Source organism: Candidatus Baltobacteraceae bacterium (assembly GCA_035502855.1).
Taxonomy (GTDB): domain Bacteria; phylum Vulcanimicrobiota; class Vulcanimicrobiia; order Vulcanimicrobiales; family Vulcanimicrobiaceae; genus Aquilonibacter.
On sequence record DATJTX010000027.1, the window covers coordinates 57,518 to 105,351 of the forward strand.

Below are 47,834 nucleotides of genomic sequence, written 5' to 3' on the forward strand. Positions count from 1 at the left end.
GCAAAGGGCGTCGCTGTTGCCGTTACCGCGGCAAAAAGGACGGCACCGGAAAATGCGTACATAATAATAACACCCGGATTCGAGAGGAGGCGAGGCGGGTGCGACCGCGCGTCGCCCCGCCTTCGCGCTAGACTAGAGCGGCATGGGGCCGGTGCATGGAAAGTCTTCGCATATCGAGACTTCGTAGCAGACCACGACGACGCCGATTGGTGTTATGAGTGGAATGCAATAGTCCTCAGTGTCGCATATTTCGATGGTACATGTGATTTCGCCAACAGCCCTGGAGAGGTTAACTGGAGATGCTGGCCTGGCCTGAGTACCCGCACTGGCCGGCACCGCACCAAACGTCAGCAACGTTAGCGCCGCGCCGATGGAAGTCAATCTCCTGATCACCTGAGGCTCCCTTCTCTTTGACTAAAAAAAGCAAGGACCCAAGTTAAGTAGACCAAAAAACCCCGTGGCCAGTCAATTACCCTTCGGTCGAGGCGGCCCAGGTCCGGCCCTCCGGCGGGGGGCTTCACGGGCTAACGCACTGCGATTGATACTCTTGCAGACTCCGCGGCGGCCCCGCCGTGCTTTCGAGCGCCTCCGCGAGGGCCCGAGCCGTATCCAAACTGGTCAAACACGCAATACTCGCTTCTACCGCGGCGCGCCGAATCTTGTAGTTGTCGGAGAGTTCCCGCGGACCTTTGGCATCGTTGATCACCAGGTCGACCCCGCGTTGCCCGATCAGATCGAGCACGTGCGGCGAACCGTCGGAAATCTTGTTGATCGCTTCGCATTCGATGCCGGCGGCTTCCAGCACGGTGCGCGTTCCGGGCGTCGCGACCAGCGTGTGACCCAATTCGGAATAGCGCCGCATGACCGGAATCGATTCGTCCTTCTCTTCGTCGGCGATCGAGACCAGGATACGACCGCCCGAGCCCGGTAACCGAACGCCCGCGGCGATGAAGCCCTTGCGCAAAGCACCCGCAAAGGTGTCGTCGATACCGAGCACCTCGCCGGTCGATTTCATCTCCGGACCGAGTACCGTCTCGACGCCGCGCATCTTCGAGAACGAGAAGACCGGTACTTTCACGACCGTGAACGGCGTGCGCGGGTGCAGACCCGTCCCGTACTCCATGTCGCGCAACCGTTCGCCCAGTGCTATTCGTGTTGCGGCGGCGACGATGTTCACGCCGGTGGCCTTTTGAATGATCGGAACGGTACGGCTTGCGCGCGGATTGGCCTCGATGATGAAGAGTCCGCCTTCGTGCACGACGAATTGGATGTTGATCAAGCCGCGAATGTTGAGCTCGCGTGCGATCGCCGCCGTGACGTCGACGATCCGCTGCTCCATCGCCGCGTCGATCGTCTGCGTGGGATAGACGCTGATCGAGTCGCCGGAGTGGATGCCGGCGCGCTCGATATGTTCGAAGATCCCGGGAATGAGGATATCCTCGCCGTCGAAGACGGCATCGACCTCGACTTCGAGTCCGCGCAGGTACTTATCGACCAAGAGGGGCGCGCCGGGCAGAATCGGCGGTGCCGACTCGGCGTACGAGGCGAGCTGGCCTTCATTATAAATGATCTCCATCGCGCGGCCGCCGAGCACGAAACTCGGGCGCACCAGGACCGGAAAACCCAGCGCGCGCGCGAAGACGCGAGCCTCGCGGAAGCTGGTGGCCGCTTTCCCCTCCGGCCGGGCAACGCTCAGCCGCGCGAGCGCCGCGTCGAACTGCGCGCGGTCTTCGGCCATATCCAGACTCGCGCGATCGCTGCCGATGATCCGTACGTTGCGGCGCGAGAGTTCGCGCGCGAGATTGATCGCCGTCTGGCCGCCGAAGGCGAGCATCACGCCGCTGGCGTTGGTGGCGCGGTACGCCGCTTCGACTTCGTCCGCCCCCGGCGGCTCGAAGACGAGCGCGTCGGACACGTCGAAGTCGGTCGAGACGGTTTCGGGATTGTTGTTCACGATGACCGCGGATTTTTCGGCGGCGCGCAGCGCCCACGCCGCGTGTACGCAACTGTAGTCGAACTCGATCCCTTGCCCGATGCGAATTGGTCCGCTGCCGACCACGACGACGGCTTCGTGCGGCGTCGCGCGCATCTCGTCCATTTCGCCGCTGGAAAGATAGTAGTAAGGCGATTTCGCCGGAAACTCCGCCGCTGCCGTGTCGACCATTCGAAAGACGATTCCGCCGCCCTTCGGGCGGTCGCACGTCCTGTGCTCGGAACCTTCAGCCGCCTCGTGCGGCTCACCCTCTTCGTCGACGATGTCGCAGATCTGCCACAGCCAGAAGCGGTCGATCGCGCTGCTCGCGTGGATGCGCTCGACGCACGCGTCGCGGCCGCCGGGTCCGGCGCGGCGCAGCAGCTCGGCGACCGCAAAGAGACGTTCGTCGGTCGGCCGAACGACGATCTCTTCGAGTTCGGTTTCGCTCCATTCCAGATATTCGCCGCCGGTGAGCGATTCGCGCCGGAGGTCGAGACCGCGCACCGCCTTCATGAGAGCCGCACGAAACGTGCGGCCGATCCCCATTGCTTCGCCGGTCGACTTCATCTGCGTGCCGAGCAGCGTGTCGGCCAGCGGAAATTTATCGAACGGCCAGCGTGGAATCTTGACCACGCAGTAGTCCAGCGTCGGCTCGTACGCCGCTTTGGTCACGCCGGTGACCGGGTTGGGGATTTCATCCAGCGTCTGCCCGAGCGCGATGCGCGTCGAGATCTTGGCGATCGGATAGCCGGTGGCTTTGGATGCCAGCGCGGAGCTGCGCGAGACGCGCGGGTTCACCTCGATGATCGCGTACTCGCTGCTGGTCGGGTGCAGCGCGAACTGAATGTTGCAGCCGCCTTGGACGTTGAGCGCGCGGATCACGTTGAGCGAGGCGCTGCGCAGCATTTGATAGTCGAGGTCGGAGAGCGTCTGCGACGGCGCGACGACGATCGAGTCACCGGTATGCACACCGACCGGATCGATGTTCTCCATGTTGCAGACGATGATGCAGTTGTCGGCACCGTCGCGCAGCACTTCGTACTCGATCTCTTTCCAACCCAGGAGCGAGGTTTCGAGCAGCGCTTGGTGGATCAGCGATGCATTGAGGCCGGCGTCGAGCCGCTCGCGCAGTTCTGCTTCGCTGTACACGACGCCGCCGCCGGTTCCGCCGAGCGTGTACGCGGGGCGCACGACGAGCGGATAGCCGGCGAGCGCGGCGAAACCGATGCCTTGCTCCACGTCGGTGATGATGACCGACTCGGGAACGGGTTCACCGATCTCGATCATCTTGGCTTTGAAACGTTCGCGGTCTTCGGCGAGTTTGATCGTTTCGACCGGCGTGCCGAGCAATTCGACGCCAAAGCGTTCGAGTACGCCGGCGTCGTCGAGCTCGACGGCGAGATTCAACCCGGTCTGGCCGCCCAACGTCGGCAAGAGCGCATCGGGCCGTTCGCGTGCGATGATCGCTTCGAGCGACGGGACGGTCAGCGGTTCGAGATAGACGGCGTCGGCGATTTCGGGATCGGTCATGATCGTCGCCGGATTCGAGTTGACGAGGACGACGCGGTGGCCTTCTTCGCGCAGCGCGCGGCACGCCTGAACGCCCGCATAATCAAATTCCGCCGCCTGACCGATTACGATCGGCCCAGACCCAATCACCAGAACGTTGCGGCGGGGCATGCTGGGGAGGGTGGATTAGCGCGACCCCGCCGTTAGTCCTATGGACGGAAGTCGTAGCGAACGTCGATTTGACCGGTGAGCGTTTCCGAGCGGGGTTCTCGGGGCGCTTCAGGGTACCCGAGCGGCGAGACCGTACGCGTGCCGTAACCGCGGGATTTCCTCCGCGTAGTTGCGCAGCAGTTCGCTTTCCGCCGCCCGCACGTCGCCGAACTCAAGATCCATGTCGGTGAGGAGCTCGAAGAAGTTCGATTGGTTCGCGCCTTCGAGGCGCGCGACCAGGCGTCCGTAGCTGTCGGTCAGATACGATTGCTCGTCGTAGATCTCGGCGATACGCAGGCGCTCGGCATCGGGCATCCCGGTCATCGATGGATCGCTCTGTGCGACCTGCCAGGCCGCATCGTGAAGCGAGAGGCGCCCCAGCCCCTTGGGCGCGATTTGCTCGAAAAACGTGTAGAACTGATCGAACGTGAGCGACTCGTCGCGTCCGAAACTCGCCGCAACCTTCGCGTCGATCGCCTTGGCCGCGGCGGTATGGCGCTGTGCCAGCGCGACCAGCGCGCCTTGGTTGAACGAGAGCTCGTGCACGATGCTGGCGACGTTTTCGTGGAGCGCTTCCTGCTGATGCACGTGCTCCTGCCAGCCGTTGACTGCAAGCGCGAGAAGGATCGCGATCACGACCGAGCCCATCTCGATGATGACGTCGCCCGGCTCGATATGGACGTTCCAGCGTCTCACGGCTGGAGCCGCCGGATCGACCAGCCGGAATTGACGCGCGCGTAGCAGAGCCGATCGTGGAGACGGCTGCCTTGCCCTTGCCAAAACTCGACGTAGTCGGGGCGCAGCACATAGCCGCCCCAGGAGTGGGGCCGGGGAACGTCTTCGCCGGCGAAACGTTCGTCGAAGTGCTGCATTCGTTCGCTCAGCGTTTCGCGACGGTCGAGCATGGCGCTTTGTTCCGAGGCCCACGCCGAGAGCTGGTGTCCGCGCGGGCGGGTCGCGAAGTACGCGTCCGATTCGTCCTCGGAAAGTTGCGCGACCGTACCTTCGACCCGCACCTGGCGATGGAGCTGCGCCCAGAAGAACGTTGCCGCCGCGTACGGATTGACCGCGAGCTCCGCTGCCTTACGGCTGAAGTACGACGTATAAAATGAAAGACCGCTTGCATCCAGACCCCGCAGCAGGACCACACGCGCGCTGACCCGCCCCTGCGGGCTTGCGGTCGCGAGCGTCATCGCGTTGGGTTCGCCCAGCGCCGGCACCGCGTAGGCGTCGTCGAGCCAGCGGCGCAGTTGGACGATCGGATCGTCGGAGAGATCGCTCTCGCGAAGCGGCGGGCTCTCATACGGGTCGCGGCTCGTCTCGATGCTCATGGGAACCTCCCTAGTGAAAGACCGGCCAGCAGCGTTGCCGCCAGCACCAGTGCCGCCGCGACGAAGAATCCCGGAGCGGCGGCGATCGAACGGCGTTCGATCGTGGTTACGCGCCCGAGCTGTACCAAGGCGGCATGAAGTTGGGTGGCATTTTCAGCGCGCGCGTACGCTCCGCCGCTGACTTGGGCGTAGGACTCGAGGGCGCCCTCGTCGATGGTCGATTCCTCGCCGCCGATCACGTCGCCGTTCGGTGTGCCGATGCCGATCGTGTAGATCGGCACGTGATGCGCCCCAAAATATTCCGCCATCTCTTGGGGATCGACGCCCGTGTTATTGACCCCGTCGGTGATCAAGATCACCACGCGATGCCCGACCGGCGGAAACTCGCTCGCCGCCAAGCGCAGCGCATCGCCGATCGCCGTCGCACCGTTCGGGGGCGGGATCTGATCGATCGCCGCGAGCGTCGCCTCTTTGTCGGCGCTGAGCGGTGCGATCAATTCGGCGCTCCCCGAGAACGTGATGATCCCGATCCGAACGCCGGGCGGGGCTTCCTCGACGAACGCGCGCGCGGCACCGTCGGCCGCCTGCGCACGGGTCGGCGTGATATCGCTGGACGCCATCGATCCGGAGGTGTCGATGCAGATGAAGACGTTGCCGTCCCGAACCGGCATCGGCAAGGTGAGGTGCGGACCGGCCGCGCCGATCACCAGTGCCGCGAGTGCGACGATCCAGCCGGTCCGCAGCGCGGTGGTGATCCATGCGCGCGGGCGCATTGCCGAGCGCAGAAACGCAACGTTCGAATACCGCAGCGCTTGCGCGTCGACACGCGTTTCGGCGCGGCGGTAGAGCGCGGCGAGCGCGACCGCCGCGATGGCTCCAACGAACAACAGCCACGGCGCGTCAAACCTCATGCGCGTGCACCAAAGGCCGCGCACAGAGACGCCGCCCCGTCGTCTTCGTGCAGGATGCCCGTCCGCCAGCCTGCCCGTTCGAAACGTTGCGCGAGCGCCGCTTCGCGCTCGCGTACGCTGCGCGCGAACGCCGTGCGTTCGCGCCGGCCGACGTAGACGCGAAGCGCTCCGCCTTCGGCACCGGCAAAGCGCACGACTCCGCCGAGCGGCAGACCGTCGTACCACGGATCGCGGGCGATCAAAGCGGTGCAATCGCACCATGCGCCCAGCCGCGCGAGGACGGCGTCATGGCGCGCGTCGAGTTCGAACCAATCGCCGACCGCAAGCAGCGCGGTGCCGCGCCGCAGCGCGGCGCGCGCGGTCTCCAGCGCGCCGAATAACTCGAAGCGCGTCGTTACCGGCGCCTGAGCGGCGCCGACATAATCGGAGCCGACGCGCAACAAGCGGTCGCCGCTGCGTGCGCAGTTGAACCACGCGCGCACCGATTCTTGGGCGGCCTGCGCGAGCGTTCGTGTGCGTCCGACCTCCATCGAGGGTGAGTCGTCGACCAACGCCGCCAACGTCAACCCGACGTCTTCGAGCACCACCCGCGTCTGCAGTTCACCGGCGCGCGCGGTAGCGGCCCAATCGATTCGCCGCACGTCGTCACCGGGTACGTACGCCCGCAGCTCGACGAACTCGTAGCCGTCGCCGCGATACATCGTCGGCGAGCCCCCACCGAAGAGCCGCGGACGGCGTCGTCCGCGCAGCAGTGCGTCGCGCAAGGTAGGGAGCACCAGACTACGGCACCGGGATGCGCGCGATCAGCTCTTCGAGCACGCGCGAGGGACCACCGTCGGCGCCGACGCGGAAGTTGAAACCGACGCGATGCCGCAAGGCGGCGACGGCCACCGCGCGCACGTCATCGGGGACGGTGTAGTCACGTCCGTCCAGCAGCGCTTTTGCGCGGGCGAGATTTGCGATGGCCAACGTCGCGCGCGGGCTCGCGCCGTAATCGATGCTGGCGTGCCGGGCCTCGCGCGTTACCACCACGAGCTCGACGATGTAGCGCTTGAGCGCGTCGTCGACGTGAACGGCGTGCGCCGCGGCGCGCCAGGCGCGTACCGCTTCGAGCGTGGCGACGGGGCCGATCACGGGCGCGCGGTTGATAGCGAACCGCTCGAGAATCGCGAACTCGTCGGTGCGCGAGGGATAGTCGAGATCGATCTTGAGCAGAAAGCGGTCCATCTGTGCGATCGGCAAAGCGTAGGTTCCCTCGGAATCGAGCGGATTCATCGTGGCCATGACGATGAACGGGTCGGGCAGGCGATGTGTTTCCGGTCCGATCGTGACTTGGTTTTCCTGCATCGCTTCGAGCAAGGCGGATTGCACCTTCGCGGGCGCGCGGTTGATCTCGTCGGCGAGCACGACGTTGGCGAAGATCGGACCCCGCACCGTGCTGAATGCCGTCTCGCGCTGATCGAAGATGCGGGTGCCGATGATGTCGCTCGGCAAGAGATCGGGCGTAAACTGAATGCGCTTGAATTCGCCGTGCAGTGCGTCGGCGAGACTGCGGCACGCGAGCGTCTTGGCCAGACCCGGCGGTCCTTCGAGCAGAACGTGGCCGCCGCAGAGCAACGCGAGCAAGAGCCCCTCGATGACGCCCTTTTGTCCGACGATCGTGCGTTCGATCGCGTTTCGTACGATGCCCGGTCCCGTACTCACGTCATGCGCTCCAATTGGGCGATTGCGGCGGCGATCGCGGCGGAAAGGTCGGCGTCGTGCGTGAAGCCCGCACGTTCGAGCGCGCGAAGAAGATCGCGCAGATCGGGCGTCGAGGCGGCGGGGCGGCGAAGCACGTCGTTGAGCGTTTCGGCATCGCTCGCACCAACCATCCGCCGGACGGTCGATCGAGCGCGCATCGCGCCGACACGATTGCGCTGTGCGCGCAACACGCCGAGCGCCTCGCGCAGCATCGCACGCGGATCGGCCGCCACCACCGGCACCGGCCGGGCGAGCGTGATGACCGGTGCGGACGGCGGCACGCGGCGGCGGCGCAGAACGACGAAGGCGAGCAGGGCGGCGGCGACGAGGAGGGCAGGGAGCAGGGCGTTCGAGCCGTGGTAGGACGGAGCGAGCGGAAGCAAACCGGCGACGTGCAGCGTGAGCGAATTCGAGAAGTATCGCTTGGCCTTGCCGTCGCGCGCGTCGATCGCGTCGAACGTAACCGGCGCGACCGTGATCGAGCCCGAATGGTGTGCAACCACGGTGATGACTTCGCGATAGGTCGTGCCGCCGGCGGCGGCGACGACCCCGTGCTCGTCGCCGAGCAGCTCGAGCTCGGCGAGAATGGGGAGATCGAGGTTGTCGAATTCGCTGACCCGCTCGCGAACGTGCGCGGTGATCACCAAGTGGAAGGGCGCTTCGACGTGCGGCGTCAAGGTGTCGGCGGAGAGGGTGAGCGCCGTGACGGTGACCCGCTGAAGGCTCTGCGCACTCGCCGCCGTCGATAATTCGGCCGCGAACAGTACGAGCGCCGCTAGCGAACGGACGAAATCGAGCCGAGCCATTGGGCGAAGAGACGGCGCGCGTCGAACGGTCCCGGCGAGGCTTCGGGATGAAATTGTACCGCCGCAATCGGAAGGCGGCGATGCCGGAATCCCTCGTTCGTCCCGTCATTGAGGTTGGTCATCGTCGCTTCCAAATCATCGGGCAACGAACGGGCGTCGACCGCATAGCCGTGATTGTGCGCAGTGATCAGCACTTCGTGTTCGATCAGATCCTTCACCGGCTGATTTCCGCCTCGATGTCCGTACGGCAATTTGTACGTTTGCGCACCGCACGCGAGCGCGAGCAGTTGATGTCCGAGGCAAATGCCGAAGAGCGGCTTGCGCCCGATCAGCGCGCGCAGCGTTTCGACCGTCCCTTGGAGATCGGTCGGATCGCCCGGACCCGGCGAGATGAAGATTGCATCCGGATCACCTTCGAGCACGTCTTCTTCGGTCGCATCGTAGGGTAGCACGGTGACCTCGCTGCCCAGTGCCGTGAGCTCCCGCAATATCGCGCGTTTGACCCCGCAGTCGATCAGTGCTACACGCGCACCGCCGCGCGTTCCCTCGACGTGAGGTTCGCGCGCGGCAACGCTCGGAACCAAATGCGCGGTCGTTGCGGTGCGTACGAAACGCGCAAGCTCGTCCTCAGCCCGCTCGAGCGCGGCTTCGCCGACGGCAATCGCCGCCCAAATCGTTCCGTGCTCGCGCAGCGCGATAGTGACGGCGCGCGTGTCGGCGCCGACCATCGTCGGAACGCGCTGCTCGTCGAGCCACGCCGGCAGGCTCATCTTGCTCAGGTAATGTGAAGGATGGTAGGCGATCTCTTTGACGATCGCGCCCGAAACGCACGCGCGCGGATATTGCGCGGCACTCCCCGAGACGCCGTAATTTCCGATCAGCGGATAGGTGAAGGTCAGGATCTGCCCCGCGTACGACGGATCGGTCAGCGCCTCTTCGTAGCCGGTCATGCCGGTGTAAAAAACCGCTTCGCCGAGGGCCAATCCCTGATAGTCGAGACCGCTGCCGTCGAAGCGCGAGCCGTCGGCGAGAAAGAGCGACGCGGGGATGCTGGTCATGCTAAAGAACAGGCGGTTAGGCGCAGGGCCCTCGCAAACCTGGAAGTAAGGCACCGGTGGAATGGACTGGCACTTTGGCGCCACCGCGTTTGCGACGGCGATCACGATCATCGACCCGATCGGCATGATCCCGATCACGGCCGCGACGACCGCGCACTTCGAGAGCGGCAAGCGCAACCGCATCGTCGATCAGGCGGTGATCGTTGCGGCGGTCGTGATGTTCGCGATGGGTCTGGTCGGACCATGGCTGCTCGACTATCTCGGGATCACCCTACCTGCATTCGGGATCGCCGGCGGCATTCTGCTCCTCCTGATTGCGATCGACATGCTCTTCGCACGCCCAACCGGCGCACGCGCCACGAGCGAAGAGGAACGCCGCGCGCGCGAAGGCGAAAACCCGGCGGTCTTTCCGCTCGCGATTCCGATGATTGCCGGCCCCGGAACGCTCGCGACCGTCCTCTTGCTGGTGAACCTCACGCACGGAAATCCGGGGCGGATCGCCTTGGTCTTCGTTGCCTACGCTGCGGCGCTCGCAATCGCGTGGTTATGCATGCGCGGGGCGGCACGGTATCTGCATCGCCTCGGAACGACCGGGATTCACGTCATCACCCGCGTGCTGGGCATCATCCTCGCCTCGCTGGCGGTGCAATTCGTGATCAACGGCCTCATCCAGACGCCGCTATTCCGTCACTGATGATGAAAGATGACGGTACCGATCGTCGTGATCCACGTGCCGACGACGAGCGCGTAGGTTCGCCACTGGCCCGTATCGATTTTTCGTTCGATTTCCGCACAGCGTGAATCGATCTGGGCGAAACGCGCGTCGATCTGAGCGAAACGCGAGTCCACTTGCCCGAACCGCGCATCGATCGTGGCGGCGAGGTCGCCGAGGCGCTTGTCGAGCTGTTCGTAGGCGCCCTCGAGGTGCGCCATTCGTATCTCAAGCGGTTGTGCGCTCATTACGGTTATACTATCACGACGGGGCGATGGCCCGACAAGAGGAGAACCCATGGAAGACGAGGATCCCGCAGCGGAGATGATCCACGAACTCGGAATCGATCCGGCGCTCGAAGTCGACTCCGATCAACGCGCGGAACTTCTCCGGCGCTGGCACAAAGAGCCACCCGGTGACGGAAAGCATCACGAGCCGGATATCAGGGGCGACCTCGAGGGCGACGCTTAGCGAACGCAGCTCTCCGCGTCTTGGTAACGCAGTTCGCCCGCGACGATCGTGGCGACGATGCGACGCGGCAAGGTGCGGCCGTCGAATGGGGTGCTCTTTCCTTTCGACGCGAACTGCGTCGAATCGACCGTCCAGGGACGATCGGCAAAGATCGTCACGTCGGCGCGCGCTCCGACCGAAAGCGTACCGCCTTCGACTCCGAGAATTCCGGCCGGATTGGTCGAGACCAGCGCCACGAACCGCTGCATCGGCAGGTCCGGCAGCGCTAGCGCGTAGGCGCCGACCGCGATTTCCAAACCGCTGAAACCGACGGCAGCGGTGCGCAGGTCTCCCGACTTTTCCGTCTGCGTGTGCGGCGCGTGATCGCTGGCCAGCACGTCGATCGTTCCGTCGCGCACGCCTTCGCGCAGTGCCCGCGTTTCCAGTGCGCTTCGCAGCGGCGGATTGACGAGTGCTGCCGCGCCAAGTTCACGCACGCTCTCGTCGCTGAGCAAGAGGTGGTGCGGCGTTGCCTCGCAGGTGGCGGCTGCGCCGCGCGCGCGCGCCCAGCGCACGAAGTCCAGTCCGCGGGCGGTGGAGAGATGCGCGATGTGCCATGCCTTGCGGCTCTCGATCCCGAGCAGCAGATCGCGCGCAACGATTACCTCTTCGGTGATGCCCGGTGCTCCGGCGACACCGAGCGCTCGCGAGACCTCGCCGAGATTCATGACCGCATTGCCCTTGAGGTGCTCGTCCTCCGCGTGCGAGATGAAGACGCCGGGCACGCTCGCCGCCTGCAATGCCGCATCGAGCAGGACGCGCGCGTTCATGACCGTGTGCCCGTCGTCCGAAAAGGCGACGGCGCCGGCGCGCGCCAGCGCCGCGAACTCGACCGGCTCTTCTCCCGCGCGGGCGAGCGTAATCGCCGCGATCGGATAGACACGAGCCCGTGCGTCGCGCGCGACGATCCTCTCGAGTTGCGCAAGCGTAGCCGGCGTGTCGAGAGCCGGATTCGTGTTCGGCATGCAGGCCACGGCGGTGAAGCCGCCGCGCACGGCGGCGAGCGTTCCGGTGGCGATCGTCTCCTTCTCCGGATTGCCGGGTTCGCGCAGGTGAACGTGCATGTCGATAAATCCCGGCGCGACGATGCAACCGCGCGCCTCGATGATCGACTCGTCCGGCCTCGCGCGCAAGTGCTCGCCGATCTCCGTCACCACCGCGCCCTCGCTGCGCAGGTCGCGGAGCGCATCGATGCCCGCTGCGGGATCGACGAGCCGCCCTCCCCGGATCAGCATCTTGCGGACTTTGCCCGGCTACGAGACGCGCTCGCGCGCGCCGTTCACCAGCAAATCCAACACCGCCATGCGGATGTAGACGCCGTGATGCACCTGCCGCGCGTAACGCCAGCCGGTAAACTCGAGCACGGTGTCGTCGAGTTCCATGCCGCGGTTGTAGGGCCCCGGATGCATCACGATCGCGTGCCGCGAGAGATGCTTCAGCCGCGTGCCGTTGAGTTGGTACTTCTCGATGTACTCCCGATCGCCGATCGGCATCTCCGCGAAGCGTTCGCGCTGGATGCGCAAGAGGATCACCGCGTCGGCAGCGCGGAGAGCTGAATCCAGATCGCGCTCGATACGCGCGCCCGCGACCGCGTCCTGCGGTTGCAGAAATGCTTCGGGACCGACCAGCACGGCGCGTGCGCCCAGGCGTGCCAGCCCGTGGATCGTCGAATGCGCGACACGCGAGTGCGCGATGTCTCCGACGATCACGATGTTGCGGCCTTCGAGCGAACCGAACTCGTCGCGTAAGGTGAAGATGTCGAGCAGCGCCTGCGTCGGATGCGCGTGGGCTCCGTCGCCGGCGTTGATCACGTGGCCGTCGAACGCGGCGGCCACGCGCGCCGGAAAGCCGGCTTCGGGATGCCGAACGACGACGACGCCGATTCCCATCGCGGCGAGCGTGAGCATCGTGTCCTCGATCGTCTCGCCCTTGGTCGCCATGCTGATGTCCTTGGGCGAGAGGTTGACGACGTTGGCGCCCAGCCGCAGTTGCGCCAGATTGAACGACGTGAACGTACGCGTGCTCTGCTCGAAGAAGACGTTCACGGTATCGACGCCTTCCAGCAGCCGTCCCGGCGCATGCGCCTCGAACGACCGCGTTTGTTCGAAGATGATTTCGATCTCCTCGGCGGAGAGATCGTCGAGATCGATCAGGCTACGTCGCGTTCGCATGGATCGACACCTCGTCGCCGGGCGAGACTTGCGGCGCCAGCGAGACGCGAACGTGCTCGCGCCGGCTGGTGGGAATCGCGCGCCCGACGTAATCGGCTTGGATCGGCAGTTCGCGCAAGCCGCGGTCGATCATGACGCACAGCCGGATCGCGGAGGGGCGGCCGAGATCCGTCACGGCGTCGAGCGCGGCCCGGATCGTTCGACCGGTATACAGCACGTCGTCTGCGATGACGACCAGCCGCTCGCTGATGTCGACCGGAATCTGCGATTCCGGCATTTCGTGGGTCACGCGATCGTCGCGGTAGAGGTTGATGTTCAAAAACCCGAGCGCGGGTGCGCGTCCGCTGATACGCTCGATCTCGCTGGCCAGCCGCTGCGCCAGGGCCTCGCCGCCGCGCCGCACGCCGATCAGGACCACGCCGCGCTGCGCGTCGCCGGGCTCGAGGATCTGATGCGCGAGGCGCGCGATCACGCGCGCAATCTCATCGCTCTCGAGCAAGATACGCGATTTTTGCGTGGCCGTCGTCATTAGGCAGGCTCTCCCATGGCAGCAAGCGCCGATTCGACGCGCGCGAGTTCGGAGCGGTAGCCGTCGAGCTTTTCCCGCTCCTTCGCAACCACCTCGGGCGCGGCCTTGGCGACGAATTGCGGGTTGGCCAGCTTGCGCTCACCCCGCTCGACCTCGGCGCGCAAGTGCGCCGCGTCTTTCTTATACCGCTCGAGCAGGAGGGCTCGCGGCGCCTCCACCAGCACCGCTGCCACGCCGCCGTGCAATTCCGGATCGACCTCGATCGTCGAGCCCGACAGGACCGGCGTGAGCGCGGTCACGGCCTGCAATGCCGCCTCGCCGAGCTCGAATGGAACGCGCGCGAGCGGTTTCGATCCCAGCGGCAACGCGAGCTCGACTTTGAGCCGGCGAATCCGCTCGGTCACCGCCATCTGCACCTCGAACGCGGCGGCGGCGGCGTGGTCGACCGGAACCTCGAGGCGATCCGGCCAGCTCGCGGTTACGATCGAGGAGCCATCGTGCGGAAGCGCGAGCCAAACTTCCTCGCTGATGAACGGCTCCACCGGATGCAGCACACGCATTGCGTTGTTCCACACGAACGAAAGCACCGCCGCACGCGTCGTTCGATTTCCCTCGACCTTGGTTGCTTCGACATACCAGTCGCAGAACTCGTACCAGACGAAGCGCCAAAGCGCTTCGGCCGCGTTGCCGAAATCAAAGGCTTCGAACCGCTCGCCGACGGTTGCGATCAACTCGTGCAGCCGCGTCAGGATCCATTTGTCGGCGACCGTGAGCTCAGCGGGCTTCGGCAGGGTCATCGCGCCGGGTAATCCTTCGGGCAGCGCGAGCATGTACCGGGTCGCGTTCCAAATCTTGTTGTTGAAATTGCGCGCCTCTTCGCAACGCGATTCCTGGAAGCGAATCTCCTGACCCTCGAGACGCATCTGGCGGAGGATGCCCATCCGGGTCGCATCGGCGCCGTAGCGATCGACCAGGTCCATCGGATCGATCGCGTTGCCCAGCGACTTCGACATCTTGCGTCCCTGCGCATCGAACACGAGCGGCGCAATGAAGACCGTCGGAAAGGGAACCTCGCCCAAGAAATGCATGCCGAGCATCACCATGCGCGCGACCCAGAGAAAGATGATCTCCCAACCGGTGATCAGCACTTGCGAAGGATACCAGCATTGCAGCTCGAGCGTTCGCTCGGGCCAGCCGAGAATCGAGAACGGCCACAGCCCGCTCGAAAACCAGGTGTCGAGCGTGTCCGGATCGCGCGCGAGCGGCGCGCCGCCGAACCGCGTGCGAGCGATCTCACGAGCTTCTTCTTCGGTCTCGGCTACGACGACGTCGCCGCCCGGCGTGTACCAGACCGGCAGTTGATGGCCCCACCACAGCTGGCGCGAGATGTTCCAATCGCGGATGTTCTCGAGCCACTGCTCGTAGGTGCGCCCGTAACGCTCGGGGACAAACCGCAACCGCCCGTCGCGATAGGCGCGCAGCGCGGGCTCGGCGAGCGGCTTCATCGTGACGAACCACTGCAGGGAGAGCAGCGGCTCGATCACCTCGCCCGAGCGCTCGCTGATTGCGACCGCGTGGCGATACGGTTCTTCCTTTATGAGGTTCCCGCTCGCGCGCAGATCCTCGATGATCCGCGCCCGAGCTTCGTACCGATCGAGTCCGGCGTACGGACCGACGGCGATCTCGGCGTCGGAGATACGCGCGTCCTCGTCCATGATCGTCGGCATCGGCAGCCGGTGGCGTAGGCCGATCTCGTAGTCGGTCGCATCGTGGGCCGGCGTGACCTTGACGGCACCGGTGCCGAAGCTTCGATCGACGGCTTCGTCGGCGATCACCGGAATCTCGCGTCCGATCAACGGCAGTACGACGCTCGCGCCGATCAAGTCGCGGTATCGCTCGTCCGACGGATGAACGGCGACCGCGACGTCGCCCAACATCGTCTCGGGCCGCGTGGTCGCGATCTCGAGCGCGTGCGCGCCGTCTTTCGCATCGTAGCGAATGTGCCACAGGTACGAGTCGCGCTCGAGGTGATCGATCTCGGCGTCGGAAACCGTCGTCTGTCCTTTCGGATCCCAATTGATCAGGCGCTTGCCGCGATAGATCAGGCCCTCGCGGTAGAGTGCGACGAAAACTTTGCGAACCGCCGCGGAGAGACGCTCGTCCATGGTGAAGCGTTCGCGCTGCCAATCCGGTCCGAATCCGAGTTTGCGAAACTGCGCGTTGATCGTACCGCCGTATTCGTTCGACCATTCCCAGGCGCGCGCCACGAAACCGTCGCGTCCCAGACGGTCGCGCGAAATACCCGCAGCCGCGAGTTCGCGCACGAGCACGGCCTCGGTCGCGATCGCGGCGTGATCGAGCCCGGGAAGCCAATCGGCGTCCTCGCCGAGCATGCGATGGTAGCGGGTGAGCACGTCCTGCGGCGTATAGGTCGAACCATGACCGAGATGCGCACGTCCGGTAACGTTGGGCGGCGGCATCGGAATGATGAAGGGAGGGCGTGCCGGGTCGGGTTCCTCGTGAAAGAATCCGCTGCGCTCCCAAAAGTCGTAGAGCCGTTCTTCAACGGCTTTTGGATCGTACGTCGGTGGGAGCTCGATCGTTTTTCGGGGTGGAGCCATGCGAGCGCAGGTAGTTCCGCGCTCTCGAAAGATAGCCCTCGGAGCACGCCCGGCCGAGCGCCGCGCAGCAAGGACCGTTGGCCCCGCGATCGGGAGCTACCCGTTCCTGGTCCGCCCGCTTTCCCCGCGTTACGATCGATGCGTGCGAATCGATGCTGCCGGCGCGATTGCGTGGGACGTATCCAATTGGTCGGCCGCGCTCCGCTTCTGGGAACGGGAAGGCGACCTTTCCGGCGCGCCTCTGAATTGCTTGGAGATCGGCGCCCACAACGGCGGCCTCTCGGTCTGGCTCGCGCAGCACGGTCACAACGTCGTCTGCTCCGATCTCGAGAATACGACCGGCAAAGCCCGAAGCCTGGTCGACCGTTACGGCGTCGGTGAGTCGATTCGCTTCGAAGACATCGACGCTACCGCGATTCCGTATACCGGCTGCTTCGACGTCGTCGTCTTCAAGTCGGTGCTCGGCGGTGTCGGGCACGGCGGCGCGATCGAACGGCAGCGGTCGGCGGTACGATCGATGCATCGCGCGCTTCGGCCGGGTGGACGCTTACTCTTCGCCGAGAACTTGACCGGAAGTCCGCTGCATGCCGCGTTGCGCAGCCGCTACGTCGAGTGGGGCGAGCGGTGGCGTTACGTCACCATCGAGGAGATGCGCGCGTTTCTCGAACCCTTTTCGCGGGTGCAGTACGGTGCGGCCGGGTTCTTCGGAGCGCTCGGCCGTTCGGAACGGCAACGGCGCGCGTTTGCGGTCCTCGATCGTCTCTTCATGAACGCGCTCGTGCCGCCGTCGTGGCGTTACATCATGTATGGCGTAGCGACCAAGTAGCGCGCAACGTCTCCACGATCGATTCGCGTTCGGCGCTCTTGTCGAGCACGACGGCCGCGCCCGCTGCAAGAAACGCGTCCTCGCTTCCGCCGCCTCGCGAGTTACTATAGATGACGATGAACGCGTGCGCCGCGAGCGTTCGCGCGAGGCGTACGGCCCGAAGCGGATCGTCGAGATAATCCGAATCGACGAAGAGCAGATCGGGCTGTTCCTCGAGCAGGATCTGCGGGTCGATCTGTTCGCTTACCCGATCGACGAAGAGCCCGGCCTCCGAGAACACGTCGACGAGCGTCGGCACGAAGAGGTCCTGCGGTTCGACGATGTGGACTTTGCCACGTTCGTGCCGCTCCATCGAACCGCTCGGCAGTTCCTGGCCACTAATGTTGGGCGACCACGATGGGCGCGTCATCGCCCAAGAGGCTGGGAAGCTCCTCGCCGTACGGAGCGTAGTCGGCGCGGCGCGGCTCGACCCGGTTCATGACGAAACCGAGCACGTTGCGAGCGCCCATGCGTCCCAGGCGCTTGACCGCGCTGCTTGCGGCGCGCAGATCGCTCGTGCCTTGCGAGACCACGAGCACGGTTCCGGTCGTGTGATGAGCGAGCACGGCGGAATCCAGATTGTTTGCCAGTGCCGCGCCGTCGAACACGAGGATTTTGTAGCGTGTGTAGAGTTCCTCCAAAAGATCGTCGAAGCGCGGGGATTCGAGCAACTTGATCGGATTCGGCGCGGCCGTTCCGCTGGTCATGATCGCAAGACCGGTGCGCTTGTCGATTTGGACGGCCTGGGCGATCGAGCAGGCGCCGACCAACACGTCGGAGAGGCCGCGTTCGTTGGGAAGATGGAGTTTGGCGTGCAGAGAGGGGCGGCGCAGGTCGCCGTCGACCAACAGCACCGAACCGTCGATTTCGTTCAGTGCGAGCGCGACGTTGAGCGCGACGGTGGATTTGCCGTCACCCTGCGCGGGACTCGTGATCGTCAGCGAACGCAGCGGTTGGTCGGTCGAATATTTGATGTTGGTGACCAGCTGCAGGAACGAGTCGAGCGCAAGCGCCTTGACCCACGGAACGATCGGTGCGCCGTTGCGCAGCTGCACGAACGGCACCGAGCCCACCTGCGGAATCGCCAGCTCTTCTTCCACTTCACGCTCGTCGCGAATCGAGTTGTCGAGGTAATCGAGCACCAAGGCCCCGGTGACCCCGAGCACCAGGCCGAGAACGAGCGAGATGAGGAAGTTCAGCATCAGGCTGGGCCGCACGGTGGCGCCCGCCGGGCTCGCCGGTTGGGTGATCGTGACGTCGGAGATGGCGGTTTCCGAGGCGACACGCGCATCGACGTACTTCTGCTGCAGCGCCGAATACACGTCTTGCGCCGATTTGGCGCTGCGCTGGAGATCGGCCAGCTGCGCCGCTTGCGCCGGCAGGGCCGCGAGCGCGGGCTGCGCGTCGTGCAGTTGACGCTGCAGCTCCGCAACCTGCGCGTTGTCGGCCGCCGCCTGTGAACGAGCCTGCTCCGCCTGCTGTTGGAGCTGCTGATAGACGGGATTGGGGACTTGACTCGTGTTGGCAACGACCGTCTGCTGTTCCTTGGCGATCTGTCGCTGCAACTGCGTTTGCTGCGCCTTGAGCGCGATCACCGCCGGATACTTGTTGGTGTACTGCTGCTCGTCTTGCTGGAGCTGGACGTCGACTTGCGTGAGTTGATTCTGCAGGCTGGCAACCACCGGGTTTTGCGCGGTCGTCGTGTTGCCCGTGATGTTGGCCGGAATCGTACGCATCTGCGAATCATCCGACGCGAGCTGCGCCTGAGCTTGCTGCAGATCGGTCTGGGTTTGGTCCAGCTTCGCGTCCAGAGCCGCCATGTTTGTAATCGTAGCCTGCGTCTGCTCGTCGATATTGGCGATGCGATGGGTCGTTTCGAAGGCTGTAAGACGGTTTTGCGCGTCGTTCATCCGCGTCTGGGCGGCCGGGAGCTGCTGACTCAGGTTGGAAAGCGCGGCATTTGCTTGGCTCGATACCAAATCGCGCTCACGCTGCAGAATCGCCTGGCCGAACGCGTTCGCGATGGCGGCCGAGGTAACCGCATCCTTCCAGCTCACCGAAACGGCGAGAATATTCGTGTTTGTGATCGGCGCGACCGTCACGTGCTTCAACAACGTGTCCGGGCTCACGTGTAGATCGAGTTGATCGATAACTCGCTGCACGACCGGCGTTTCGACAAAGAGCTCCGCGTACGTTTCGGAGGTCTGCATTCCACTTGCCAATACGAGCGCATTGAGCACGGGTAAGTTCGTTTGCGTCGATGGATCGTCCGCAGCCGGACCGTTTTCGTTGCCGGCGATCACTTTGATCGTCGTCGTGTAGGATTTGGGCCACACCATCGTTCCGATGACCACGAGCGCGACGAAGCCCACGAAGATTTGCAGAATCGCCGCGCGCCGGCGCACGATCGTGCGCCACAGCGAGGCGAGCTCGCGCTGGCGGTCCGAGACGGTTGGTTCGACGCTGCCCCCGGTCAGAGCCATCGGCGTCGTGGTCGTTAGTCCGTTCATCGCGATCCTTATGGAATGAGGAGGCGGCCGAGAATGTCCAGGATGCCTGCGTTGGTCAAGAGCGATCCCGTCTTTTGGCGCATCTGAGGAACGTAAATTTCGTCGCCCTTCTGCAACGCGATGTCGGCGCTGCCGTCACCGTGCAGGAGTGCCTGGTAGAGGTTGATCGAGAACGTCTGCATCTTGCCGTCGGGTAGTGTACGGAGAACCTTGACGTGATTGAGGTCCGAGTTGGCTTGCGTACTGTCGCCGGCTTGGGCGATTGCCATCGAAACTTTATCGCCTTGCGGAATCTGGATGACACCGGGATGGTCGACCGCGCCGTTGACCGTTACGTCGATGAGGGTCGGACCGGGCACGTACACGACGTCGCCTTCGGCCAGCGATTTGTCCAGGGTGACGTCGCCGTCGTGCAGGAGCCGTTGCAGAGAGACGTGGGTGATGTCGCCCTGTGCGTCGGAAATGCGGGCTTCGGGCAACGCGCCGTTCACCTCGGCAAGGCCGCCGGCAGCGGCGATCGCATCGGTCACGCGCGCATCCGAACGCAACTGATATTTTCCGGGGTTTTTGACGTCGCCGAGGACCAGCACGTTCGGCTGGGCAAGCTGTGTGATGGCGATACTGACGAACGGGTGCCGTACGTATTGCGCGAGTTTGTCGCTCAGATCGGCGGTAGCCGCAGTCACCGTTTTACCGCCGACGCTCACGCGGCCGACCAACGGGTATTCGATCGTGCCGTCCGACATCACGGTGACGTTCTCCGAAAGCGACTGCTGTCCGTAGACTTGGACGTTGAGCTGGTCGCCCGGATGAATGATCTGCGCCGGGAGCGCGGATGCGCCCATCGCGGCGGGCGCTAGGCCCGCCGCGAGCAACAGCGTACGCAGGAAACGGATCACGGCGTAGGCGCTCCCGTGCACTCGCCCTCTCCGGGGCAGGGTGTCGGCAGAGTGGAATCGACCGCGGTACCGTCGGCATGAACCGCTTGCAAGTCGGAGAGGATCGTCGTATTTTTCGTGGCACCGGCCTGCGGATTCCAGGCGGGCACGGTCGGATACAGGCTCGCGCCGGCGCTTTGGCTGCTGGTGATATCGCTCATGAGTTTGGTCTCGTTTGCCGAGAGACCGCTGCCCGCTCGCAGGTGCGCTGCCCAGCCGGCGATCGTGTTGAAGTTCCACAGATCGAAGGACTGATCGCTATTGTTCTGCGATTCGTAGTAGATATACAGAGCCGCAGCCGTCGATGCCGTGTCGGTCGTGTTGGTCGAGAGGCTGTTCGGAGTCGAGGACAGATTGAGATCGGTTGCCGGTGAGTTTCCGAGGAACTCCATCGTCCAGGCCTGCGTGCCGTTCGACGCATAGCCGATGATCATGTAATTGCGGCCCGGTACCGCCGTGTAGGTCGGAGTCGGACTGGAAGGTATGGCGGTTGCGCTCGCGTCGATCGTGTAGTTACCGCCGGCATTGGTCGAAGTCTCGCCGGCTTGCGCGGAGCAACCACACGTATATGCAACGGTCGAATTCGCCATCGCGGATCCGTTCACGCTCATCTGCCCGCTGATCGAAGGAGTCGGTGTCGCTCCGGGCGTCGCTGTCGACCCGGGAGCGGTGGATGAGGGCGCGCTGGGGTTCGCGGTCGGAGGTACTCCCCCGCCGCCGCCCGAGCTTCCCGAACCTCCGCCGCCACCACAGGCGGCGAGAGCTGCTACGAGCGCGAGGAGCGCTCCGATTCGAATGTTCATGCAACTACTAAAGCGTCTCGAACGAGGAAGCGGCAACGGCGAAAAGACTAGCTCGTTGCGGGAAATCAGGGGCAGTCAAGCGAGCCCGAACCTTTGGTACGAGTAGAACATGCACTTGCAACGGCTCGCGTTGCGCCGCGCCGGCGTCGTCCTCATGGTCATCTTTTCCCTCGCCGTCGTCGCGGTGGCGGTTCATCGCGGATTGCGTGAAAAGCCGGCCGCACCGGGCAAGCCCCTTCCCGTTCTTTCGCTCGTCGAGCTCGATGGCGCGCCGGCGAGCTTGCGGCCGCAAGCAGGCGTCGCGCTGTACAACGTCTTTGCAACCTGGTGCACGCCGTGTGCAATGGAAATGCCGACGCTTGCAGCAGCGGCGCCGCGGCTTCGCGCCCACGGCATCGCGCTGATCGGGATCGACCAAGGCGACCCGCCGGCGGCGGTACGTGCATTCATCACTCGCTACGACTTGAGCTATCCCATCTTGATCGACGACGAAAAAACAACGAACGCTTTGCTCGGTGCGCGTATCATCCCGGAGACCGTACTCGTGCGAAACGGCATCGTCGCGCAAACGTACGTCGGTCCGCTGACCCCGCAAGCGCTCGATCGTATGGTGGGAGTGCGCTGATGGCGCAGGCCGATCGCCGGCGCGCGCTCGTAATCGGGGTCGAGCACGACGGGCGCAAGCTTTGCCGCCTCATCAACGAGCGCAGCGGTCGCTGGTATCTTCGGTACCGTGGGTCCTCACGTGTGCAAACGCTGCTGGCGTTGATCGAAAGCCGGAGCGTGGAGGCAGTGATCTCGTTATCCGGTCCCGGGCCGCACGCTGCGCTGGCCGACGTCGCGCGGCGGCGCAACATTCCCGTCATCGTGATTTGGGCCGGCGCGGAGGTCCTCGCCGCGAAGACCGATCCGCATCTGCTCGAGGTGATCAAGAACTACAAATTCATCAACCTCGCCGATAGCCCGTGGCTCGTCGACGAGCTGCGTGCGCTCGGCATCGATGCGAGCTACTTGCCCGTAACCGCGGTCGACGTCCCCGCGACGACCGCTCCGATGCCGGAGCGCTTTAACGTGCTCGCGTATTTGCCCGAACCGCAGCGTCCGTTCTACGGCGAGCGCGCGATCTATCAGATCGCCTCGGAGTTTCCGGACGTGCCGTTCACCGTCACCGGGCGCGGCGCGCCCAACGGAGCCGCCCCGCCGAACGTGCGATTCGCCGGCCACGTAGATGATATCGCCGAACGCATCGACGCATCGAGCGTGCTCCTGCGTATGCGCAAACACGACGGGAAATCGCAGCTTGTGCTCGAGGCGCTCGCTCACGCCCGGCACGTAATTTGGAATCATGACTTCCCCGGCGTCGCACACGCGAGCAACACGGCACACGCGATTCGACTCGTACGCGCACTGCGCAACGCGCACGAAGCCGGCATGCTCGATGCAAACGAAGGCGGTCGTGAATACGTAGCCGAGCGATTCGCGCCCGAGCGGATCGCCGCCGATTTCGAGAACCTGCTCGATCGCGCGGTCCGGGAGCGCCCGCTTCCACACGACGCGAGCCGCCGGGTCGCGATCTCGGGCCTCGAACTCTTTACGGCACAAGTCGTGCGCGAAGTGGAGCGCCGCTCGAATGGATGGCTGGCCGAACCGTTGCGAGTGCGTGGCCGCCTCGAGGTTGCCAGTTCGATGATTTCACTCGCGAACGCCGACGTTTGGTATTCGATCGGAGCGCCGATCGGCGACCGGTGGCTCCACCTTCTTGCCCGTTTGCTCCGCAAGCCCCGTGTCATTCACTGGGTGGGAACCGACATTACGGCACTGCGCAGCAACAAGCGATTGCGACGCTGGTGTACGAGTGCGCACGTGCAAAATCTCGCCGAAGCGCCTTGGACGATCGCGGAACTGCGAGCCCTGGGCATCGAAGCGAAACTTGCGCCGCTGCCTCCGCGCTTGCCCCGGGTCGAGCGCGTCGCGCTGCCGAGCACGTTCACCGTGCTTTTCTATCTGCCCAAGTCGCGAGCTGAATTTTACGGCCGGCGTGAATACGAGCGCCTCATTCGTGCGTTTGCGCCGCGAAACGTCCGCTTTTTCCTTGTCGGCGGGGGCGAATACTACGCGCCGCCCGGTGCAAATATCGTCGCTTTGGGGTGGCAGACCTCGCTCGAGCACATCTACCCCGAAACCACCGTCTTGATCCGGTTTACGCAGCGCGACGGCCTCTCGCTCATGACGCTCGAAGCGCTCGCGTACGGGCGGCATGTCCTCTGGACGCAGGAGTTCCCGTTCGTGACGCGCGTGAACAGGTACGAAGAGATCGAGCGCGCACTCAACCTGCTGCTCGAAGCGCACGAACGCGGAGAATTACGCGCGCAGGACGACGCCGCTCGGTATATTTCGCGTGCCTACTCGGCCGAACAGTGCATCTCCGAGATCGCCGCGGTTTGGGAAACGGCGGCTCGACGCCCCAAGCGCGCAAAACCGCTGGCGAGGCCGGCCTCATGAGCGTGGAGCTTCTCCCGCTCGATGAGTGGAACCGGTTCGACCGCGAGCATCCCGCGCCGACCTTTTTTGCTCGTCCCGGCTGGGCCTATGCGCTGCAAGAAACGATACCGGCTCTGGCCGCCGCCCCGCTGCGAATCCGCCTGGGCGAGAAGACGTTCATCCTGCCGACCGTTCACGCGGCACGGCGCCGGTCGCCGTTTCGCGAGTATATCGGATTCCCGCTCGGCGGCTATACGTGCGTCTTGGATGAGGACGGTGCGCTTGCATCGTCCGCCCAGGCACGCGCGGTCGTGGCGGCGGTCGCTGCGCGCGTCGATCATCTGCGGATCTTTCCCTGGCCGCTTGGGCCGGCATTGCCCACCGCCGGTCCGGTGCAACCGCAGCCCTACGAAGCGGCCGTCATCGATTGTTCCGACGGCTTTGAGTCGGCCAAGGCGCGTATGCGCGGCGTGACGCGGCGCATGGCCGATCAGGCGCTGCGGCGCGGCGTCGAATGCGCGCGCGCCGGCGCGAGCGATTTACACGTGTATTACGCGATGCTCGAAGAAGCGAGCCGGGCATGGCCGTCGGGCAAACCGTCGCTTTCGTATGCATTGCTGGAAAGCGTGCTCAACCACGGCGGTGACGACGCGCAGCTCTGGTTCGCGAGCGTGCATGGCCGCCCCATCGGCGGCGGCATCATTCTTTTCGGCGCGGACGAGTTGTTCTTCTGGACGGCTGCGATGGATCGTGACGCATCCACCTACCGCCCGAGCAATGCGCTCAACGTGGCGCTTCTGCGCGCCGCGTGCGAGCGCCGGGTTCGCTGGTACAACCTCGGTGCGAGCCAAGGACTGCAAGGCGTCGAGCGGTTCAAACACGATCTAGGTGCGGCGTCGATCGCGTACCACGAGGTGCACGTTCGGCGCCCGGCGTTCGCGTGGTATGAGCGAGCGCGTGGACTCTTCATGCGAGGAAACGTATGTTAAACACGATAGAAGCTTCCAACCCGGCACACGAAGCAGTACAGGAGTGGCCGGCCCTTCCCGAGCAGCTCGGACGATTCGGTACGCTGCTGATGGTCGGTGACGCCGCCGCGGCGTTGGCATGTATAGCGCTTTTGGGATTGCTCGGTAACGCGACCTCTGCGTTCCTCGCGCTTGCGTGCACCTTTGCACTTGCCGTTGCAGCCGGTCGCTACCGGCTCAGCTATGCGCTGCATCCGAGAGATGAGTGGTATCAAGCCGGCGCCGTCGCGATCGCCGGCGGCTTGGTCGGACTCGCACTCTCGTTCCTCTTTGGTTTGCACTGGCTCGGAGCGATCGCCGGGCCGCTGGTGTGGATCGTCGCGGCCGGCGCAATCGGCGCAGGGCTCCATCGATTGCGGCGCGGCGAGCGGCGCTTCGATCCGGCCGGCGATCGGCTCCGTCGTCCCTATCCGAAACCGTCGACGGCGATCGAATTGGGCATAATCCGCCTGCTTGACGTGCTCTTTGCCTCGCTCGCGCTGCTCGTCTGCACGCCGCTCCTGGTCGTCATTGCGCTGGCGATTCGATTCGATGACGCCGGGCCCGTGTTCTTCCAACAGCGACGGGTCGGCCGCGACGACGACGACTTCACGATGTTCAAGTTCCGTACGATGCGTACCGGCGCGGGCGATGCGTGGGTGCGTCCCGGTGACGAGCGGATCACGCGACGGGGTGCGCTGCTGCGGCGCTGGAGCCTGGATGAGCTTCCGCAATTATGCAACATCGCACTCGGCGAGATGTCGCTGGTCGGCCCGCGTCCGGAGATGCGGGAATATGCCGACCGCTTTGCGCGGGAAGTGCCGCTATACTCGCTGCGCCACGTCTTACGGCCGGGGCTGACCGGCTGGGCGCAGTTGAATCTGCCACGCAACCTCGAGCCGGCGGACGCGCCTAGGGTGCTCGCGTGCGATCTGTTCTACGTCGAACACGTTTCGGTCTATCTCTATCTGTACTGCGTGATCAAGACGGCGTGCGAGTTCTTCACCCACCGGGCGGTTTAAGAGCGTCGCATGTCGTTGCGCAACCGCCTCTTCGCGGATGGGATCTACGCCTTCGCGACGCGCATCGTCTCGATGCTTCTCGCCGCCGCGCTCGGCGTTCTCACCGCGCGCATGCTCGGGACCCATCAGCGGGGACTCTACGTCACGCCGATGGTCGACGCGGGCATCATGATCGCTGCATTTGCGGGTCTGAGCAGTGCGACTTCGTACTTTCTCCTCAGGCAGAACGCCGGACGCGGCGTAGCCCGCACCGCGCTCCTCGCCGGAGCGATGTTCGTGCTCGCGGCAGCCTGCGGTGCGACGATCCTTGCCTTTCTGAGCCACACGTTGTGGGCCGCGCCCGCAGCAATACTCTCGCTCTCGGGGCCGGCCGCGTTGATGATCGGGACCGGCTACGCAACCGGAACGCACCGCGTGCGCGTCGCCGCCGCAATGGGCTGGGCGAACTCCGGGGTGATTCTCGCGATCATGGTGGTCGCATTTGCCGCGGGCGTTCGCGCCGCACCCGGAGCGATCGCCGCCTGGCTGATCGCGACCAACCTCACCGCAATCGGCGTTTTGACGTGGGTCGCGCTCGACGCACGCGGTCTGCCCGAGGGAAAGGCGTCGCTTGGCACGTTCACGCGCTACGCCGCGCGCGCCGGGATGGTCGGCATCGTAACGCTGCTGAACTATCGCGCCGATGTCTACATCGTCGCAATGCTCGGCACGCCGGAGATGCTCGGAATGTACACGCTCGCGGTCAGCGCGGCCGAGGCGCTTCTAGCGACGACGCAAGTCACCGCTTTGGTTACGGCCCCGCATGTGGGCAGCATGGAGGAACGCCCCGCCGCGCAACTGGCGGCGCGCTCCGTCCGTCACAACGTGTTGATCTCGAGCATCTGCTGCGCCGGACTCGCGGCCATCGCGCCCTTTGCCGTGCATCTTCTGTATGGTCGCAGCTTCATGCCGGTCGTGCCCGCCATGCGCGTGCTGCTGATCGGCGTCTTCGCGCTCTCGCTCGGCGGGCCGATGTCGAGCTATTTCACGATCCGTTTAGGACGGCCGGAGGTACCGCTCACCTTGGCCTCTGCGTCGGCCGCGATCTGCATCGTTTGCAGTTTTCTGCTCATTCCGCGTATCGGTTTGGTGGGAGCCGCACTTGCGTCGACGGCGGCCTACATTGCGGGGCAGACCGCCGCGATCATCTGGTTTGCTTCCGTCGCCCGGATTGACGTGCGCACGATGCTGATTCCTCGCCGCAGCGACCTGGTCGCGTATTGCGAGCTCACGGTGGCGCTCTTGGCGCGCAAGGGCGCGTGGGGACGGTCGGCCGGTTCATGATCCGTTCGCTCGTCCGCCCGCCCCAGATCGCCGGCGCGGGAATCTCGCTGCTCGCAGTCTTTGCGATGCTCGGTATCACGGCGCTTTCCGGAACCAAGACGGGCGTCGCGCTCGCACTCGCGGCGGCGCTCGGCCCGCTCGCCGCGTACGCCGCGATCTGCAGGCCGTTCGTCTTTCCGTACGCGCTCTTCGTCGTGCTCGTTCCCTTCGACAATCTGCTCGCGCTTGATGCGTTCGGAACCCTGACGCGCTTGATAGCGATCGCCAGCGGCGGCGCCATCTTGTTATGGCTGATCCGAACCCGCCGCGCCATCATGCCCGATCGTGCCATCGTCTACTGGGCATTGCTGACGGCTTGGTCCGCGGCGACGGTGACGTGGGCGATCGATCCGTCCGCATCGTACGCGCACCTCTTCACCTTCTGCCAACTGGTCGGGATCTACGCCGTCGTGTCGTTCGTGCCGATCGATTCGCGGATGCTGCGGTTCACGATGGCCGCGGCAATCGTGGGCGGGTGCCTTGCATCGGGGTACGGAACCTACGTCTTCCGCCAGGGGCTCGACATCGCCGGCGGCGATCGCCTCTTCCTTGCCAACGACAACAGCATCATCGATCCGAACCAGTTCGCGGCAGCGCTGATCCTGCCGATCGCACTTTCGATGGTCGGACTGATCCGCGCGCGATCGACCGCTCTGCGCTGCGGATGCGGACTCGCGCTCCTGATCATGGGAGGCGGAATCGCCGTTTCCGGCTCGCGCGGCGGGTTGCTCGGGGTGGCGGTTGCTTTGATTTACGTCATCGTGCGCGATCGTAAGCGCATCCTCGGCGCGTTCATCGGTCTGGCAGCGCTGAGCGCAGCCCTGCTTTTCGATAGCAACGTGATCAACCGGTTTTCCAACGCGGCATCGACGGGCGGAGCCGGCCGGGTCGATATTTGGCGGGTCGGTCTCTCTGCGCTGCGCGATCACTTCTGGTTCGGTGCGGGCATTTCGAATTTTTCCGTTGCCTACGACCAGTCGTTCCTCACCGTCAGCGAGCACTACTACACACGCTGGCACCGGGCACCGCATAATTTGCTCTTGTCCACCAGCGTCGAACTCGGCATCGTAGGGCTCGTCATCTTGCTCGCAGCCTGGTACTTCCAGTTTCGGAGCATGCGCAGCGTCCCGATGTACGGCGAGCTTTCCGGTCCGAGGATCGGCGTCGAAGGTGCGCTCCTGGGGCTGTTCGTGGCCGCCATGTTCCTCGACGTCATGTACACGAAATATATCTGGCTCGCGTTCATGCTCGCCATGATGGTACGCAACGCAGCCGTCGCCCCGGCAAGGACTCAGCCACAACCATGCGCGATCAATTCCTACCCTATTGCCGCCCCGACCTCTCCGACGACGAGCTGAGCGGTAGCCTCACCGCTCTGCGTGAAGGCTGGCTGACGACCGGTCCAAACGTCCGCGCCTTCGAGGCGCAGTTCGCGACGGCGGCCGGCGTTCGTCATGCGATCGCCGTGAACAGCTGTACGGCCGCGCTGCACGTGGCCCTACGGGCTTTCGGCGTGGGATCCGGCGACGACGTCGTGATGCCGTCGCTGACCTTCGTCGCCGGCGCGCAGTGCACGCTCGAGCTCGGTGCGACCCCGGTCTTCGCGGACGTCGATCCCGAGACGTTCAGCGTCACGCCCGAGACGATCGCGCGCGTGCTGACGCCGCGAACGAAAGTCATCATGCCGATGCCGTACGCCGGGCGGCCGCTCGATATCGCGCCGATCGTCGAACTCGCGCATGCCCGCGGGATACGGGTTCTCGAGGACGCCGCGCACGCCGCCGGCATGCTCGATCGGGGCCGGTGGTCGGGTGCCTGCAGCGACGCGGCGGCATACAGCTTCTACGCGACCAAGAATCTCACAACGTGCGAGGGCGGCATGCTCCTGACGAACGACGATGCACTTGCCGAGCGCGCGCGGATTCTCTCCCTTCACGGAATGGACCGCGACGCCTGGAAGCGCTACACGGCCAGCGGATCGTGGCGCTACGACGTTACCGAGCCGGGTTACAAATACAACCTTCCCGACCCGTTGGCAGCCATCGGTATCGGCCAGCTCCGGCGCCTCGCGGAGATGCAAGCGCGCCGCGATGAGTTGGCCGCTCTTTACGCGGACGGTCTGCGTGAGATTCCGGGAATTACGCTGCAGGCTCCGGCGCAAAATCCCGGCGATCGCACGAGCTGGTGCATGTTCGTGGTGATCGTGGACGAGGTGAAGGCGGGGATCACACGCGATGATTTGATCGAAGCCCTGCGCGAGCAAAACATCGGTACGTCGGTTCATTACATCCCGACGCACCTGTTCAAAGCCTATCGTTTCTTACGGACGCGGACCGTGCCGCAAACCGAGCGCGTTTGGAAGCGTCTGCTCTCGCTTCCGCTCTACCCTTCGATGAGCGACGCCGACGCGCAAGACGTCGTCGCCGCCATCAAGGGTGCGATTCTACAGCAGACCCAGCCGAATCGCGTGAACGGCGGCTTGGGTTCGCGCGTAAATGTTCAGCTTTGAGAAGATCCGGCTGATGTGATTTTTGATCGTCTTTTCCGAAAGGGTTAGGCGCACGCTGATCTCTTTGTTCGAGAGTCCTTCGGCGATGAGGCGAATGATCTCCGTCTCGCGCACCGAGAGTTCGTTGAGGTCGGTGCGCCGGGACCCGGTCGAACGGCGCCGGAGCCACCCGCCGGCGACGCGCGGATCGACGTACGTATCGCCGCCGGCGACGATCTTGACCGCACGAATGAATTCGCCGGGCATGATGTCTTTGATCACGTAGGCATCGGCGCCGGCAGCTAGACATCGATGCATCACTTCGGGCGCGGGCCGCATCGTCAAGGCGCAAATGCGCGCGTTCGGGGCGCTCGTCCGCACGCGTTCGATGTCTTCGATAAGTCCGTTTGCAGCACCGTCGAGATCGAGGATTACGACATCGGGTTTGGCGCGCGTTACCGCGCGTTCGTCCACCGTCTGTGCATCGCCGACGACCTCGATATGTTTGTCTTGATGAAACACTTGCGAGAGAGCTTTGGCAAAGAGCACTTGCCCTTCGATCACATAGAGCCGAATCGTATCCGGCGAGGTCCCGGCTAGTTCGTGGGCGATCACGGGTCATATCCTTTCCCGATGGTGATTTGGGACTTTTGGTTCGGTCTCTCGGGGTACTCCCATGGTGTCCCCACAAGTTCACGACGTTATGCGGGACGATCAACCCAATTGGTCCCGGGACAAATGGTACGTTGATCGAGGACGCGTTGAGCATCTGCTTTGTTGGTTGAATAAAGTTTCTTGTCGGTCGGAGAAAGTCCGAGCGTTTACACGCTTGGCTGATCACCGTTCAAGGAACTTCTTTTCTGCTTTAATACAACCGATACAAAAAATTGCCATGAAGAACTTGATGCTCTCCATCACGGTTATTTTCTGCGTCCTGTTGAGCGCTTGTGGGGGCAGCGGAGGTGCAAGCGGTGGATCGAACGCTGCGGGCTCCTCCGTCTTACCTGCCGCGGCCGCGGCAAACGCAACCCCGACGGCGACGGCGACTGCGTCCATGCAAGCGAGTGGTGAAATCGTTTCCCTGTTTTCGGACGGGTTTTCACTGCAGACGGGATCGCCGCACGGCCTCATCGACGTCTACACGACTTCAGCAACGAGCATCACCGGCGGGCAGCCGTTCGTCGGCGAGGAGGTCTCCGTCAGCGGGAGCGGTTCGTGGTCTACCTCGATCGAGGCTGCGAGCGTGACGCAAACCGCGGCTGTCGCGGTGGCGATGCCGTCAGGATTACAACTGACGAGCGGTCCCGTCGTGAACGTCGGGAGCAACGAATTTCAAATCGAAAGCGGCCTACCACACGGGTACGTTTGGATCACGACGAACGCGAACACCGCCTTTTTCGGCGGCGCGCCGGCGACCGGCAAATACGAAACCGTCGGCGTGACCGGTTCCTTCACGACCGGCGTCACTGCGGTGATCGCTTCGCAATCGAGCGCGGCGCCGCCGCCCGTGACCGTTTCGGGCCGAGTGGTCGCCGCAACGGCCTACGGATTTACGCTCGACATGAGTTCGTCATACCCGTCGGTTCCGGTCGCGGTGTTTTCAGGGACGACCACGATTACCGGCGGTACGCTGGAAACCGGAGCAACCGCTTCCGTGACCGGCACCGGCGCGCTGACCGGGTCGATTGCCGCGACCTCGATTACGCTTACCGATCCGACGATCGCTACACCGACCCCGAGTCCGACCCCGAGTCCGACGCCGAGCCCGACACCCACGCCGACACCGACACCCGCACCGACGCCGACTCCAACGCCGGAGCCGACGGGGCCGACGCACGTTCTCACCGCCGATTACCTTGCCGGCGTCGACGGCTCGAACTCGATCGCGTGGTCGAGCGCGGCCCCATATTTGACCTGGGCGCAAGTTCCGCCGTCCGTTGCGAGCGCGGTTGCGGGGACGGGCATCAAGACCCAACTCTACATCGACCCGAACCGCGTACAAACCACCGACCCGCTCTATAGCATGCTGCCGGCGCCGGCATTTGCCGCCGCGTGCAACGGAACCGACGTCAGCGATCAATTCGACGACGTCACACAGTACGTCACCAATCCGAGTTCGAGCGCACTCTACGGTCCGTTTGCGCAGCTCGCGACACGGGAGATCGGCAGCGCGCACTACGACTACCTCTTCGAAGACGACGCGGGGCAACTCAGCGAAGAGATTTACGAAACCTTCTCTCCCTCGCTACCCTGCAACTACAACGACAGCGCGTGGGCGAGCGGCGAAATCGCGCTCGCGAACGCTGCGCCGCGACCGGTACTCTTCAACGGATTGAACGAACTCGACGGGCACGATCCCTCGCTCTCGATCGCACTGCTCGCCTCCTCCAACACGATCGGCGGTAATTTCGAGGGCTGCTACAACACGTCGGACCAAGCCGAGCACGGCAGTTGGCTCTGGCTCGCCGAAGAGAACACCGAACTCGAGGTCAACGCCCAAAACAAGATGTTCTCGTGCATGGCACAGTACGGCGGCGACGCTTCGCAGAATACCGCCGCGCGAATCTACGGCTACGCGTCCTTCCTCTTGACCTACAATCCCTCGCTCGACGTCTTGTGGGAATGGTTCGCGACGCCGTCCAAATTCCACGTCTTCCCGGAATCGCAAATCGTGGCGCTCGATCCGGTCGTCGCGGCGCCGGCTTCGGTCAGCGGACTGCTCCAGTCGGGCGGCGCCTATGCGCGGCAATACCAAGAGTGCTTTTATGCCGGCACGTACGTCGGGCGGTGCGCCGTGGTCGTAAACTCCGGCACCACCACCGTCAGTTTCCCGTACACCGGATACTCGCACACGCTGACGCTAAGCGGTTACGGCGTACTGGATGGCGGAACGCTCTCGACCGGCGGCCCGGCCCCCGCATCCACGCTGGGACCGCTGCAAGCCGAGATCGCGTTCCAATAGGCCCGCGGGCGGCGAGCGCGCGTTACGAACGGACCTCGGTTTCGACCGTGGTTCCGGCACCGGTCAGCGGATGCAGCTGAATCAGAAAGCGCTCGCCCTCGACGTTGAGCGATCCGGGGAAACCGGCGACGTCGCGGCCTCCGAGCGGTGCTTTGCCGAGCGGATACCAACGGTTCGCGCGCGCGTCGTAGCGGTAGGTCAAAAAGCATGTGCCGGCGGCGCCGCATCCCCAGCGGTCACCCTCGCCCGCGAGGATCCCGACCTCGACCGTGCCGTCGGCTTTGGTGATCGCGGCGATCGACGCGAGCGAGCCGCCCGCGCTCGGATCGATGGTTCCGGCGGTGCGCGTGAGGCCGCTGCGCGTATCATAGAGCGCGTAGCACGCGGTAAAAAGACGATCGGGCGTTTCGCAGCCGTGCACGAACATCAAATCGCCGTCGCGCATCGTCGTGGCCGAGACCGCCGCGATCACCGGGATTCCGGGCGGAACGCGAGGCCGCATCGACCAGTCGTACTGATACGGTGCCATGCCGCCGCGATACCCATCTTGCGGTGCGCCGACGAGATAGGGACTATCCGGGGTGAGCCGCGCCAGCGGGCGCATACCGGGCGTTAACGTGAAGGCATCGCGGCCGGCGCAATTCGTCCACGTCCAACGATCGCCCGCGGGCGCGCGCGCACGAAAACACGCCAGCGCGAGCCCCTCGCTCGACTCGCCGCGACCGTACCAGCTCCCGGCCAACTCTTCGACATCCATGAGGTAATACACGTACGCCCCGGAGCGCATCACGCCGCCGAAAAGAAAGTGACGGTGCAGCCCGCTGCCGCGTTCCACCAGCATCGTATCGGGTCCATGCGGCGACGCGCAGCTCAGCGCACCGTCACAATGGACCTGCGGCGGCGGGAGCGGCCCGTTCACCGGCGTGGTGATGCCGACGACTGCCGGTGCGAGAAGCGCGCCGCCGACACGCATTGCCGGATCGTACTTCACCTGCACGGCCGCAAAGCGGCCGCGAGCCTGCGGGCATGCGCCGGAAAATGCAGCGGTGACTTGCGTTGCGGCGGCGGCCGCATCGCCCGCCGCTGCGATCCGTACCGCGCAGTGCACGCTGCCCAGGTCGAACGTCATCGTGCCCGGTCCTTCACCCGCATGAACGATGCCGACGTCCGCATACGCATCGTCCTGCGGTGTAAGGGTCAGCGTTTCGCCTCCGTCACCGGGCGGCACGTGCGAAGACCGGAAATCCCACGCACCCGCGGTCGTATCAAAGGTTCCGCCACCCGGTTTTGCATGCAGCGTGACGTAGCTCTGCGCTCCGGACTGTCCGTAACGGCTGCCCGGCTGCTGCTGACCGGCGATGATCGTTACCGCGCCGACCGTCGCGTACGACGCTTCGGAAATGCCGACGCTCGGTAAGAGATATTCCGGCGAATTCGCCAGCGCGTCGAGAACGCGCAGATCGCTTGCGCCGTCCGCGGCAAATTTGAACGGCTCGCATGCAAGCCTTCCCAAGCAACGCCACGCGTCCGGCGGGTGATACGGGATGTAGGTGCTGATCGCGCCGTAGACCGCGAGGATCCCGCCGCCGGCGGTTTGCGCCAGCGCCGGGGCATCATGCCCTGCTTCGGAGAGCGCCGTCGTGTAGTTGCCGTTCGGCGGGACGTTGATCTGCCGGTCGGCGAGCATCGTGCCGGAATCCGCGTTCCAGATCGCCGCGCCCGGTTGAATCGTTCCCACCGCGCCGTTGTGTCCGTCGCCGTCGACTTCGAAGGCGCCGAGCACGAGATTTGGCGTGCCTTTGAGCAGAAGCGACGTTCGCGTCAAATTCGCCGGCTGCGTTTTGGCGACGCGGTCCGCCGCGCGGACGGGCTGATCTGCGGCCAGCGTTCCGATGCATCCCGCGGTTGCGAGAATCGCCGCGAATGCGGCGATCAACCGGACCATCGCGCCTGTTCGAGGACGTGCGCGTAGCGATCGCCGAAATGGGCGACTTCGAACGGCGCTACCGCTTCCTCCGAAAGGATCGCGGTCGATCCGCTGCGCCATTCGCGCACGGCATCGACGATCGCGGCGCGAAGACCGGCGACGTCGCGCAGGCGCTGGCCGGCGCCCGTTTCTTCGAGCGCCTCATCCATCACCGTTCGTCCGGCGGGACCGCCGACGGCGAGAATCTTACGGCGCGCGCCAAAGTATTCGAAGAGCTTGCCGGTATAGGTGCCCCGCTCGTCCACACCGTTGCGAACGAAAATGATCAAGCGCGACGCCGCTCGCTCCCGTCGCAGGATCTCCTCGCGCGGCGCGCGCCCGTGAAACGTCATGACCGAGCTCAGGCCGCACGCATCGGCTTGCGCAAAAAGCCAACCCTCCGGCTCACCGTAGAGGTCGACCTGGACTTCGCTTTCGGCGACTGCGCCTTCGCGAATCAGCTCCGCGAGCGCTTCGAAAAACGGCAACGGGTTGCACAGACCACGGTAGAGATTTCCCGCGTGCAGAAACGTTGCCTTTGGAGGTGGTACGAAAGGAATCGGGTCCCATTCGCGGCTCGAGAACGCGTTCGGAATCGTATAGACGCGCTGATGCGCATACCGTTCGCGCAATCCCTGCGCGATCGGTTCCGAGACGGTTACGAGAGCTTGCGCGCCTTGAAAGGCGTAGCCCTCGAGCAGCTCGTCGATGGCGCGCAGAATCGGACCGCCGCCCAAAGCGTCGTTGCGCAGCCACGGATCGCGGAGGTCGGCAATCCAAGGCACGTTGCCGTGCGAGCGAGCGGCGACCAAATGCGTTGCGACCGGGGGCGAGGTCGAGATGATCGCGTCGACGCGTTCGCTTTGCAGCAATTCTTTGACGGCGCGTACGCCGGGTCCGAGCCAGCCCAGACGTCCGTCGGCGAATCCGAGCGTACGGTGGCCGACCTCGAGGACGCGCTGCTTCCACGATGGGCGCTCCAGCGCGCTGCCTTGTTCGACGTGAAAGCGTTCGTGCGTCGTTTGGCCGGACCGAACGCCCAGCAATCGGCGCACGGGCGAACGAAATTCGACGACACCGGTCGTACGCACGGGCGGCGAGTAGTGCACGTCACCGACCTGCGGCACGACCGGAATAACCTCCCATCCGTGCGAGGCCAACGATTCGACGATGTGCTGCGCCCGCACCGACGCGATCGCCTGGCGCGGAGGCAGGTAGTACGTCAGCAGCAGCGCGCGTTTCATAGCGACGCGAGCCACCGGTCGACGATGCCGGGCCACGCAAAGCGTTCGACGGCCAGCGCACGCGCGTTCCGCGACATTCGTTCGCGCGCGACCGGATCGCGCGCGATGCCGCGCATCGCGGCGGCAATCGCCGTAGGATCTTCGGGAGGAACGACGATTCCCGCATCGGCGTCCGCGACGATCGCGGCGCCCTCTCCTTCGCCGCTATAAATCACCGGCACGCCGCAGGCCAGCGACGGGAAGAGCTTCGAGGGGCGTGCACCCAGATGCGTGTCCCTGCGCACGAGAGGAACCAGCGAGGCGCTTGCGAGCGAGAAGTACTCCGGCATGTCGTCGAGCGGTACCGGATCGAGGAATCGCACGTTGCTCAGAGCTCTCGCGCGCGTCAGTTCGAGGAGTGCCCGTTTCGTCGTGCCTGCGCCGAGGAAGAGCACGAGGCATTCGGGTGCGAGCGCGGCGGCCTCGATGAGGTTGTGGAGGCCTTGCGCGATCCCGTGCGTTCCCGCGTACAAGAAGAGCGGCCGGCCGTCGAGCTGCAGCCGCCGGGCGAGCGCATCGCTGCGCGCCCGCGGCGTGAACGCTTCGATATCGATGCCGTTCGGTAGAAAGCGCAGCTTGTCGGCCGGGACGCCTTTGCGCACGCGCAGGTCGCGTTCGATTCCGGCGGTGACGGCGTTCACCAGCGTTGCGCGCTGATAGGTCCAGGCTTCGAGCCGCTCGGCCGCGCCGAGCAGCGGACCGCTGCGCAGCACCCCGAGTTCGCGCACGGCATCGGGCCAAAGATCGGCAACGTTGAAAATGAGCGCGCAGCGGTGGAGTTTGGCGGCGATCCACCCGGGAACGGCGAGAAAGAGCGGCGGCGACTCGACGAAAATCGCGTCCGGGCGGCGGGTACGAGCGATTCCGAGCAGCGAGCTGCACGCAAATGACAGATAATTGAGCATGCGCCGGAAACCGGTGCCCGCGGCCGCGTAGACCCAGGTCCGGTGTACGGTCGCGCCGTCGACTCGGTCGCAGCGGTAAAGGCGGCGGCGATATCCCTCGAAGGTGCGTCCGAGGAGATGATTCGGCATCGCCGTGACGACTTCGACCTGATGGCCGCGGCGTATCAGCGCACGGGTCAGTGCCGAAAGACGAGCCTGCGCTGCGCCGATCTCCGGTAGATAATACTGGGTGAGGATCAGGAGGCGCATGAGCCGGCGTGCTTCTGGATTGCGATCGACGAAACGAGCGCGTCGACGATTCGCGCGGCGCTGCCGCCCGCGCCAAAAGGTGCAACGCGCTCCCGCGGAGGCTCGCGACGCGCAGCCAGTGCGATCGCGCAGGGGTCCGAACCCGCGAGCACGTTCCAGCCGCCCTCCAGCGTTTCGTTCCATTCGGTGCGATCGCGCAGCGTGACGCAGGGTGTTCCCAGGGTGATCGCTTCCTTCTGCATCCCGCCCGAATCCGTGATGACGACCCGAGCATGCGCCTGCAGCGCGAGCATCTCGCGATACGAGAGCGGCTCGCAGGTGACGATGTTATCGGAGGCACCGACGCAGAGCAGTTCGACCAGCCGCTGCGTGCGGGGATGAACCGGGAAGATCACCCGCATCCCGGTGCGCCGCAAGCCGGCGATAAGCCGCGCAAAGATCGCGACGTCGTCCGTATTGGCCGCTCGATGAATCGTTGCCAGCGCAAAGTCGCGCGAGCGGACGCTGAAGCGGTGCAAGATCGGCGGATCGCGATCCAGAGCCTTGGCCGTGATGAGCGCGAGATCGACCATGAGATCGCCGACGACCGTAACGCCGTCGAGAATGCCTTCACGCGCGAGCTGCTCCGCTGCCGAGCGCGTCGGCACAAGCAGCAGCGCGCTGATCCGGTCGGCAAGAAGGCGATTGATCTCCTCCGGCATCGTGCGGTCGAAGGAACGCAGGCCCGCCTCGACGTGAGCTACCGGCAGATTCAGTTTGCTCGCGACCAGCGCACCGGCCAGCGTGCTGTTGGTGTCGCCGTAGACGATCACGACGTCGGGTTGTTCGTACTGCATGACCGGCTCGAGCTTACTCATCATCTGTGCGGTCTGCGCTCCGTGCGATGCCGATCCCACACCGAGGTTGTAACGCGGCTGCGGGATACGCAGCTCGCTGAAGAACACCTCGCTCATTCCGGCGTCGTAGTGCTGACCGGTATGCACCAGACACTCGTTGATGCCGCGCGCGGCGAACTCTCGCGAAAGAAGCGCGGCCTTGACGAACTGCGGGCGCGCCCCGACGACGGTGAGTACTCTCATCCAATCGCCACGGCGCCGGCGAATAGACTGCGCACCGCCTCGATGACGCGCCCGCGCTCACCGTTCTCGATCTCGGGAAACATCGGCAGCGAGAGCACTTCGCCGGCCGCCGCTTCCGCATGCTCGAAATCACCGCGCCGGTAACCCAGCGGTTCGTGAACGCGCTGAAGGTGCAGCGGCACCGGATAATAGACCATGGTCCCCACGCCGCGCACTGCAAGCGCCGCTGCTTTGGCGTCGCGACCGGCCAGCCGAATGGTGTACTGATGATAGACGTGGCGGTAGTCAGGCTCCTCGAGCGGTACGGATACCTCGCTTTGGAGCGCGCGGGTGTACGCGTGTGCGACCGCACGGCGCCGCTCGATCCAGCGTTCCAAATGAGGAAGTTTCACTCGCAAGATCGCCGCCTGCAATTCGTCGAGCCGGCTGTTGACCCCAACCTCTTCGTGGTGATATTTGACCCGGCCGCCGTGAGCGCGCAGCGAACGCACGCGCTCTGCGACCTCGCGGCGAGCCGTAACCAGCATCCCGCCGTCGCCGTACGCGCCCAGGTTCTTCGAGGGAAAGAAGCTGAAAGCGGCGGCGTCGCCGAACGTGCCGATACGCCGGCCGCCGATCGACGCACCGATCGCCTGCGCGCAATCCTCCACTACGGCCAGACCAGCTCGCGCGGCGATCGCCATGATGGCGTGCATCGGCGCCGGATTCCCATAAAGATGCACCGGCAAAATCGCCCGCGTGCGCGGCGTGATCGCCGCTTCGATCGCTCGCGGATCGATATTGAACGTAGCCGCGTCGATATCGGCAAAAACCGGCGTGGCGCCCACCATCGCGATCGCTTCGGTCGTCGCGACGAACGTGAACGGCGTCGTGATGACCTCGTCGCCGGCGCCGACGCCGAGCGCCCGCAGCGCCAGGTGCAGCGCGTCCGTGCCGGAGTTCAAGCCGACCGCATACCCGCCGCCCAAATACGCGGCTACCTCTTGCTCGAGCGCGCTCACGTTGGGACCGTTGATGAAGTGACCGCTTTCGAGCACGCCCTCGACGGCGCGCGCGATTTCCGCTTTGAGCGCGTGGTACTGGCGGCGAAGATCGAGGATCGGGATCACGGCGTCTGCCATACGGACACTCCCGATTTCATGTAGCTGCGCCCGCAATTGCCGCAGAGCGCGCGATCCGAATCGAAGGCGAGTTTGACGCCGCATTCACACGCATAGCCGCGAAGCCTGGCGGGGTTTCCATAGACGATTCCGTAGGCCGGAACGTCCGACGTGACGACCGCGCCCGCACCTACGAACGCGAATTCTCCCAGCGTATGCCCGCAGACGATCGTCGCGTTGGCTCCGATCGACACGCCGCGCCGAACGAGCGTGGGCGCGTAGTCGGCGCTGGTATTACGCGGTGTCCCGGAACGCGGTGTCGTCACGTTGGTGAACACCATGCTCGGTCCGCAGAAGACGTCATCCTCGAGCGTGACGCCCTCATAGATCGAAACGTTGTTCTGGATCTTGACGTTGTTGCCGATGACGACGCGGCCGGCGATGACGACGTTTTGCCCGATCGAGCAGCGCGCCCCAATGCGCGCGTGCGCCATGATGTGACAAAAATGCCAGATCTTCGTGCCCAAGCCGATCTCGACGGGCTCGTCGACATACGAAGATTCATGGACAAAGTAGGGCTTGGTGCGGTCGATGACGCTCACGCGATCTCCTCAAATGACGGGCGGTGATTTCGGACGCCGAACATGCTCAGAACTTGGACGACGCGCAGTCCGTTCTCGCCGTCGGTAAGCGGACGCTGACCGCTCGCAGCGGCTTCGACGAAGGCGCGGACTTCGGCGAGAAGCGGTTCCGCCGGCGTAAAATCCACCGGGCGTTCTTCTTCGCGCCAGAGCGTGGCGTGACCGAACTCGTCGTAGTCCTGCCCGCAAGGAGTCAGCGTGAGCGACGCGCCCTCGCGCGAATCGATTAGGCGCAGCACGCCGGTCGCGCCGAAGACGTCCAGGCGCGAGCTCTTGTCCGGGTCGAGCCAGCTCGTCTCGATGTGGGCCGTGCGGCGCCGCGTGAAGGTCAGGTCGGCGTAGGCAAAGTCGGCAATATGCTCGCGCACGAACGCCGAGGTCGCGCCGGCGACGGTCAGCGGAAATTCATCGAAGACTTCGAGCGCCAGCGCCACGTCGTGCGGTGCAAAACTCCACCAGACGTTTTCGTTCGCGCGCAGGGTCCCCCATGACAGACGGCGCGAGCGCAGGTGGCGAACCTCGCCGATCGCGCCCTCCCGGATCAGCCCCAGCATCCGCTGCACGCCGGGATGGTAGAGCAGAACATGCCCGACGAAAAGGGTCATCTCGCGAGCGCGGGCTGCGCGAACGACCATCGCCGCGTCGTCGACGCTCATCGCCAACGGCTTCTCCACGAAGACGTGCTTGCCGGCGGCGATTGCGGCGAGCGCCAGCTCCGCGTGAACGGCGGGCGGCGCCGCGACCACGACCGCATCGATATTCCGCGCCAGGAGCGCGGTAATCTCCGACTCCAGCCCCGCGTGCGGGTACTCGCGTCCCATCTCGGCAAGCGCCGGTGCGTTTGCGTCGCAAATACTCTCGAGCACGCCCAGCTGCGCGCACGCGCGAATGATGTTGCGCCCCCAGCGTCCGGCACCGATTACGCCGATCTTCATCACAGCATCACCACGTTGGCTCGGCCGTCACGGACGTTGCGCGTCGCATTGCGCGTATCGATCACCAGGCGCGCGCAGTCGACCACGCGCCCATAGTCGATCGTCGAATGATCGGTGAGGATCACGACCGCGTTGGCCCGTTCCATCACCTCACGGGAAAGCGGAATCGAATGCCACATCGCGCCGTGTTCGTCGGTCACGCTGGGAACGTAGGGATCGTGGTAATCGATCCGCGCCCCATCCTTGCGCAGCAAATCCATGACCTTGAGTGCGGGCGATTCGCGCCAGTCCTCGATGTCGCGCTTGTAGGCGACGCCGAGCACGAAGATTTCCGCGCCCTTGAGGGCGACGGCTTGCTCGTTGAGGGCACGGACGACTTTCTCGCGCACGAAGTACGGCATCGTCCAGTTGATCTCGCCCGCGAGTTCGATGAAGCGCACGTTCATGTCGAATTCGCGCGCCTTCCAAGCGAGATAGAACGGATCGAGCGGGATGCAGTGACCGCCGACGCCGGGTCCGGGATCGAAACGCATGATTCCGAACGGCTTGGTCGCCGCCGCGTCGAGCACGTCCCAAATGCTTATCCCGAGCCGGTCGCACAGGAGCGTCATCTCGTTGACGAGTGCGATATTGACGGCGCGGAACGTATTCTCGAAGACCTTGGTCATCTCGGCGACTTTGGGCGAGCTCACCGGAACGACGTTTTGGATCGTCTGCCGGTAGAACGAAGCCGCCACGTCGAGGCAGGCCGGCGTCACGCCGCCCACGACTTTGCTCGTGTTTTTGGTCGTGTAGCGAGCGTTTCCGGGGTCGACGCGTTCCGGCGAAAACGAGAGAAAGAAGTCTTCCCCCACGCGCAGACCCGAGGCGGAGAGAATGTCGAGCAAGATACCGTCGGTCGTACCGGGATAGGTCGTACTCTCCAAACTGATCAGTTGACCGGGGCGCAGAGACCGCGCGATTTCTTGTCCGACGTTGCGAATGTAGGAGATATCCGGCTCCTTGTTGACCGTGAGCGGCGTCGGTACGCAGATCACGATGCAGTCGCACTCGCCCAGCGATCCGAAATCGGTCGTCGCGGCAAGCCTCTTGCCCTCGACGGCTTCGGCCAGCTCGCCGTCTTGCACGTCGCGGATGTAGTTGAGCCCTTGATTGACCTGATCGACGCGAATCGGATTGCGATCGTAGCCGATCACGGAGAATCCCACCTTGGCTTTCTCGACTGCCAGGGGCAAGCCGACGTAACCGATGCCGACGACACCGACACGGGCGCTTCGATCGACGATTTTCTGCTTGAGTTCGTTTGCGCCATGCGACGCAGGAGCAAGGATCTTCACGATTAGGTTGCCTCGATACGGGTGGTCATGACGGGCGCGATTTCCGCGCGCTCGACGCGGACGAATCGTTGCTGCGCGGGAACCTGCGCGCCCTCGCGGTCGGGAGCAGGCTTCGCGTGGACGAGCGGCGTGTATTCGGGGACGAACTCGCGCAGCGTGGCGATCGCGCCGGCCGTGTCGTAGCGGCGAACCGCAGCGCGCAAACGATCGACGCCCTCGTTCAGGTGCGCGTAATCGAGCCGTTCTTGCTTCGCGATGAAAAGGCGCTCGTGTGCGGTGCGCGTGAACCCCTCGCCGTCGGTGAGGATCTCCTCGAAGAGCTTCTCACCCGGACGAACCCCGCTCTCGACGATGTCGATGTCGCGATACGGCTCGAGCCCCGAGAGGCGCACGACCTGTTCGGCCAAATCGAGGATGCGTATCGGCAGCCCCATGTCGAGCACGAACACCTCGCCGTCCATCCCCATCGACATCGCTTGCAGCACGAGCGAGACGGCTTCGGGAATCGTCATGAAGTACCGCACCATGTCGCGATGCGTAATCGTGACGGGCCCGCCGGACTGCACCTGCGCCTTGAAGATCGGCACCACGCTTCCCCGACTCCCGAGTACGTTGCCGAAACGGACCGAAACGAATTCCGTCGCCGAACCGCCGGCGAAAGACTGACAGATGAGCTCCGCCATTCGCTTGGTGGCGCCCATGACGCTCGACGGGTTCACCGCCTTGTCGGTGGAGAGCAGGATGAATTTGGCGGCGCCCGAAGCCGCAGCCGCGAGCGCCACCACCTTGGTGCCGAAAACATTGTTGCGAATGGCTTCGCAAACGTTGTCTTCGACGATCGGCACGTGCTTGTGGGCCGCGGCGTGGAGCACCACGCGCGGCTTATACGTGCTGAAGACATGGCGGATCGCACCGACGTCGGCGACGTCCGCCAATACCATTCTGCTCCGGCAGAACTTGTAGGTCTCGTGCAATTCGCGCTCGATCGAGAACAGGCTGTTCTCGCCGTGGCCGAGGAGCACGAGCAGCGCCGGGTCGAACGCCGCGATCTGCCGGCAAATTTCCGAGCCGATCGAGCCGCCGGCTCCGGTAACGAGGACGACTTGGCCCTCCAAATGCGGGCGAATCCCGGCCGTGTCGATCACGACCGGTTCGCGGTGGAGCACGTCCTCGAGCCGAATGTCGCGCATGCGTGAAACGGTGACGCGATCGGATAGAACGTCGGCTGCATCCGGCACGACGGTGACGCTGGGCCGGCGCTCGGCCGGGACGTGCGTGCACAGCTCCTTGATCTCGTTGATCAGCCAGAGCGGCGCGGCCACGATCGCCACGATCACCGTATCGACCGCGTGCTTGCGCAGCAGCTCCGGCAATTGATGCAGTTTCCCCAGCACGCGCACGCCGTCGACGCGCCGTTCGGACACTCCGTCTTCGACACAGCCCACGACGCGCATCGCGACGCGCCGGTCTTCGAAGATCGACTTGGCGATTTGATGCGCGGCGATGCCGTGCCCGACGATGAGCACGCGTTTGGCCTCCGGCCGCTGGTTTTGCCACCATATCCGCAAGACGACCAGACCGATCCGCGAAAACATGCGCAACACGAACGATAGTGTCGCGACGATGATCACCAAGCGCCCCGATGCGGTCTGCAGCGGCGTCGGAAGCACCTCGCAGAGGAGCGCCAAGACGGCGCCGGCAGTGGCTCCGACGAGCAGCCGCACGACGTCGTAAAAATCGAACGTGCGCGCGCTTTCGTAGCGAAACTGGACGTAGCAGCCGCTCACCAGGAAGATCGCGCCGATCATACCGAGTTGTTCCGGCGATGCCGAATGGATATCGCCTACGATCGGGGCCAGCAGCAGGGCGATTCCGATCAAGGCGCAGTCGGCGATGAGCAGGGCCGCGCGGAGCAACGGCCGGATCGCCCGCGGACGTCCGTTGAGAGTCGACATCACGGCTCCATCCTAGATTTTGTGGTTACCGGGGACGAGATTCAGGGCGCTCATGGCCTTTGGGGCAGTCGGCCCCCCGCGCGGGGTCCTTCTGCCGTAGCGCCGCTTCGTATTGCGAAGGCACGATGACCGAGATGAATCCGCTCGCTCGCGCCGTGACCGACGTGCGTGCCCTTCTTCGGCTGCTGCAAACCGAGTTGGGAGACGCCCGCCAGCGGGCAGCGCTGCCCGGGATCACCTACGCATCGCATACGATCATCCGCGGCGCCGACCGCATCCGCACGGGACGCAACGTCTTCCTCGATCACGGAGCCTATCTCAACCCGAGCACCGTCAACGACCGGCGCGGCTTCATCGAGATCGGTGACGACGTCGAAATCGGACCGTACAGCGTTCTGTGGGGCGGCGGCGGTTTGACGATCGGAAACAACGTGCACCTCGGCGCGCACGTCCACATTACGACGCAGCAAGGCCGCCCCGTCGATTCCACCAAGCGCGGGCCGCTGATCGTGGACGTCGCTCCCGTCGTGATCGGAAACGACGTTCTGATCTATTCCGGCGCCATCATCGTCCCGGGCGTGCGCATCGGCGACGGCGCAAGCGTTGCCGCGGGCGCGGTCGTCGTCCGCGACGTACCAGCCGGTGCGCGCGTCGGCGGCGTGCCGGCGCGCGTGCTATCGGCCGAGCGCCGGCGGGAGATCTTGCCGCGATTCGACCACGTGAAAATGGCGGTCGAGTCCGGTCACCGAGAGGATCTTTCGTAGCACCGGAAGCGGGACGACCAGATAGATCTCACTGCCCGAAGGCCGCAGACTGCGTCGCAGACGGGCCAGCGCGTTGATCGCGGAGGAATCCATGAATCGCAGCGCGCTCATGTCGATGACGACGATGGGCGCGTGGCGCAGTTCTTCCAGAGCGGTCGCAAACGACGCCGCGTTCGAGAGGTCGATCTCGCCGGAAACTTCGAGGAGCGGGTGCCCTCCGATCTCACCGTGGGTGAACCGCGCTAGTGGCCCGCGCGTCAATTGCGCGCGTCCAACCGGCCGGCGTCGGCTTGCGCGAGCAACTCGATCAGTACCGTACGCCTCGCATCCACCGGTGCTTTGTTGTAGCGCTCGAACGTCGCCCCGAGCAGTTGTGCCAGGCCCTCATAGACCAATGCCTGCGACTCGGCTGACGCCGGCGCCCGGCTCGGATTGGTCGAGCGCAGATCGCCGTCGATCCGTCCGCGGTCGATCAGGCGCAGCAGCGTGCTCTCGCACGAAGGACGCCGGTAGAGGTTGCGTCGCGAGCGCACGCCGGGAAACGCGGCCCGCTCGCGGGTGATGAATCCGAGATCGTCGAGCGCCGAGAGCGCTTCGAAGACCATCGACGAGCTATAGAGACCCAGGTCCTCGCGGATTTGGTCGATGGTCGGACTGCACGCCCCGGCCGGATCGGAGAGCATGGTCAAGTACACGTACATGCTCACCTGGCGCGGATTGAGGACGTGAAACAAAAAACCACTCCACCACGCGGGGATCAAAGCCATAGGAGCGCACACATGCTCTGCGCCGTCTTGGGGCGGTTTTTCCACTGGGTCGCTCGTTTGGAATTCCTCCGGCTGGAAGCCTGCGCGGCGTATGGTCCAGAAATCTGGAGGTAAATTCTGCCGCAGCGGCCGGGCGCTTCAAACCAGGCTTTTCGGGGTATCGCGCGCGCGGCCGGAAAACCCGGGAAACTCCTTGGAAAAAAAGAGGCCGGCGCTAGGCCGGCATGTCTTTCTTTTGCTCTTGATAGATCAGCGTCGGCGGATCTTTTTTCTCGATCACGTCTTTGTTGATGATACACTTCTTGACCCCCTGTAACGAGGGAAGGTCGTACATCACGTCGAGCATCGTCTCTTCGAGAATCGAACGCAATCCGCGCGCCCCGGTCTTACGGCTCTGCGCTTTGGTCGCGATCGCGACCAGCGCGTCCTTGGTGAACTGCAAATCCACGCCGTCCATGTTGAGAATCTTCTGGAACTGTCGCACCAGCGCGTTGCGCGGCTCGGTGAGGATGCGGCGCAGTGCGAGCTCGTCCAGCGCGTCGAGCGTCACCACGATCGGCAAACGGCCGATGAACTCCGGAATCAAGCCGAACTTGAGCAAGTCCTCCGGCATCAACTGCTGGAGCAGCTTGCCGGTACGGGAATCCTTTTTGCCTTCCGGCGTCGCGCGGAATCCCATGTTGTTCGCGCTGACGCGTGATTCGATGATGCGCTCCAAACCGTCGAACGCTCCGCCGCAGATGAACAGCACGTTGGTCGTGTCGATTTGGATGAACTCTTGATGCGGATGCTTGCGCCCGCCTTGCGGCGGGACGTTGGCCGTCGTGCCTTCGAGAATCTTGAGCAGCGCCTGCTGAACGCCCTCACCGGAGACGTCGCGCGTGATCGAAGGATTCTCGCTCTTGCGCGCGATCTTGTCGATTTCGTCGATGTAGACGATGCCCTTCTCGGCGCGTTTGACGTCATAGTCCGCGGCTTGAATCAGCTTGAGCAGAATGTTCTCGACGTCTTCGCCGACGTAACCGGCCTCGGTGAGTGAGGTCGCGTCGGCCATGGCCAGCGGCACGTCGAGAATCTTCGCAAGCGTTTGCGCGAGATACGTCTTGCCCGAACCGGTCGGACCGACGAGCAGGATGTTGGACTTCTGCAGCTCGACGTCGTCGGCCGCGCCGCCGGCGTTGATACGCTTGTAGTGGTTGTAGACCGCCACCGCCAGCGACTTCTTGGCGCGCTCTTGACCGATCACATACTGGTTGAGGATGTGATTGATCTCTTTCGGCTTGGGGATATTGCGCAGCCGCAGGTTTTCATCGACGTTCTTGTAGAGCTCTTCTTCGATGATCTCGTTGCAGAGCTCGATACACTCGTCGCAAATGTACACGCCGGGCCCGGCGATCAACTTACGCACCTGCTCCTGCGACTTGCCGCAGAAGCTACACTTGAGCTGACCCTTCTCGTCTCCGAAACGGAACATATCGGGGGCGGGCGTCCTCCTGGGCGTTAAGCCGGCGTCGACAAGGCTCCACGGTCTTCGATAACGTGATCGATAATCCCGTAGTCCTTGGCCTCGTCCGAGGTCATGTAGTAGTCGCGGTCGATATCCTTGAGGACTTGCTCGATCTGCTTCTTGGTCGTCCGCTCGTAGATGTGGGCGATGGTTTGGCGCGTCGCGATCAGGTCACGGGCGGCGATTTCCACGTCGGTTGCCTGCCCCCCGATCTGCGAGACCCAGGGCTGGTGGATCAGAATCTTGGCATGGGGGAGGGCAAAACGCTTTCCGGCTGCGCCCCCGGTCAGCAGAACCGAGCCCATCGAGGCGGCCATGCCCATGCAGATGGTCGCGACGTCCGGCTTGATGAAGCGCATGGCGTCATAGATCGCTAGGCCCGCGGTCACGCTGCCGCCCGGCGAGTTGACGTACATGTCGATGTCCTTGTCGGGGTCTTCTTTTTCGAGGAAGAGCAGCTGCGCGATCACGAGGTTGGCCAAATGATCGTCGATCGGCCCGCCGACGAAGACGATCCGGTCCTTGAGTAGGCGTGAATAAATGTCGTACGCGCGCTCCCCGCGTGCGCTTTGTTCGACGACCATCGGTACGAGATGCCCCATACGCTTGTAATCCGTTCCTTTTTCCAGTTGCCCGCCGCTAACGTAACCCACGCGACGTGGGTGAAGGTTCCGGCGGAATCGGCTAGGGAAGCTCTGAAGAAGTCCATGCACCGATCGTTATGGCCCCGATGGCCGCAGACCCGAGGAGTCGGCGAGGGAGCATAGCCGGGGTGTTCTGTGACCGAGCCGACGACGATGGAGATGCGCCATCGCGGCCATA

The 47,834-nt window shown here is 64.5% G+C and carries 45 protein-coding genes (1 of these 45 cut by a window edge); 12 read left to right on the forward strand and 33 right to left on the reverse strand.

Translation table 11 applies throughout. The features are described from left to right. The 9 genes from VMF11_11515 to carA all read right to left on the reverse strand — a co-directional run. Nucleotides 1-62 carry the 5' end (the start) of a hypothetical protein gene (locus VMF11_11515; protein ID HTU70935.1) on the reverse strand. The gene continues 685 nt to the left of window position 1, outside the view, so 62 of the gene's 747 nt are visible here — the first part of the coding sequence; its start codon is at nucleotides 60-62; its stop codon lies off the left edge, out of view. Between the two features lie 455 nt (nucleotides 63-517). Further along, a complete protein-coding gene (gene carB, locus VMF11_11520; protein HTU70936.1) occupies nucleotides 518-3,634 on the reverse strand; it encodes a carbamoyl-phosphate synthase large subunit in 3,117 nt (1,038 codons plus the stop codon). Between the two features lie 129 nt (nucleotides 3,635-3,763). Then, nucleotides 3,764-4,390, reverse strand: coding sequence for a hypothetical protein (locus tag VMF11_11525; GenBank protein ID HTU70937.1), 627 nt, complete (start codon nucleotides 4,388-4,390; stop codon nucleotides 3,764-3,766). After that, the gene (gene pdxH / locus VMF11_11530; protein HTU70938.1) at nucleotides 4,387-5,025 is read right to left on the reverse strand and encodes a pyridoxamine 5'-phosphate oxidase; all 639 of its coding nucleotides are present in this window, start codon (nucleotides 5,023-5,025) and stop codon (nucleotides 4,387-4,389) included. The genes VMF11_11525 and pdxH overlap by 4 nt, the downstream gene beginning before the upstream one ends. Next, nucleotides 5,022-5,936, reverse strand: a complete 915-nt coding sequence (locus VMF11_11535) for a VWA domain-containing protein (GenBank protein ID HTU70939.1) — start codon at nucleotides 5,934-5,936, stop codon at nucleotides 5,022-5,024. The genes pdxH and VMF11_11535 overlap by 4 nt, the downstream gene beginning before the upstream one ends. After that, nucleotides 5,933-6,700, reverse strand: a complete 768-nt coding sequence (locus VMF11_11540; GenBank protein HTU70940.1) for a DUF58 domain-containing protein — start codon at nucleotides 6,698-6,700, stop codon at nucleotides 5,933-5,935. The genes VMF11_11535 and VMF11_11540 overlap by 4 nt, the downstream gene beginning before the upstream one ends. Nucleotides 6,701-6,716: 16 nt before the next feature. Continuing rightward, complete coding sequence (locus tag VMF11_11545) at nucleotides 6,717-7,640, reverse strand: AAA family ATPase (protein ID HTU70941.1); 924 nt, start codon at nucleotides 7,638-7,640, stop codon at nucleotides 6,717-6,719. After that, nucleotides 7,637-8,485: a hypothetical protein gene (locus tag VMF11_11550; protein HTU70942.1), complete on the reverse strand. Its 849-nt coding sequence runs from the start codon at nucleotides 8,483-8,485 to the stop codon at nucleotides 7,637-7,639. Before VMF11_11550 ends, VMF11_11545 begins: the two co-directional genes overlap by 4 nt. Further along, entirely contained in the window at nucleotides 8,455-9,543 is a 1,089-nt protein-coding gene (gene carA, locus VMF11_11555) for a glutamine-hydrolyzing carbamoyl-phosphate synthase small subunit (protein ID HTU70943.1), read from the reverse strand. Before carA ends, VMF11_11550 begins: the two co-directional genes overlap by 31 nt. A 61-nt stretch (nucleotides 9,544-9,604) precedes the next feature. Between carA and VMF11_11560 the strand changes: the two genes are divergently transcribed. After that, entirely contained in the window at nucleotides 9,605-10,237 is a 633-nt protein-coding gene (locus VMF11_11560) for a MarC family protein (protein HTU70944.1), read from the forward strand. Here VMF11_11560 and VMF11_11565 read toward each other — a convergent pair. Then, complete coding sequence (locus VMF11_11565; protein ID HTU70945.1) at nucleotides 10,231-10,503, reverse strand: hypothetical protein; 273 nt, start codon at nucleotides 10,501-10,503, stop codon at nucleotides 10,231-10,233. The two genes, VMF11_11560 and VMF11_11565, sit on opposite strands and share 7 nt — an antisense overlap. A gap of 49 nt (nucleotides 10,504-10,552) precedes the next feature. On the opposite strand from VMF11_11565, the gene VMF11_11570 reads away from it, so the two are divergent. Further along, nucleotides 10,553-10,726, forward strand: coding sequence for a hypothetical protein (locus VMF11_11570; GenBank protein ID HTU70946.1), 174 nt, complete (start codon nucleotides 10,553-10,555; stop codon nucleotides 10,724-10,726). Here VMF11_11570 and VMF11_11575 read toward each other — a convergent pair. From VMF11_11575 to VMF11_11590, 4 genes are read right to left on the reverse strand one after another with little or no spacing between them, the layout of a single operon-like run. Continuing rightward, on the reverse strand, nucleotides 10,723-12,000 hold the full coding sequence (locus VMF11_11575; protein HTU70947.1) for a dihydroorotase: 1,278 nt from the start codon (nucleotides 11,998-12,000) through the stop codon (nucleotides 10,723-10,725). The genes VMF11_11570 and VMF11_11575 overlap by 4 nt on opposite strands. An 18-nt stretch (nucleotides 12,001-12,018) precedes the next feature. After that, a complete protein-coding gene (locus tag VMF11_11580; protein HTU70948.1) occupies nucleotides 12,019-12,936 on the reverse strand; it encodes an aspartate carbamoyltransferase catalytic subunit in 918 nt (305 codons plus the stop codon). Then, nucleotides 12,920-13,465 (reverse strand): bifunctional pyr operon transcriptional regulator/uracil phosphoribosyltransferase PyrR, encoded by a 546-nt coding sequence (gene pyrR, locus VMF11_11585; protein ID HTU70949.1) that lies wholly within the window; start codon nucleotides 13,463-13,465, stop codon nucleotides 12,920-12,922. Before pyrR ends, VMF11_11580 begins: the two co-directional genes overlap by 17 nt. After that, complete coding sequence (locus VMF11_11590) at nucleotides 13,465-16,086, reverse strand: valine--tRNA ligase (protein ID HTU70950.1); 2,622 nt, start codon at nucleotides 16,084-16,086, stop codon at nucleotides 13,465-13,467. The genes pyrR and VMF11_11590 overlap by 1 nt, the downstream gene beginning before the upstream one ends. Nucleotides 16,087-16,228: 142 nt before the next feature. On the opposite strand from VMF11_11590, the gene VMF11_11595 reads away from it, so the two are divergent. Beyond that, complete coding sequence (locus VMF11_11595) at nucleotides 16,229-16,912, forward strand: class I SAM-dependent methyltransferase (GenBank protein ID HTU70951.1); 684 nt, start codon at nucleotides 16,229-16,231, stop codon at nucleotides 16,910-16,912. Here VMF11_11595 and VMF11_11600 read toward each other — a convergent pair. From VMF11_11600 to VMF11_11615, 4 genes are read right to left on the reverse strand one after another with little or no spacing between them, the layout of a single operon-like run. Continuing rightward, on the reverse strand, nucleotides 16,887-17,264 hold the full coding sequence (locus tag VMF11_11600) for a hypothetical protein (protein ID HTU70952.1): 378 nt from the start codon (nucleotides 17,262-17,264) through the stop codon (nucleotides 16,887-16,889). The genes VMF11_11595 and VMF11_11600 overlap by 26 nt on opposite strands. 25 nt (nucleotides 17,265-17,289) lie before the next feature. After that, nucleotides 17,290-19,461, reverse strand: coding sequence for a polysaccharide biosynthesis tyrosine autokinase (locus VMF11_11605; protein ID HTU70953.1), 2,172 nt, complete (start codon nucleotides 19,459-19,461; stop codon nucleotides 17,290-17,292). Nucleotides 19,462-19,469: 8 nt separating this feature from the next. Then, nucleotides 19,470-20,360 (reverse strand): polysaccharide biosynthesis/export family protein, encoded by an 891-nt coding sequence (locus tag VMF11_11610; GenBank protein ID HTU70954.1) that lies wholly within the window; start codon nucleotides 20,358-20,360, stop codon nucleotides 19,470-19,472. Continuing rightward, complete coding sequence (locus VMF11_11615; protein HTU70955.1) at nucleotides 20,357-21,202, reverse strand: hypothetical protein; 846 nt, start codon at nucleotides 21,200-21,202, stop codon at nucleotides 20,357-20,359. The genes VMF11_11610 and VMF11_11615 overlap by 4 nt, the downstream gene beginning before the upstream one ends. Nucleotides 21,203-21,311: 109 nt before the next feature. Between VMF11_11615 and VMF11_11620 the strand changes: the two genes are divergently transcribed. Genes VMF11_11620 through VMF11_11650 form a run of 7 tightly spaced genes read left to right on the forward strand, consistent with a single transcriptional unit; the run spans nucleotide 21,312 to nucleotide 29,583 of the window. After that, nucleotides 21,312-21,827 carry a TlpA disulfide reductase family protein gene (locus VMF11_11620; GenBank protein ID HTU70956.1) on the forward strand — a complete coding sequence of 172 codons (516 nt, stop codon included), beginning with the start codon at nucleotides 21,312-21,314 and terminating at the stop codon, nucleotides 21,825-21,827. Further along, nucleotides 21,827-23,704 (forward strand): hypothetical protein, encoded by a 1,878-nt coding sequence (locus VMF11_11625; protein ID HTU70957.1) that lies wholly within the window; start codon nucleotides 21,827-21,829, stop codon nucleotides 23,702-23,704. The genes VMF11_11620 and VMF11_11625 overlap by 1 nt, the downstream gene beginning before the upstream one ends. Continuing rightward, nucleotides 23,701-24,672, forward strand: a complete 972-nt coding sequence (locus VMF11_11630; GenBank protein ID HTU70958.1) for a GNAT family N-acetyltransferase — start codon at nucleotides 23,701-23,703, stop codon at nucleotides 24,670-24,672. The genes VMF11_11625 and VMF11_11630 overlap by 4 nt, the downstream gene beginning before the upstream one ends. Beyond that, nucleotides 24,666-25,712 carry a sugar transferase gene (locus VMF11_11635; protein ID HTU70959.1) on the forward strand — a complete coding sequence of 349 codons (1,047 nt, stop codon included), beginning with the start codon at nucleotides 24,666-24,668 and terminating at the stop codon, nucleotides 25,710-25,712. The genes VMF11_11630 and VMF11_11635 overlap by 7 nt, the downstream gene beginning before the upstream one ends. A 9-nt stretch (nucleotides 25,713-25,721) precedes the next feature. Further along, on the forward strand, nucleotides 25,722-27,035 hold the full coding sequence (locus tag VMF11_11640) for a polysaccharide biosynthesis C-terminal domain-containing protein (protein ID HTU70960.1): 1,314 nt from the start codon (nucleotides 25,722-25,724) through the stop codon (nucleotides 27,033-27,035). After that, nucleotides 27,032-28,432, forward strand: coding sequence for an O-antigen ligase family protein (locus VMF11_11645; protein ID HTU70961.1), 1,401 nt, complete (start codon nucleotides 27,032-27,034; stop codon nucleotides 28,430-28,432). Before VMF11_11640 ends, VMF11_11645 begins: the two co-directional genes overlap by 4 nt. After that, on the forward strand, nucleotides 28,378-29,583 hold the full coding sequence (locus VMF11_11650; protein ID HTU70962.1) for a DegT/DnrJ/EryC1/StrS aminotransferase family protein: 1,206 nt from the start codon (nucleotides 28,378-28,380) through the stop codon (nucleotides 29,581-29,583). Before VMF11_11645 ends, VMF11_11650 begins: the two co-directional genes overlap by 55 nt. Here VMF11_11650 and VMF11_11655 read toward each other — a convergent pair. Both VMF11_11655 and VMF11_11660 read right to left on the reverse strand, forming a co-directional pair. Then, a complete protein-coding gene (locus VMF11_11655; protein ID HTU70963.1) occupies nucleotides 29,518-30,177 on the reverse strand; it encodes a response regulator transcription factor in 660 nt (219 codons plus the stop codon). The genes VMF11_11650 and VMF11_11655 overlap by 66 nt on opposite strands. 222 nt (nucleotides 30,178-30,399) lie before the next feature. Then, nucleotides 30,400-30,618, reverse strand: coding sequence for a hypothetical protein (locus tag VMF11_11660; protein HTU70964.1), 219 nt, complete (start codon nucleotides 30,616-30,618; stop codon nucleotides 30,400-30,402). On the opposite strand from VMF11_11660, the gene VMF11_11665 reads away from it, so the two are divergent. Then, nucleotides 30,617-32,524 (forward strand): hypothetical protein, encoded by a 1,908-nt coding sequence (locus VMF11_11665; protein ID HTU70965.1) that lies wholly within the window; start codon nucleotides 30,617-30,619, stop codon nucleotides 32,522-32,524. The two genes, VMF11_11660 and VMF11_11665, sit on opposite strands and share 2 nt — an antisense overlap. 22 nt (nucleotides 32,525-32,546) lie before the next feature. Here the strand turns inward: VMF11_11665 and VMF11_11670 are convergent, their stop codons facing one another. From VMF11_11670 to VMF11_11710, 9 genes are read right to left on the reverse strand one after another with little or no spacing between them, the layout of a single operon-like run. Further along, the gene (locus tag VMF11_11670) at nucleotides 32,547-34,469 is read right to left on the reverse strand and encodes a hypothetical protein (GenBank protein HTU70966.1); all 1,923 of its coding nucleotides are present in this window, start codon (nucleotides 34,467-34,469) and stop codon (nucleotides 32,547-32,549) included. Then, the gene (locus tag VMF11_11675) at nucleotides 34,457-35,734 is read right to left on the reverse strand and encodes a glycosyltransferase (GenBank protein HTU70967.1); all 1,278 of its coding nucleotides are present in this window, start codon (nucleotides 35,732-35,734) and stop codon (nucleotides 34,457-34,459) included. Before VMF11_11675 ends, VMF11_11670 begins: the two co-directional genes overlap by 13 nt. Next, nucleotides 35,731-36,927: a glycosyltransferase family 4 protein gene (locus tag VMF11_11680; GenBank protein HTU70968.1), complete on the reverse strand. Its 1,197-nt coding sequence runs from the start codon at nucleotides 36,925-36,927 to the stop codon at nucleotides 35,731-35,733. The genes VMF11_11675 and VMF11_11680 overlap by 4 nt, the downstream gene beginning before the upstream one ends. Beyond that, nucleotides 36,915-38,006, reverse strand: a complete 1,092-nt coding sequence (gene wecB / locus VMF11_11685; GenBank protein ID HTU70969.1) for a UDP-N-acetylglucosamine 2-epimerase (non-hydrolyzing) — start codon at nucleotides 38,004-38,006, stop codon at nucleotides 36,915-36,917. Before wecB ends, VMF11_11680 begins: the two co-directional genes overlap by 13 nt. Next, nucleotides 38,003-39,127, reverse strand: coding sequence for a DegT/DnrJ/EryC1/StrS family aminotransferase (locus tag VMF11_11690; GenBank protein ID HTU70970.1), 1,125 nt, complete (start codon nucleotides 39,125-39,127; stop codon nucleotides 38,003-38,005). Before VMF11_11690 ends, wecB begins: the two co-directional genes overlap by 4 nt. After that, complete coding sequence (locus VMF11_11695) at nucleotides 39,112-39,708, reverse strand: acyltransferase (GenBank protein ID HTU70971.1); 597 nt, start codon at nucleotides 39,706-39,708, stop codon at nucleotides 39,112-39,114. The genes VMF11_11690 and VMF11_11695 overlap by 16 nt, the downstream gene beginning before the upstream one ends. Next, on the reverse strand, nucleotides 39,705-40,682 hold the full coding sequence (locus VMF11_11700) for a Gfo/Idh/MocA family oxidoreductase (GenBank protein HTU70972.1): 978 nt from the start codon (nucleotides 40,680-40,682) through the stop codon (nucleotides 39,705-39,707). Before VMF11_11700 ends, VMF11_11695 begins: the two co-directional genes overlap by 4 nt. Then, a complete protein-coding gene (locus VMF11_11705) occupies nucleotides 40,682-42,019 on the reverse strand; it encodes a nucleotide sugar dehydrogenase (GenBank protein HTU70973.1) in 1,338 nt (445 codons plus the stop codon). Before VMF11_11705 ends, VMF11_11700 begins: the two co-directional genes overlap by 1 nt. A 2-nt stretch (nucleotides 42,020-42,021) precedes the next feature. Beyond that, complete coding sequence (locus VMF11_11710; protein ID HTU70974.1) at nucleotides 42,022-43,974, reverse strand: nucleoside-diphosphate sugar epimerase/dehydratase; 1,953 nt, start codon at nucleotides 43,972-43,974, stop codon at nucleotides 42,022-42,024. Between the two features lie 125 nt (nucleotides 43,975-44,099). Between VMF11_11710 and VMF11_11715 the strand changes: the two genes are divergently transcribed. Then, nucleotides 44,100-44,738 (forward strand): acyltransferase, encoded by a 639-nt coding sequence (locus VMF11_11715; GenBank protein HTU70975.1) that lies wholly within the window; start codon nucleotides 44,100-44,102, stop codon nucleotides 44,736-44,738. Here the strand turns inward: VMF11_11715 and VMF11_11720 are convergent. From VMF11_11720 to VMF11_11735, 4 genes are all read right to left on the reverse strand, one after another. Then, nucleotides 44,649-44,999 (reverse strand): STAS domain-containing protein, encoded by a 351-nt coding sequence (locus VMF11_11720; protein HTU70976.1) that lies wholly within the window; start codon nucleotides 44,997-44,999, stop codon nucleotides 44,649-44,651. The two genes, VMF11_11715 and VMF11_11720, sit on opposite strands and share 90 nt — an antisense overlap. Then, nucleotides 44,996-45,472: a hypothetical protein gene (locus VMF11_11725; GenBank protein ID HTU70977.1), complete on the reverse strand. Its 477-nt coding sequence runs from the start codon at nucleotides 45,470-45,472 to the stop codon at nucleotides 44,996-44,998. Before VMF11_11725 ends, VMF11_11720 begins: the two co-directional genes overlap by 4 nt. Before the next feature lie 247 nt (nucleotides 45,473-45,719). Next, nucleotides 45,720-46,979: an ATP-dependent Clp protease ATP-binding subunit ClpX gene (gene clpX / locus VMF11_11730; protein HTU70978.1), complete on the reverse strand. Its 1,260-nt coding sequence runs from the start codon at nucleotides 46,977-46,979 to the stop codon at nucleotides 45,720-45,722. A 26-nt stretch (nucleotides 46,980-47,005) separates the two neighbouring features. Further along, the gene (locus VMF11_11735) at nucleotides 47,006-47,614 is read right to left on the reverse strand and encodes an ATP-dependent Clp protease proteolytic subunit (GenBank protein HTU70979.1); all 609 of its coding nucleotides are present in this window, start codon (nucleotides 47,612-47,614) and stop codon (nucleotides 47,006-47,008) included. Between the last annotated feature and the right edge of the window lie 220 nt (nucleotides 47,615-47,834).

Excerpts from the sequence above, each read along its gene's own strand:
- VMF11_11605 (HTU70953.1), bottom strand. The coding sequence starts at position 19,461 with ATGAACGGACTAACGACCACGACGCCGATGGCTCTGACCGGGGGCAGC.
- VMF11_11650 (HTU70962.1), top strand. The coding sequence starts at position 28,378 with ATGCGCGATCAATTCCTACCCTATTGCCGCCCCGACCTCTCCGACGAC.
- VMF11_11560 (HTU70944.1), top strand. The coding sequence starts at position 9,605 with ATGGACTGGCACTTTGGCGCCACCGCGTTTGCGACGGCGATCACGATC.
- wecB (HTU70969.1), bottom strand. The coding sequence starts at position 38,006 with ATGAGAGTACTCACCGTCGTCGGGGCGCGCCCGCAGTTCGTCAAGGCC.
- VMF11_11615 (HTU70955.1), bottom strand. The coding sequence starts at position 21,202 with ATGAACATTCGAATCGGAGCGCTCCTCGCGCTCGTAGCAGCTCTCGCC.
- VMF11_11680 (HTU70968.1), bottom strand. The coding sequence starts at position 36,927 with ATGCGCCTCCTGATCCTCACCCAGTATTATCTACCGGAGATCGGCGCA.
- carA (HTU70943.1), bottom strand. The coding sequence starts at position 9,543 with ATGACCAGCATCCCCGCGTCGCTCTTTCTCGCCGACGGCTCGCGCTTC.
- VMF11_11710 (HTU70974.1), bottom strand. The coding sequence starts at position 43,974 with ATGTCGACTCTCAACGGACGTCCGCGGGCGATCCGGCCGTTGCTCCGC.
- VMF11_11550 (HTU70942.1), bottom strand. The coding sequence starts at position 8,485 with ATGGCTCGGCTCGATTTCGTCCGTTCGCTAGCGGCGCTCGTACTGTTC.
- VMF11_11640 (HTU70960.1), top strand. The coding sequence starts at position 25,722 with ATGTCGTTGCGCAACCGCCTCTTCGCGGATGGGATCTACGCCTTCGCG.
- VMF11_11715 (HTU70975.1), top strand. The coding sequence starts at position 44,100 with ATGACCGAGATGAATCCGCTCGCTCGCGCCGTGACCGACGTGCGTGCC.
- VMF11_11580 (HTU70948.1), bottom strand. The coding sequence starts at position 12,936 with ATGCGAACGCGACGTAGCCTGATCGATCTCGACGATCTCTCCGCCGAG.
- VMF11_11670 (HTU70966.1), bottom strand. The coding sequence starts at position 34,469 with ATGGTCCGGTTGATCGCCGCATTCGCGGCGATTCTCGCAACCGCGGGA.
- VMF11_11620 (HTU70956.1), top strand. The coding sequence starts at position 21,312 with ATGCACTTGCAACGGCTCGCGTTGCGCCGCGCCGGCGTCGTCCTCATG.
- VMF11_11665 (HTU70965.1), top strand. The coding sequence starts at position 30,617 with ATGCAAGCGAGTGGTGAAATCGTTTCCCTGTTTTCGGACGGGTTTTCA.
- VMF11_11600 (HTU70952.1), bottom strand. The coding sequence starts at position 17,264 with ATGGAGCGGCACGAACGTGGCAAAGTCCACATCGTCGAACCGCAGGAC.
- VMF11_11675 (HTU70967.1), bottom strand. The coding sequence starts at position 35,734 with ATGAAACGCGCGCTGCTGCTGACGTACTACCTGCCTCCGCGCCAGGCG.
- VMF11_11565 (HTU70945.1), bottom strand. The coding sequence starts at position 10,503 with ATGAGCGCACAACCGCTTGAGATACGAATGGCGCACCTCGAGGGCGCC.
- VMF11_11535 (HTU70939.1), bottom strand. The coding sequence starts at position 5,936 with ATGAGGTTTGACGCGCCGTGGCTGTTGTTCGTTGGAGCCATCGCGGCG.
- pyrR (HTU70949.1), bottom strand. The coding sequence starts at position 13,465 with ATGACGACGGCCACGCAAAAATCGCGTATCTTGCTCGAGAGCGATGAG.
- VMF11_11645 (HTU70961.1), top strand. The coding sequence starts at position 27,032 with ATGATCCGTTCGCTCGTCCGCCCGCCCCAGATCGCCGGCGCGGGAATC.
- VMF11_11570 (HTU70946.1), top strand. The coding sequence starts at position 10,553 with ATGGAAGACGAGGATCCCGCAGCGGAGATGATCCACGAACTCGGAATC.
- clpX (HTU70978.1), bottom strand. The coding sequence starts at position 46,979 with ATGTTCCGTTTCGGAGACGAGAAGGGTCAGCTCAAGTGTAGCTTCTGC.
- VMF11_11690 (HTU70970.1), bottom strand. The coding sequence starts at position 39,127 with ATGGCAGACGCCGTGATCCCGATCCTCGATCTTCGCCGCCAGTACCAC.
- VMF11_11635 (HTU70959.1), top strand. The coding sequence starts at position 24,666 with ATGTTAAACACGATAGAAGCTTCCAACCCGGCACACGAAGCAGTACAG.
- pdxH (HTU70938.1), bottom strand. The coding sequence starts at position 5,025 with ATGAGCATCGAGACGAGCCGCGACCCGTATGAGAGCCCGCCGCTTCGC.
- VMF11_11630 (HTU70958.1), top strand. The coding sequence starts at position 23,701 with ATGAGCGTGGAGCTTCTCCCGCTCGATGAGTGGAACCGGTTCGACCGC.
- VMF11_11700 (HTU70972.1), bottom strand. The coding sequence starts at position 40,682 with ATGAAGATCGGCGTAATCGGTGCCGGACGCTGGGGGCGCAACATCATT.
- VMF11_11575 (HTU70947.1), bottom strand. The coding sequence starts at position 12,000 with ATGCTGATCCGGGGAGGGCGGCTCGTCGATCCCGCAGCGGGCATCGAT.
- VMF11_11590 (HTU70950.1), bottom strand. The coding sequence starts at position 16,086 with ATGGCTCCACCCCGAAAAACGATCGAGCTCCCACCGACGTACGATCCA.
- VMF11_11625 (HTU70957.1), top strand. The coding sequence starts at position 21,827 with ATGGCGCAGGCCGATCGCCGGCGCGCGCTCGTAATCGGGGTCGAGCAC.
- VMF11_11735 (HTU70979.1), bottom strand. The coding sequence starts at position 47,614 with ATGGGGCATCTCGTACCGATGGTCGTCGAACAAAGCGCACGCGGGGAG.
- VMF11_11660 (HTU70964.1), bottom strand. The coding sequence starts at position 30,618 with ATGGACGCAGTCGCCGTCGCCGTCGGGGTTGCGTTTGCCGCGGCCGCG.